This is a genomic window from Micromonospora sp. LHW51205 (genome assembly GCF_003315815.1).
In the GTDB taxonomy this organism is placed as follows: domain Bacteria; phylum Actinomycetota; class Actinomycetes; order Mycobacteriales; family Micromonosporaceae; genus Micromonospora; species Micromonospora chalcea.
Map to the genome: position 1 here is coordinate 1 of NZ_QMEZ01000007.1, position 55,568 is coordinate 55,568.

At 73.5% G+C, this 55,568-nt stretch carries 54 protein-coding genes; 24 read left to right on the forward strand and 30 right to left on the reverse strand.

Annotated elements, in window-relative coordinates:
* The 4 genes from DQE82_RS23455 to DQE82_RS23470 form a co-directional block, all read right to left on the reverse strand.
* On the reverse strand, nucleotides 1–712 hold a 712-nt coding region (locus DQE82_RS23455), incomplete at its 3' end, for a non-reducing end alpha-L-arabinofuranosidase family hydrolase (RefSeq protein WP_199496093.1).
* Nucleotides 713–969: 257 nt separating this feature from the next.
* A complete protein-coding gene (locus DQE82_RS23460) occupies nucleotides 970–2,034 on the reverse strand; it encodes an SRPBCC domain-containing protein (protein ID WP_113973956.1) in 1,065 nt (354 codons plus the stop codon).
* Between the two features lie 21 nt (nucleotides 2,035–2,055).
* Nucleotides 2,056–3,387, reverse strand: coding sequence for a low temperature requirement protein A (locus tag DQE82_RS23465; protein WP_113973958.1), 1,332 nt, complete (start codon nucleotides 3,385–3,387; stop codon nucleotides 2,056–2,058).
* Between the two features lie 87 nt (nucleotides 3,388–3,474).
* Nucleotides 3,475–4,065, reverse strand: coding sequence for a TetR/AcrR family transcriptional regulator (locus DQE82_RS23470; protein WP_113973960.1), 591 nt, complete (start codon nucleotides 4,063–4,065; stop codon nucleotides 3,475–3,477).
* Between the two features lie 120 nt (nucleotides 4,066–4,185).
* Between DQE82_RS23470 and DQE82_RS23475 the strand changes: the two genes are divergently transcribed.
* Nucleotides 4,186–5,826, forward strand: coding sequence for an MDR family MFS transporter (locus DQE82_RS23475; protein WP_113973962.1), 1,641 nt, complete (start codon nucleotides 4,186–4,188; stop codon nucleotides 5,824–5,826).
* 74 nt (nucleotides 5,827–5,900) lie between these two features.
* Nucleotides 5,901–6,749, forward strand: a complete 849-nt coding sequence (locus tag DQE82_RS23480; protein ID WP_064446065.1) for a phosphatase PAP2 family protein — start codon at nucleotides 5,901–5,903, stop codon at nucleotides 6,747–6,749.
* Nucleotides 6,750–6,756: 7 nt separating this feature from the next.
* Here the strand turns inward: DQE82_RS23480 and DQE82_RS23485 are convergent, their stop codons facing one another.
* A complete protein-coding gene (locus tag DQE82_RS23485) occupies nucleotides 6,757–8,814 on the reverse strand; it encodes a cellulose binding domain-containing protein (RefSeq protein WP_113973965.1) in 2,058 nt (685 codons plus the stop codon).
* 244 nt (nucleotides 8,815–9,058) lie between these two features.
* On the opposite strand from DQE82_RS23485, the gene DQE82_RS23490 reads away from it, so the two are divergent.
* The 5 genes from DQE82_RS23490 (at nucleotide 9,059) to DQE82_RS23510 (ending at nucleotide 13,890) form a co-directional block, all read left to right on the forward strand.
* Nucleotides 9,059–9,808: a lytic polysaccharide monooxygenase gene (locus DQE82_RS23490; protein ID WP_113973967.1), complete on the forward strand. Its 750-nt coding sequence runs from the start codon at nucleotides 9,059–9,061 to the stop codon at nucleotides 9,806–9,808.
* Nucleotides 9,793–10,413: a DUF305 domain-containing protein gene (locus DQE82_RS23495; protein WP_043324276.1), complete on the forward strand. Its 621-nt coding sequence runs from the start codon at nucleotides 9,793–9,795 to the stop codon at nucleotides 10,411–10,413. Before DQE82_RS23490 ends, DQE82_RS23495 begins: the two co-directional genes overlap by 16 nt.
* Before the next feature lie 312 nt (nucleotides 10,414–10,725).
* Nucleotides 10,726–12,315 (forward strand): DHA2 family efflux MFS transporter permease subunit, encoded by a 1,590-nt coding sequence (locus DQE82_RS23500; RefSeq protein WP_043324274.1) that lies wholly within the window; start codon nucleotides 10,726–10,728, stop codon nucleotides 12,313–12,315.
* 241 nt (nucleotides 12,316–12,556) lie between these two features.
* Complete coding sequence (locus tag DQE82_RS23505) at nucleotides 12,557–12,781, forward strand: DUF3040 domain-containing protein (RefSeq protein ID WP_064446063.1); 225 nt, start codon at nucleotides 12,557–12,559, stop codon at nucleotides 12,779–12,781.
* Nucleotides 12,782–12,816: 35 nt separating this feature from the next.
* Nucleotides 12,817–13,890 carry a PIN domain-containing protein gene (locus tag DQE82_RS23510; RefSeq protein ID WP_113973969.1) on the forward strand — a complete coding sequence of 358 codons (1,074 nt, stop codon included), beginning with the start codon at nucleotides 12,817–12,819 and terminating at the stop codon, nucleotides 13,888–13,890.
* 180 nt (nucleotides 13,891–14,070) lie between these two features.
* Here the strand turns inward: DQE82_RS23510 and DQE82_RS23515 are convergent, their stop codons facing one another.
* Nucleotides 14,071–15,312, reverse strand: coding sequence for a hypothetical protein (locus DQE82_RS23515; protein ID WP_233514755.1), 1,242 nt, complete (start codon nucleotides 15,310–15,312; stop codon nucleotides 14,071–14,073).
* A gap of 91 nt (nucleotides 15,313–15,403) precedes the next feature.
* On the opposite strand from DQE82_RS23515, the gene DQE82_RS23520 reads away from it, so the two are divergent.
* Both DQE82_RS23520 and DQE82_RS23525 read left to right on the forward strand, forming a co-directional pair.
* Nucleotides 15,404–15,880, forward strand: coding sequence for a molybdenum cofactor biosysynthesis protein (locus DQE82_RS23520; protein WP_113973971.1), 477 nt, complete (start codon nucleotides 15,404–15,406; stop codon nucleotides 15,878–15,880).
* A 153-nt stretch (nucleotides 15,881–16,033) separates the two neighbouring features.
* The gene (locus DQE82_RS23525) at nucleotides 16,034–16,600 is read left to right on the forward strand and encodes a sigma-70 family RNA polymerase sigma factor (RefSeq protein ID WP_043324268.1); all 567 of its coding nucleotides are present in this window, start codon (nucleotides 16,034–16,036) and stop codon (nucleotides 16,598–16,600) included.
* A gap of 28 nt (nucleotides 16,601–16,628) precedes the next feature.
* Here the strand turns inward: DQE82_RS23525 and DQE82_RS23530 are convergent, their stop codons facing one another.
* Together DQE82_RS23530 and DQE82_RS23535 are read right to left on the reverse strand one after the other, a co-directional pair.
* Nucleotides 16,629–17,366: a zf-HC2 domain-containing protein gene (locus DQE82_RS23530; protein WP_113973973.1), complete on the reverse strand. Its 738-nt coding sequence runs from the start codon at nucleotides 17,364–17,366 to the stop codon at nucleotides 16,629–16,631.
* A gap of 49 nt (nucleotides 17,367–17,415) precedes the next feature.
* Nucleotides 17,416–19,242, reverse strand: a complete 1,827-nt coding sequence (locus DQE82_RS23535; protein ID WP_199496095.1) for a glycoside hydrolase family 15 protein — start codon at nucleotides 19,240–19,242, stop codon at nucleotides 17,416–17,418.
* Between the two features lie 52 nt (nucleotides 19,243–19,294).
* On the opposite strand from DQE82_RS23535, the gene DQE82_RS23540 reads away from it, so the two are divergent.
* From DQE82_RS23540 to DQE82_RS23550, 3 genes are read left to right on the forward strand one after another with little or no spacing between them, the layout of a single operon-like run.
* Entirely contained in the window at nucleotides 19,295–20,497 is a 1,203-nt protein-coding gene (locus tag DQE82_RS23540; RefSeq protein ID WP_113973975.1) for a D-arabinono-1,4-lactone oxidase, read from the forward strand.
* Nucleotides 20,494–20,871, forward strand: coding sequence for a sensory rhodopsin transducer (locus DQE82_RS23545; RefSeq protein ID WP_030502308.1), 378 nt, complete (start codon nucleotides 20,494–20,496; stop codon nucleotides 20,869–20,871). The genes DQE82_RS23540 and DQE82_RS23545 overlap by 4 nt, the downstream gene beginning before the upstream one ends.
* A gap of 33 nt (nucleotides 20,872–20,904) precedes the next feature.
* Nucleotides 20,905–22,005: an aromatic acid exporter family protein gene (locus DQE82_RS23550; RefSeq protein ID WP_030502309.1), complete on the forward strand. Its 1,101-nt coding sequence runs from the start codon at nucleotides 20,905–20,907 to the stop codon at nucleotides 22,003–22,005.
* A gap of 9 nt (nucleotides 22,006–22,014) precedes the next feature.
* On the opposite strand, the gene DQE82_RS23555 is transcribed toward DQE82_RS23550, so the two are convergent.
* The gene (locus tag DQE82_RS23555; RefSeq protein WP_113974217.1) at nucleotides 22,015–23,415 is read right to left on the reverse strand and encodes an acyl-CoA synthetase; all 1,401 of its coding nucleotides are present in this window, start codon (nucleotides 23,413–23,415) and stop codon (nucleotides 22,015–22,017) included.
* Between the two features lie 111 nt (nucleotides 23,416–23,526).
* Here DQE82_RS23555 and DQE82_RS23560 point away from each other — a divergent pair, with 111 nt between their 5' ends.
* The gene (locus DQE82_RS23560) at nucleotides 23,527–24,654 is read left to right on the forward strand and encodes a CaiB/BaiF CoA-transferase family protein (RefSeq protein ID WP_113974219.1); all 1,128 of its coding nucleotides are present in this window, start codon (nucleotides 23,527–23,529) and stop codon (nucleotides 24,652–24,654) included.
* Between the two features lie 13 nt (nucleotides 24,655–24,667).
* Here DQE82_RS23560 and DQE82_RS23565 read toward each other — a convergent pair whose 3' ends face one another.
* Complete coding sequence (locus DQE82_RS23565) at nucleotides 24,668–25,084, reverse strand: ASCH domain-containing protein (protein ID WP_043324256.1); 417 nt, start codon at nucleotides 25,082–25,084, stop codon at nucleotides 24,668–24,670.
* Nucleotides 25,085–25,151: 67 nt separating this feature from the next.
* Complete coding sequence (locus DQE82_RS23570) at nucleotides 25,152–26,030, reverse strand: S9 family peptidase (protein WP_113973977.1); 879 nt, start codon at nucleotides 26,028–26,030, stop codon at nucleotides 25,152–25,154.
* A 108-nt stretch (nucleotides 26,031–26,138) separates the two neighbouring features.
* On the opposite strand from DQE82_RS23570, the gene DQE82_RS23575 reads away from it, so the two are divergent.
* Nucleotides 26,139–26,675, forward strand: coding sequence for a GNAT family N-acetyltransferase (locus tag DQE82_RS23575; protein ID WP_043324251.1), 537 nt, complete (start codon nucleotides 26,139–26,141; stop codon nucleotides 26,673–26,675).
* Between the two features lies 1 nt (nucleotide 26,676).
* Here DQE82_RS23575 and DQE82_RS23580 read toward each other — a convergent pair whose 3' ends face one another.
* A complete protein-coding gene (locus DQE82_RS23580) occupies nucleotides 26,677–27,087 on the reverse strand; it encodes an MmcQ/YjbR family DNA-binding protein (RefSeq protein WP_043324249.1) in 411 nt (136 codons plus the stop codon).
* A 162-nt stretch (nucleotides 27,088–27,249) separates the two neighbouring features.
* Between DQE82_RS23580 and DQE82_RS23585 the strand changes: the two genes are divergently transcribed.
* The 3 genes from DQE82_RS23585 to DQE82_RS23595 all read left to right on the forward strand — a co-directional run bounded on the left by DQE82_RS23585 (nucleotide 27,250) and on the right by DQE82_RS23595 (nucleotide 30,656).
* Nucleotides 27,250–28,365 (forward strand): sialidase family protein, encoded by a 1,116-nt coding sequence (locus DQE82_RS23585; protein WP_113973979.1) that lies wholly within the window; start codon nucleotides 27,250–27,252, stop codon nucleotides 28,363–28,365.
* On the forward strand, nucleotides 28,362–28,658 hold the full coding sequence (locus tag DQE82_RS23590; protein WP_030502317.1) for a MoaD/ThiS family protein: 297 nt from the start codon (nucleotides 28,362–28,364) through the stop codon (nucleotides 28,656–28,658). The genes DQE82_RS23585 and DQE82_RS23590 overlap by 4 nt, the downstream gene beginning before the upstream one ends.
* A gap of 84 nt (nucleotides 28,659–28,742) precedes the next feature.
* A complete protein-coding gene (locus DQE82_RS23595) occupies nucleotides 28,743–30,656 on the forward strand; it encodes a beta-propeller domain-containing protein (protein ID WP_113973981.1) in 1,914 nt (637 codons plus the stop codon).
* A gap of 50 nt (nucleotides 30,657–30,706) precedes the next feature.
* Here DQE82_RS23595 and DQE82_RS23600 read toward each other — a convergent pair whose 3' ends face one another.
* The 9 genes from DQE82_RS23600 to DQE82_RS23640 all read right to left on the reverse strand — a co-directional run bounded on the left by DQE82_RS23600 (nucleotide 30,707) and on the right by DQE82_RS23640 (nucleotide 39,388).
* Nucleotides 30,707–31,321: a hypothetical protein gene (locus tag DQE82_RS23600; RefSeq protein ID WP_113973983.1), complete on the reverse strand. Its 615-nt coding sequence runs from the start codon at nucleotides 31,319–31,321 to the stop codon at nucleotides 30,707–30,709.
* Nucleotides 31,318–32,673, reverse strand: a complete 1,356-nt coding sequence (locus tag DQE82_RS23605) for a hypothetical protein (RefSeq protein WP_113973985.1) — start codon at nucleotides 32,671–32,673, stop codon at nucleotides 31,318–31,320. Before DQE82_RS23605 ends, DQE82_RS23600 begins: the two co-directional genes overlap by 4 nt.
* Entirely contained in the window at nucleotides 32,673–33,467 is a 795-nt protein-coding gene (locus tag DQE82_RS23610; protein ID WP_113973987.1) for an ATP-binding cassette domain-containing protein, read from the reverse strand. Before DQE82_RS23610 ends, DQE82_RS23605 begins: the two co-directional genes overlap by 1 nt.
* A 74-nt stretch (nucleotides 33,468–33,541) precedes the next feature.
* Nucleotides 33,542–34,354, reverse strand: a complete 813-nt coding sequence (locus DQE82_RS23615; RefSeq protein WP_113973989.1) for a zf-HC2 domain-containing protein — start codon at nucleotides 34,352–34,354, stop codon at nucleotides 33,542–33,544.
* Entirely contained in the window at nucleotides 34,351–34,935 is a 585-nt protein-coding gene (locus DQE82_RS23620) for an RNA polymerase sigma factor (RefSeq protein WP_104113132.1), read from the reverse strand. The genes DQE82_RS23615 and DQE82_RS23620 overlap by 4 nt, the downstream gene beginning before the upstream one ends.
* A 64-nt stretch (nucleotides 34,936–34,999) precedes the next feature.
* Nucleotides 35,000–36,166 (reverse strand): SGNH/GDSL hydrolase family protein, encoded by a 1,167-nt coding sequence (locus tag DQE82_RS23625; RefSeq protein ID WP_113973991.1) that lies wholly within the window; start codon nucleotides 36,164–36,166, stop codon nucleotides 35,000–35,002.
* A 74-nt stretch (nucleotides 36,167–36,240) separates the two neighbouring features.
* The gene (locus DQE82_RS23630) at nucleotides 36,241–37,080 is read right to left on the reverse strand and encodes a sugar phosphate isomerase/epimerase (protein ID WP_104113130.1); all 840 of its coding nucleotides are present in this window, start codon (nucleotides 37,078–37,080) and stop codon (nucleotides 36,241–36,243) included.
* Nucleotides 37,077–38,240 (reverse strand): dihydrodipicolinate synthase family protein, encoded by a 1,164-nt coding sequence (locus DQE82_RS23635; protein WP_113973993.1) that lies wholly within the window; start codon nucleotides 38,238–38,240, stop codon nucleotides 37,077–37,079. The genes DQE82_RS23630 and DQE82_RS23635 overlap by 4 nt, the downstream gene beginning before the upstream one ends.
* Complete coding sequence (locus DQE82_RS23640; protein ID WP_113973995.1) at nucleotides 38,237–39,388, reverse strand: Gfo/Idh/MocA family protein; 1,152 nt, start codon at nucleotides 39,386–39,388, stop codon at nucleotides 38,237–38,239. Before DQE82_RS23640 ends, DQE82_RS23635 begins: the two co-directional genes overlap by 4 nt.
* Nucleotides 39,389–39,492: 104 nt before the next feature.
* On the opposite strand from DQE82_RS23640, the gene DQE82_RS23645 reads away from it, so the two are divergent.
* Nucleotides 39,493–40,515: a LacI family DNA-binding transcriptional regulator gene (locus DQE82_RS23645; RefSeq protein ID WP_064446046.1), complete on the forward strand. Its 1,023-nt coding sequence runs from the start codon at nucleotides 39,493–39,495 to the stop codon at nucleotides 40,513–40,515.
* Between the two features lie 40 nt (nucleotides 40,516–40,555).
* Nucleotides 40,556–41,065, forward strand: a complete 510-nt coding sequence (locus DQE82_RS23650) for a pyridoxamine 5'-phosphate oxidase family protein (protein ID WP_113973997.1) — start codon at nucleotides 40,556–40,558, stop codon at nucleotides 41,063–41,065.
* 23 nt (nucleotides 41,066–41,088) lie between these two features.
* On the opposite strand, the gene DQE82_RS23655 is transcribed toward DQE82_RS23650, so the two are convergent.
* Together DQE82_RS23655 and DQE82_RS23660 are read right to left on the reverse strand one after the other, a co-directional pair.
* Nucleotides 41,089–41,709: a bifunctional 2-polyprenyl-6-hydroxyphenol methylase/3-demethylubiquinol 3-O-methyltransferase UbiG gene (locus DQE82_RS23655; protein ID WP_113973999.1), complete on the reverse strand. Its 621-nt coding sequence runs from the start codon at nucleotides 41,707–41,709 to the stop codon at nucleotides 41,089–41,091.
* A 73-nt stretch (nucleotides 41,710–41,782) separates the two neighbouring features.
* The gene (locus DQE82_RS23660) at nucleotides 41,783–42,724 is read right to left on the reverse strand and encodes a sugar phosphate isomerase/epimerase (RefSeq protein ID WP_043324227.1); all 942 of its coding nucleotides are present in this window, start codon (nucleotides 42,722–42,724) and stop codon (nucleotides 41,783–41,785) included.
* Nucleotides 42,725–42,872: 148 nt separating this feature from the next.
* Here DQE82_RS23660 and DQE82_RS23665 point away from each other — a divergent pair, with 148 nt between their 5' ends.
* A complete protein-coding gene (locus DQE82_RS23665) occupies nucleotides 42,873–43,286 on the forward strand; it encodes an NUDIX domain-containing protein (protein ID WP_043324225.1) in 414 nt (137 codons plus the stop codon).
* Here DQE82_RS23665 and DQE82_RS23670 read toward each other — a convergent pair.
* Both DQE82_RS23670 and DQE82_RS23675 read right to left on the reverse strand, forming a co-directional pair.
* The gene (locus tag DQE82_RS23670) at nucleotides 43,283–44,179 is read right to left on the reverse strand and encodes an arginase family protein (RefSeq protein WP_113974001.1); all 897 of its coding nucleotides are present in this window, start codon (nucleotides 44,177–44,179) and stop codon (nucleotides 43,283–43,285) included. The genes DQE82_RS23665 and DQE82_RS23670 overlap by 4 nt on opposite strands.
* A gap of 22 nt (nucleotides 44,180–44,201) precedes the next feature.
* Nucleotides 44,202–44,933, reverse strand: a complete 732-nt coding sequence (locus tag DQE82_RS23675) for a class I SAM-dependent methyltransferase (protein WP_064446040.1) — start codon at nucleotides 44,931–44,933, stop codon at nucleotides 44,202–44,204.
* Between the two features lie 79 nt (nucleotides 44,934–45,012).
* On the opposite strand from DQE82_RS23675, the gene DQE82_RS23680 reads away from it, so the two are divergent.
* On the forward strand, nucleotides 45,013–45,480 hold the full coding sequence (locus DQE82_RS23680) for a hypothetical protein (protein WP_233514757.1): 468 nt from the start codon (nucleotides 45,013–45,015) through the stop codon (nucleotides 45,478–45,480).
* A gap of 35 nt (nucleotides 45,481–45,515) precedes the next feature.
* On the opposite strand, the gene DQE82_RS23685 is transcribed toward DQE82_RS23680, so the two are convergent.
* Entirely contained in the window at nucleotides 45,516–47,414 is a 1,899-nt protein-coding gene (locus DQE82_RS23685) for a DUF2075 domain-containing protein (RefSeq protein ID WP_113974003.1), read from the reverse strand.
* Between the two features lie 128 nt (nucleotides 47,415–47,542).
* Complete coding sequence (locus DQE82_RS23690) at nucleotides 47,543–47,878, reverse strand: nucleotide pyrophosphohydrolase (RefSeq protein ID WP_043324216.1); 336 nt, start codon at nucleotides 47,876–47,878, stop codon at nucleotides 47,543–47,545.
* Between the two features lie 242 nt (nucleotides 47,879–48,120).
* Between DQE82_RS23690 and DQE82_RS23695 the strand changes: the two genes are divergently transcribed.
* The 3 genes from DQE82_RS23695 to DQE82_RS23705 are packed head-to-tail and all read left to right on the forward strand — an operon-like array spanning nucleotide 48,121 to nucleotide 52,792.
* Nucleotides 48,121–48,711, forward strand: a complete 591-nt coding sequence (locus DQE82_RS23695) for an SAVMC3_10250 family protein (RefSeq protein WP_113974005.1) — start codon at nucleotides 48,121–48,123, stop codon at nucleotides 48,709–48,711.
* A gap of 9 nt (nucleotides 48,712–48,720) precedes the next feature.
* Nucleotides 48,721–52,176, forward strand: a complete 3,456-nt coding sequence (locus DQE82_RS23700) for a serine/threonine-protein kinase (RefSeq protein WP_113974007.1) — start codon at nucleotides 48,721–48,723, stop codon at nucleotides 52,174–52,176.
* A gap of 4 nt (nucleotides 52,177–52,180) precedes the next feature.
* Complete coding sequence (locus tag DQE82_RS23705; RefSeq protein WP_064446035.1) at nucleotides 52,181–52,792, forward strand: hypothetical protein; 612 nt, start codon at nucleotides 52,181–52,183, stop codon at nucleotides 52,790–52,792.
* Between the two features lies 1 nt (nucleotide 52,793).
* Here DQE82_RS23705 and DQE82_RS23710 read toward each other — a convergent pair whose 3' ends face one another.
* From DQE82_RS23710 to DQE82_RS23720, 3 genes are read right to left on the reverse strand one after another with little or no spacing between them, the layout of a single operon-like run.
* A complete protein-coding gene (locus DQE82_RS23710; RefSeq protein WP_113974009.1) occupies nucleotides 52,794–53,453 on the reverse strand; it encodes a response regulator transcription factor in 660 nt (219 codons plus the stop codon).
* Nucleotides 53,450–54,604 carry a sensor histidine kinase gene (locus tag DQE82_RS23715; RefSeq protein WP_113974011.1) on the reverse strand — a complete coding sequence of 385 codons (1,155 nt, stop codon included), beginning with the start codon at nucleotides 54,602–54,604 and terminating at the stop codon, nucleotides 53,450–53,452. The genes DQE82_RS23710 and DQE82_RS23715 overlap by 4 nt, the downstream gene beginning before the upstream one ends.
* Nucleotides 54,604–55,440: a CPBP family intramembrane glutamic endopeptidase gene (locus DQE82_RS23720; RefSeq protein WP_113974013.1), complete on the reverse strand. Its 837-nt coding sequence runs from the start codon at nucleotides 55,438–55,440 to the stop codon at nucleotides 54,604–54,606. Before DQE82_RS23720 ends, DQE82_RS23715 begins: the two co-directional genes overlap by 1 nt.
* Between the last annotated feature and the right edge of the window lie 128 nt (nucleotides 55,441–55,568).

Below are 55,568 nucleotides of genomic sequence, written 5' to 3' on the forward strand. Positions count from 1 at the left end.
TCTGCGACCAGTTCGAGAACAGACCGAAGTTCATCGACCCCCACGACGACCCGGTGTCGTGCGTCGTCGCGTAGACCAGGTGCTGCCCGTTGTACGGCACCACCGTGAAGTCCTTCAACGACACCCAGCCCGACCGCGGCTGCGCCAACGCGCCCGTCGACGACCACCGGTACGACGACGGGAGACTGCAGGTGTTGCCCGGCGGCGGCGTCGTGGGTGGCGCCGTGGTCGGCGGTGCCGTGGTGGGTGGCGCGGTGGTGGGTGAGCCGGTCGGGCCGCCGGTCGGCGTGGTGCCGCCGGTGCAGGTCACGCCGTTGAGCGCGAAGCTGGTCGGCACCGGGTTGCTGCTGGTCCAGGAGCCGTTGAAGCCGAACGACGTGTTGCCGTTCGTCGGGATCGACCCGTTGTAGTCGACGTTGCGCGCGGTGACCGCGGACCCGCTCTGGGTCAGGCTCGTGTTCCACGACTGGGTCACCGTCTGCCCGGCGCCGAACGACCACGTCAGCGTCCAGCTCGACACCGGGTCGCCGAGGTTCGTGATGGTGACGTTGGCGCCGAAGCCGCCCTGCCACTGCGACGAGATCGCGTAGTTCACGGAGCAGCCCGCGGCGGCGGCCCCGGCGGGCAGCTGCGCCACGGCGACCGACGCCGACGCGAGCAGCGCGGCGCCGGCCGACGCCAATATGGCATTGACTGATCTGGATCTGGACATGAATTGACCTCCTGCGGGGGCGGCGGCTCTGGCATTGGCGGTGGCGATTGTTTTGTGAGCGTTAACAGCCGCGTCAGGGATGTTACGGGAGCGCTCCCATGCGCTCAACAACCCATTTCCGCACCCACCGAATCAGCGCGGCCCCACCCGCCCGCCCCGGACGCGACGATCATGAAGTTGACCGCGTCCAATGCGGACAAGTCCGCGGCCTAACTTCATGATCAACGGGGTGGAGGGGAGGGGGAGAGGGGTGGGCGTCAGGCGGGGGTGCAGGGGGTGTTGTCGGCGGTGCACGCGACGGGGGCGTCGTGCTGGGGGTCCGGGTCGCGTACGTCGAAGCGGATGGTGGCGGACTCGCCGCCCGGCAACGCGCCCCCGGTGAAGGTGACCACGGTGCCGTCCTGGGCGGCCTCGGCTCCGCTGACACTGCCCACAGTGGCACCCTCGTGCAGCGTCACGGTGACCGTCCAGCCCGGACGCGGTGACGGGCCGGGATTGCGCAGCACCACCTCGCCCCGGTAGCCGAAGATCCGGTCGTTCACCGTCTCGTAGGTGGCGCTCAGCGGCGTCGCCGCCACGGTCGAGGGCGTCGCGCTCGGCGTACGGCTGGGGGTGGGTGACGGCGTCGGCGAGGGCGACTCGCTGCGGCGGCTGGCGCTGGGCGTGGGCCGCGCGGTCGTGGGGCGCGCGGAGGGCGTCGCGGTGGACGGCATGACGAGTGACGCCGTGGGGGCCGGCGCGGCCGGGGCGGGCGGCTCGTCGCCGGTGGTCCATACCGTTGCTCCGGCTGCCGCAGCCAGCAGCGTGACCGCGCCCGCCGCGAGCAGCGCCCGGCGCCGTCCGGGCCGGCGGGGTTCGTCGCCGAGCAGCCGGACCACAGGCAGTTCGGCGGTCAGCCCGCCCTCGGCCCGGCGCAGGTCCACGTTCTGGAACGCCAGCCAGTCCAGAATGGCCGGCAGCCGTCCGGTGACCGCCTGCTCGTGCTGCTCGGCGCGGGCGTCGGCGTCCCAGTCGCCCTCTTCGAGCACCTCGCGTACGGACAGCCGGGTGCCGTGTGCGGTGGGGGCCAGGTCGCAGGCCAGGCGGGTGGCCCGGTCGGCCTCCCGGCAGCGGACGACCAGCCGGTGCGGCGCGCGCAGCTCGACGGTCTCGACCTCGGTGTCGGTGTCGTAGCCCGGCAGCGCGGCGGTGGCGAGGATCCACCGGTCGGACCCGGGCGCGCTGTCGGTGAACCACTTGGCCAGCAGCGCGCGTTCCGTCAGCGCCCGCCAGGTCCGGGCGGGCGGGTGGAACAGGTCGACCTCGGTGACGATCTCGATCACGCGGAGACTCTAGGGCCTGTGTCAAGGTCGGTGCGGGGCGCTGTCGCCGCCGTCGTGCCAGCGGGCCCGCCAGGCGGCCTCGCTCTCCTCGGCGCTCGACTTCTCCTCGTGCATGAGCCGGCGCAACGCGATCCGGGAATCGGCGAAGATCACCAGCTCGGCCGCCACGAGCGCCACGCAGATCGCGGTGAGCAGACCCAGCGCGCCGAGCGCCGGCAGGTGCCGCCCGACCGGCAGCGCCACGGCGAGCAGGACCACGGCGCCGACCCGGGTCCAGGACAGCGTCCGCAGCGCGCGCCACTGGAACGCCATGTTCGCGGCGAAGTAGACGAGCACGCCGCCGAAGAGCAGCGGCACCGCCGGGCCGTGGCCGCGCTCCATCGGGCCGCCGGCCGGGTCGGTGACGATGCGGACCAGTTCCTCGGCGCCGATCGCGAACAGGATCACCCCGGCGATCATGGGCAGGTAGAGGTAGGCGTACGCGTCGCGGGCCAGCGCCACCCGCGCGTGACCCTGGGCGGCGTGCAGCGCGATCCGGGCGGCCGGGCCGATCATGTCGAAGTGCGCCCACCAGAGCGCGGCGGTGAACAGGATGCCGAAGATCGCCGCCGGGATCGCCGGCCAGGTCACCGGCTGGCCGAGCAGGTTGCCGCCCACGCCGACCGAGATGACCGACTCGCCGAGCGCGATGATCAGGATCAGGTCGTACCGCTCGGTCCAGTGCTCGGCCGAGGTGATCTTCCAGCCGTCGGTGCCGGCCAGCAGGCCACTGCTGTACTGGATGGCCACCACGGCGATCCACAGTCCGTCGCGCAGCCACGGGCCGACCTCCGGGGACACGCGCGGCGGCAGCAGCGCCGCCACCAGCAGCAGGGTGGCGGTGACCAGCGCCTCGGGCAGGAACAGCCGCAGCTTGCGCCGGGCCGGCGGGTCGTCGCGCGTGGCGTACCAGTACAGCGCGGTGTGCACGGCCCGGATCACCACATAGCTGATCGTGACCAGGATCGGCCCGGCGCTGCCCTGTTGCAGGTCGCCGAACGTCTGCGGCAACGCGAGCGCGAACGTGAACAGCGCGATCATGCCGACCACCATGAGGATCGGCACGAAGCCCTCGCCGAGGCGCAGCCGGGCGGCCACCGCGCTGTGCACCACCCAGCACCACCACAGCACGGCGAGTACCAGCAGCGCGTGCAGCAGTTCCCCGGGGGTCACGTTGGCGGCGGTGGCCCGCGTGATGATGAAGAAGGACACCACGAAGACGAGGTCGAAGAAGATCTCGAACCGGTCGACCCGGGTGGCGGGGGCGACGCCGGTCGCCGGCCCGAGCCCCTTGCGCCACCGGTCGCCACCCACCGGGCGAGTCTGTCAGCCCAGGTCAGGCAGGGTGCCGCTTTCGCCGGCCATTCCACCGGTCCGACCGGGCGGCGGGCGGGGGAGTGCTCAGCCGGCAGCCGGGGCGGCTAGGGCGAGCACGTCGCGCAGCACGTCGCGCAACGGGCGCCCGGGGCGCTCCAGCCACTCGTGGGCGGCGATCCGCAGGGACGCGAGGAACGTCGCGGCGATGATCCGGGCCCGCAACGCCGCGTCCGGTCCGGTCAGCCGGCGGGCCAGCTCCGCGGCCATCTCGCGCTCCAGCGCCGCGTACGCGGCGACCTGGTGGGCGGCCAGGCTCGGGTGACCGTGCAGTCGCCGGCGCCGGTCGAGCCAGGGCTCGGCCGGGTCGTCGTAACCGTCCTCGGCCTGGGCCAGGGCGGCCCGGGTCAGCGCGGCCCACGGTGGCAGCTGCGGCGGTTGTTGCGCGACCAGCGCGAGGAGCCGGCGCAGCCGCAGCGTGTCGCCGTGGAAGAGGGCCTCCTCCTTGCCGCTGAAGTAGTTGGAGAACGTGCGCCGGGAGACGTTCGCGGCGTCGGCGATCGCCTCGATGGTGACCCGGTCGGGGCCGTGCTCGACGGCGAGGGACAGCGCCGCCTCATGCAGCGCCAGGCGGGTCGCCGCCTTCTTCCGCTCCCGCAGCCCGGTGCACTCCTCCATGGGCCAAGCGTAGGTGACCGATTTCTCAATGGGCAAACTTGCCTACCGGGAAGGTTTAGTGTTGATTGCTTGAGGCAACGAAGCGGCCACCCCGTATCGACACAACTGGAGGACGCGCGCATGAGCGCACCCACCGTGACGGCTGAGGCCGCCCCGATGAGCAAGCGGAAGACGCTGGAGGCGCTCAGCGGTCTGCTGCTCGTGCTCTTCGTGGCCATGCTGAGCAGCACCGTGGTCTCGACGGCCCTGCCGAAGATCATCGGAGCGCTCAACGGCTCGCAGACGCAGTACACCTGGGTGGTCACCGCCACCCTGCTCACCGCCACCGCGACCACCCCGATCTGGGGCAAGCTGGCCGACCTGTTCAACAAGAAGTTGCTGATCCAGATCGCCATCGTGGTGTTCCTGGTCGGGTCGATCGCGGCCGGCTTCGCGCAGAGCGCCGGGCAGCTCATCGCCGCCCGCGCGTTCCAGGGCATCGGCGTCGGCGGTCTCCAGGCGCTGGTCCAGGTCGCCATCGCGGCCATGATCCCGCCGCGTGAGCGGGGCCGCTACAACGGCTACCTGGGCGGCGTCATGGCGCTGGCCACCGTCGGCGGCCCGCTGCTGGGCGGCCTGATCGTGGACACCTCCTGGCTCGGCTGGCGCTGGTGCTTCTTCGTCGGCGTACCGGTCGCGGCCGTCGCGCTGTTCCTGCTCCAGGTCACCCTGAACCTGCCCACCGTGCGCCGGGACAACGTCAAGATCGACTATCTGGGCGCCACGCTCATCGCCGCCGGCGTCAGCGTGCTGCTGATCTGGATCTCGTTCGTCGACGACTCGTTCGCCTGGCTGTCCTGGCAGACCGGCGCCATGGTGGGCGGCTCGGTGCTCCTGCTCGCGCTTGCGGTCTGGGTGGAGGCGCGGGCCGCCGAGCCGGTGGTGCCGCTGCACATCGTCCGGGAGCGCACCACCGCCCTGGCGATCCTGGGCAGCCTCGCGGTCGGCATGGCGATGTTCGGCGGCGCGGTCTTCCTCGGTCAGTACTTCCAGATCGGCCGCGGCTACAGCCCGACCGAGGCCGGCCTGCTCACCATCCCGATTATGGCCGGTGTGCTGATCTCCTCGATCGTGACCGGCCGGATGATCACCGCGACCGGGAAGGTCAAGCCGTACATCGTGTTCGGGGCGGTCGTGCTGGTCATCGGGTTCGTCATGCTCGGCACCATCGACCACGAGACCTCGCTGGTCTTCGTCGGCCTCGCGATGTTCATCGTCGGCGTCGGCGTCGGCATGACCATGCAGAACCTGGTGCTCGCGGTGCAGAACACGGTCGCGCTCAAGGACATCGGCGCGGCCAGCGCCAGCGTCGCGTTCTTCCGCTCGCTCGGCGGCACCATCGGCGTGTCGGTGCTCGGCGCGGTGCTCGCCCGCCGGGTCACCGACCGGATCACAGGCGACCTCGCCGCGGCCGGCATCCCCGCCTCAGGCGGAGGCGGCGGCAGCACGCTCAACCTCGACGCGCTGCCCGAGCCGGTCCGGCAGATCGTGCGGGCGGCGTACGGGGACGCAACGGGGCACATCTTCCTGATCTCGGCCGCCATCGCGGTGGTGGGTATCGTGGCGGCGCTGCTGCTGCGCCCGGTCACCCTGCGTTCCAGCCTCGACCTGCCGGACACCGGCCGGTCGGTGGCGGTGGGAGCGGACGCCGTCGACGGCGCGCCCGCCTTCGACGAGGTGAGCGTGGACTCGGCCGGGCGGGAGGAACGCGCCCGCCGCTGAGCCCGTACCCCCAGGGCCGTCGCCGACCCCGGCGGCGGCCCTGATCCGTGCCGGGAGGCACCGAAGGAGGAGTCGTGGACATCACGCGGGCCGCGCCGCCGCGCCTGGCCGCATGGCGGCGGGCCGCGCGTGAGCTGGCGCTCGTCGCCGTGCTCTTCCTCGCCTACAAGGCGGGCCGGCAGGTGGTGGCCGACCACGCCGAGGTGGCGCTCGCCAACGGCGAGTGGATCTGGCGGCTGGAGCGGCTGCTGCGCCTGCCCGCCGAGGCGGCGGTGCAGGGGCCGCTGCTGTCGCACGAGATCCTGATGCGGCTGGCGAACAGCTACTACGCCTTCGTCCACTTCCCGGCCACCGTGCTCTGCCTGGTCTGGCTCTGGCTGCGCCGCCCGGCCCACTACCTGCGGCTGCGGCGCGCCCTGGCGGCGCTGACCGCGGTGGCGCTGGTGCTGCACGTGTGCGTCCCGCTCGCGCCGCCCCGGCTGACCGAGCTCACCGGTCTGGTCGACACCGGCACCCGGTTCGGCCCGAGCGTCTACGGACCGCCCGACACCGACCAGCTCAGCAACCAGTACGCGGCCATGCCGTCGCTGCACGTGGGCTGGGCGCTGGCGATCGCGCTGGCGCTGATGGCGGTCACCACCGGACGCCTCCGCTGGCTCTGGCTGCTCCACCCCCTGGCGACCGCGCTCGTGGTGGTGGTCACCGGCAACCACTACTGGCTCGACGGGCTCGTCTCGGTCGCGCTGCTCGTGGCGATCCTGGCCGTGCTGCCCCGGCCCGCGCCGGACCGGCCCGCGCTCGTCGAGGCAGCCGGACCGGTGCGTCCGCACGTGGTGCCGGCGCCGCGCCGCGCCGGCCACCACCGGAACCCGCGGGTCCCGGCGGCGGCCGACGCGCGGCTGCGCCCTCCCGGGCGGGGCTGAGGGCCGGTCAGCGCAGCGTGCAGACCGTCCCGTTGAGGCGGAACGCGCCCGGCGGCACGTTCGGCCCGCTGTACGCGCCGACGAACCCGACGGTCGTGCTCCCGCCGTCGGCGGCGAGCCGCCGGTTGTCGGCGGTGGGCGTCACCCGGACGTTGCGGCCCTGCTGGTCCCAGGTGGCGCTCCACCCGCTGCTCACCTGCTGCCAGGCCGTCGGCCAGGTCCAGGTCAGCGTCCAGCCGTCGACGGCCTTCGCGCCGGTGTTGATCACCTCGACGTTCGCCACGTACCCGTTGCCCCAGTCGTTGTCGTCGTTGAACCGCACCGCGCAGGAGCTCTCGGCGGGGCTGCCGGTGGCGAAGGTCAGCGGCGGGGACGACCAGGAGACCCGCCCGGCCGTGTCCCGGGCGAGCACGTTGACCGTGTAGCGGGCGCCCGGTTCGAGGTTGCCCACCGTCAGCGACGTGCCGGCGGTCTCGCCGAGCTGCTCGCTCACCGCGCCGTACTGCCGGTGCACCTCGTACTTGGCGATCGGGGACGCGCCCGGCGTGGCCGCCGGCCAGGAGATGGTCGCCGCACGGTCGGTCACCGCGCTCGCCGTCGGCCGGCCCGGGGCGCCGGGCCGCCCGGCCGAGCTGCCGGCCGGTCGCAGCACGAGCGTGGTCAGCGAGTACGGCGGCAGCGTGCGCACGGTGGCGCTGCCCGAGCGGCCGGTGCTGATCCCGGTCGCGCCGTTGGCGAGCGTGTGCACTGTCGGCGCCTCGTCGGCCGGGGTGAAACCGGCGTAGTCGAGCGCCACCGGGTGGGCGTTGTCCGGGTCCTTGTTGAGCAGCAGGACCGCGACGCTGCCGTCCGGGCGCCGGACCGCGTGCGCGGCGACCAGCGGCTCGTCGGTCCCGGCGCGGACGAGCTGGTCACCGGGCCGGGCGAACAGGTTCATCATGGACAGCGCGTGGTACGGCGCGAACGGGGTGTTGAACGCCGGCTGACACACCTCGCCGTCGCTGGTGCAGTTGCCGCTGGACAGCAACCCGAAGTCGCCGTAGTCGGTCTGCCCGGCCACCTCGGAGACGGTGCCGATGCCGTTGTGCACGTTCCACCACTGCACCGTGAAGACGCCCTGCTCCAGCAGGCCGCTGTAGGCGTCGGCCAGGAACAGCGCGCCGGGCGCGGTGGTGCGGCCGGCGTCCACGTTCAGCTCGGTGAAGCTGATCCCGATCCGGTCCGCGCCGGGACCGGCGTACCTGGCGATCTGCTGGCGCAGCAGCCAGGCCGCGTCGGGCAAATGGTTGGTCCGGGCCAGCGAGTCGGCGGCGTTGCCGCCCGGGTACCAGTGCACGTCCACGAAGTCGATCTTCGGGCCGGCGAGGGAGAGCACGGTCTGGTTCCACGGGCCCGGGTCGGAGCCGGCGGTGATCCCGTCCGGCCAGTTGCCGGGCATGGTGAGCACCGCGCCGACCTTGATGCTCGGGTCGACCGCCTTCATCGCGTCGGCGTACTCGATCACCAGCCGCGCGTACTGGGCAACGCTCTTGTCCGGGTGGTCGTCGGCCTCCCAGGCCGAGCCGTAGTGGCCGTTGCCGTAGTTCTCGTTCCCGACGGTCCACCACTTGGCGCCGTAGCCCTTTGTGACGTTGGCGTACCGGACCCAGGCGGCGGCCTCGGCGGGCGTGCCGGTGCCGTAGTTCGCGATGATCATCGGCTGGGCGCCGACGCGGCGGGCGCCGGCCATGAACGTGTCGAAGTCGGTGTTCGGCGCGACGTAGCCGCCGGGCGCGGTGTGCGTCTCCCAGTGGTAGATGTCGGCGTACGAGCCGCCGGGGTAGCGCAGCATCTTCACACCCGCGGCCTTGAGCAGGTCGGACGTCTCGGCGCTGCCGAGCTGCGAGTCCCAGATGGCGTGGTTGACGCCGAGCGCGGTCTCCGGGACCGTGGCCAGCCCGGCGCGGGTGTTCACGGTGACGGTGACCGGGTCGGTGGGGTCGGCGGCGGCGACCGGTCCGCCGACGGTGCTGAGCGCGGTGGCGAGCAGGAGCAGGCTGGCCGCGAACGCGGTGGTTCTCCTCATGCGGGGGTGTCCTCCGGGGAGTGGGACGACGAGGCGATGCCCGGTCTGCGTCGTCCTCCCGGACGCCTGGCGGCGGCGGGATGCCCAGGAACGACGATCGGCTCCGCGCGGCGAGCCATCGACGAGGATCATACGCCCGGCGTCGGGGAGTGCAGGGCTTAATTTATAGACAGGAGTCTTTACTGTTAACAATGTTTAATTTATGTTCGGGGCACCTTCCGTTCCCCCCGAAGGAGTTGCCACCATGCGTCGAAGAATCACCCTCCCGCTGCTCACCGCAGGCGCCGTGACCGGCACGCTGGCGCTCGCCGCGCCCGCGCAGGCCCACGGCTACGTCTCCTCACCGCCCAGCCGCCAGGCGCTGTGCGCGCAGAACCGGGTGCCCGACTGCGGCCAGATCAAGTACGAGCCGCAGAGCGTCGAGGGCCCCAAGGGCCTGCGCAGCTGCCACGCCGGCATCGCCCAGTTCGCGGTCCTCAACGACGACAGCCGCAACTGGCCGGCCACCTCGGTCGGCAGCACCGTCACGTTCACCTGGGTCAACACCGCCCGCCACGCCACCGCCAACTGGGAGTACTGGATCGGTGGCACCCGGGTCGCCGTGGTCGACGGCGGTGGCCGTCAGCCCGGCGCGACCGTGTCGCACACGGTCAACCTGGGCGGCTTCTCCGGCCGGCAGAAACTGCTCGCCATCTGGAACATCTCCGACACCGCCAACGCCTTCTACTCCTGCGTCGACCTGCAGATCGGCGGCGGTGGCGGCAACCCGACCCCGTCGCCCACGCCGACGGCGGCGCCGACCACCCCCGCGCCCTCGCCCACGCCCACCCGGACCAGCACGCCGGCGCCGGGCGGCACGTGGACGGCCGGACGGGCGTACCAGGTCGGCGACACGGTGACCTACGACGGCCGCACCTACCGCTGCCGCCAGGCGCACACCGCCATCGCCGGCTGGGAGCCGCCGAACGTGCCGGCGCTGTGGCAGCAGATCTGAGCCCGCGTACCCGCGCGGCGGAGCCGGCCGGTCCCCGGCTCCGCCGCGCGTCCGCGGCCCTGCTCGGCGTGATGCTGACCCTGGCCGGTTGCGGCGGCCCGCCCGCGGCCGATCCGTCCCCGCCGGTCCCGTCCGCCACGGCCTCGGCCCCGGACACCACGGTCAGCGGGATCGACGCGCTGTTCCTGGCCATGATGGTGGCCCACACCGAGCAGACGCTGGAGATCGTGCGGCTCGGTCTCGACCGCGCCACCGATACGCGGATCCGCACGCTGATCGCCGCCGTGCGGGCCACCGAGACCGACGAACTGGCCACCATGCGCGAATGGCTGCGCGACGCCGGGCCGTCGGCCGCCGCCGCGGCCGCCCGGCACGACCACTCCGGGCACAGCGACGCCGCCGCCGGACTGGCCCGGCTGCGCGCCGCCGCGCCCGCCGACGCCGACCGCGTGCTGGTCGACGTGCTGAGCCGGCACCAGCGCACCGCGGCCGACCTGGCCCGCGCCCAGGTCGCCGCCGGCACCAGCGAGCGGGTACGCGAGCTGGCCCGCCGGATCGAGCGCTCCCGGACCGCGGAGATCGAACTGATGGGCCGGATGGGCTGAAACGGCGCGCCCGCACGCCCCGGAGCTGCCCGGACGCGCCATGACCTTCGTCACGTCGACGTCGCGCCCACCGGCCCGCCGAGGTTCACGAATCGGCGCGCAACCGCCCTTTTCCGTGAGCCGCCGGCCCGCCGTACGGCCGTGCGCAGGCCCGGGACGCCTCGTCCGTCGGCATAATCCGCCCCGGTCTGTCGCCGGTCGTGGTTAGGCTTCCCGCCGGACGTCGCCCCGCCGCGCGTTCCGCCCGCGCCCGGACGGTGCGTGGCGACCCCCACCGCCTTCGGCAGCCGAACCGGATCCAGGAGACCGTTAGTGACCCAGCAACCCGTCGCGACGTCGACAAAGCTCGACGCCGCGGTGCTCAAGGTGGCCGGCGTCGTCGTGCTCGGCGCGATCATGTCGATCCTCGACGTGACAGTCGTCAGCGTGGCGCTCCCGACGTTCCAGAGCGAGTTCGACGCCTCGTACGCGCGCGTCGCGTGGACCATGACGGGCTACACGCTCGCGCTGGCCACGGTGATCCCGCTCAGCGGCTGGGCCGCCGACCGGTTCGGCACGAAACGCCTCTACATGGTGGCGCTGGCGCTGTTCACCATCGGCTCCGGGCTCTGCGCCACCGCCGACTCGATCGGCGAGCTGATCGCCTGGCGTGTGGTCCAGGGCCTCGGCGGCGGCATGCTCATGCCGCTCGGCATGACGATCATGACCCGGGCCGCCGGCCCGCACCGCATCGGCCGCCTGATGGCAGTGCTCGGCATCCCGATGCTGCTCGGCCCGATCACCGGACCGATCCTCGGCGGCTGGCTGATCGACGTCGCCAGCTGGCACTGGATCTTCCTGATCAACCTGCCGATCGGCGTGGTCGCGCTGATCTACGCCCAGCTCGCGCTGCCGAAGGACAACGCCGAGCCGTCCCAGGCGTTCGACTTCCTCGGCATGCTGATGCTGTCGCCGGGTCTGGCCCTGTTCCTGTACGGCATCTCCACGCTGCCCGAGACCGGCACGATCGCCGACACCAAGGTCTGGCTGCCGATGCTGGCCGGCGGCGCGCTCGTGGTCGCCTTCGTGGCCTACTCGTTCCGGCCCCGCCATCCGCTGCTCGACCTGCGGCTGTTCCGCAACCGCAACCTCACCATCGCCTCGATCACCATGTTCGTGTTCATCATCGCGTTCATGGGCGCGGGCCTGCTGTTCCCGAGCTACTTCCTGCAGGTGCGGGGTGAGACGACGCTCGCCGCGGGCCTGCTGATCGCGCCGCAGGGCATCGGCGCCATGCTGACCATGCCGATCGCGGGCACGCTCGCCGACCGGGTGCCCGTCGGCCGGACGGTGCCCTTCGCGCTGGTGCTCATCGCGGCGGGGTTCTTCACCTTCACGCAGCTCGGCACCGACACCTCGTACTGGCTGCTCTGCGGCTCGCTGTTCGTGATGGGCCTCGGCATGGGCGGCACGATGATGCCGATCATGACCTCGGCGCTGAAGACGCTCAGCGCCGCCGAGGTGGCGCGCGGCTCCACGCTGGTCAACATCCTCCAGCAGATCGGCGGATCGATCGGCGCCGCGATCATGTCGGTCATCCTCACCAGCGAGCTGAACGGCTCGCGGCCCATCCCCGGCGTGACCGACCCGGGCACCGGCGCCCCGCTGACCGAATCCCAGCTCGCCATCGCCGCACAGCAGCGGCCCGAGCTGATCCAGCAGTTCCCGGTGCCGCCGTCGCTCATCGAGCGAGGGCTCGACTACGCCGCGGGCGCCTTCTCGACCACGTTCTGGGTCGCGTTCGGGCTGGTGCTGCTCACCTTCGTCCCGGCCGCCTTCCTGCCGCGCCGGCGTGAGCCGTCGCACCTGCTCGACGGCGAGACGGGCGAGGACAAGCAGCCGATGGCGCTGCCGATCCACTGACCGCCGCCGTGACCGGGGCCGGACGCCTGAGCGTCCGGCCCCGCGCCACATCGGTGCGGTGCCGCCCGCCGTGCCGGGTGGGCGCGTTGTCGGCCACCCGCCGGTGTGCTCGCGCTGTCGGCCCGCCCGGCCGTGTCGGCGTGGCTTTCGCCACCGGGGCCGTGCCGGCGGGGCCAACCCGCCACCGCGGCCGTGACGAGCGCCTACGATCGGCACAGGGAGCCGGGGAGAGGCGGGCAGCGTGAGCGCAGACGACGCGCAGCGGTCGGCGCGACGGCGTAACCGCATGCTGCTCGCGGGCCTGCTCGCCGTCGTCGGGCTCATCCTGCTGCTGCTCGGCCTCACCGTCGCCAGCGGCACCGTCGCCGGCGTCGAGGTGGTGCTGGCGCTGCTGCTCCTGGTCAGCAGCTACGCGATCCAGCGGCTGGCCCGCCGCGAGACCGTCTATCGCGACGAGCGGCGCTGACCGGCGGAGCGGTCCGGCCGGGCTAGGCTGCCAGTGTGGATCACGAAGACCGGATCGCGCTGTTCCTCGACTACGAGAACCTGGCCCTGGGCGTACGCGACCACCACGGTGGTGGTGCGTTCGACTTCCGGCCGATCGCCGACGCGCTCGCCGAGCGGGGGCGGGTGGTGGTGCGCCGGGCGTACGCGGACTGGTCGTACTTCGACGAGGACCGGCGGATGCTCACCCGGTCGCACGTCGAGCTGATCGAGATCCCGCAGCGCATGGGCGCCTCCCGCAAGAACGCCGCGGACATCAAGATGGCGGTGGACGCGGTCGAGCTGGCGTTCGAGCGCGGCTACATCTCCACGTTCGTGATCTGCACGGGCGACAGCGACTTCACTCCGCTGGTCCACAAGCTGCGCGAACTCAACAAGCGGGTGATCGGTGTGGGGGTGGAGAAGTCCACCTCGGCGTTGCTGCCGCCGGCCTGCGACGAGTTCCTCTACTACGACCGCCTCGAAGGCGTCGACGTGCCGCCGCCGTCCGCCCGCCGGTCGCGTCCGGCCCGGACGGCGCCGCCCGGGCCGGTGGCGGAGGTCGCGCCGGAAGCCGCTCCGGCCGAGGAAGGGCGGGCCCGGGACGTCGACACGCTCGCCGTCCAGCTCGTGCAGACGGTGGCCGGCATGCAGGGCAGCTCCAGCGGTGACGTGACCGCGTCCGCGCTCAAGCGCGCGCTGTTGCGCAAGGACCCGACGTTCAGCGAGTCCGACTACGGCTTCCGTACCTTCGGCGAGCTGCTGCGCCACCTCGCCGCGCGCAACGTGGTGGAGCTGGCGGCGGGGCCGGCGAAGGGCGACCCGGAGGTGTCGCTTCCGGAACAGGGTGACCGGGACGTCGCGTTCGGGCTGCTGCGATCAGTGGTGGTGGACCTGGCCGGCGAGGGCGGCGCGGTGGCGCTGTCCGGGCTGAAGGACCAGCTCCGGCGCGCCCGGCCCGACTTCAGCGAGAAGAAGCTCGGATATCGCAGCTTCCTGCAGTTCTGCAAGGCGGCCGCGACGGGCGGCGCGGTCGAGCTGCGCTGGAGCCCAGAAGACGGCGACTACCTCCTGACCCCCCATACCCCCTGACCCCCACCCCACCCGCCCCTCGCCCTTCGTTCCCGCGATCTTGCACTTGCGGCCCGCCTAAAGCGGGATGAATCCGGCATCTGCGGGGCGCGAAGTGCAAGATCGACGGCGAGGGTGAGGCGGGGTGACCGCGAGGGCGGGACGGCGGGGAAGTGGGAGAGCGGCGAGCGTGGGGCGGGGTCAGGGGAGGGTTGCGTCTTGCTGGGCTGTTGCGCCGGAACCGACGGCCAGGCCGAGGTGCAGGCCCACCAGGTCCAGGATGCTCGGCTCGGCGGATGCGGCGGACGGGCTCGGCTCGGTTGTCGGATCGGGCTCGCCGGTCGGAACCGGATCAGCCGTCGGGCTCACGCTCGGCGCCGGCGTCGCCGGACCGGCGGCGGGTGGGCCGGACGATTCGACGATCACGGGCGTACGGCCGCTCACGCGCGTCGACGGGGATCCGGCGGCAGGTGGCGCGGTGGTGGGGACCCGATCACCCGAACCGGCGGCCGGAGGTCGCGGCGCGGGCCGGGGTGGCCGGGACGCGGGGGGAGACGACGGGTTGACCGGGGTCGCCACGGGCGGCACTGACGAAACGGCCGGTGGGGGCGCGGTCGCCGGGTGGGTCGCGGTTCGGGCTGCCGGGTCGGTCTGCCCGGCGGTCGCGGTCCAGGTGCCGGCGGAGGTGACGCCCAGCAGTACGGCCATCGCTGCGACGCCCGCCGCGGCCAGCCGCTGGGGGAGCGCCCGTTCGGCGGGGGCGTCCCACGGCCCGAGCGGCCGGGGTGGGCGGGGCCGGGCGGCCCGGTGGGCGGACCACAGCGCCTCGACGTCCTCCACCACCGCGGTGCGCGTACCGGTGGCGTCGGCGTGGGCCAGGGTGAGGTAGAACCGGGCGTTCGCCGCGCCCGGCGCCGGCACGCGCAGACCCGCCGGTGCGCCGCCGTCCGTGCCGTGCAGCAGGGTGACCGGACGGCCGGGGTGGTGCCCGAGTCCGCGCAGATTCCGCAGGGGCCACTCCCGGCCGACGCCGGGCCCGGTGAAAGCGACCCGCCGGTCGGTCACCACGGCGGCGCCGCTGGCGATCACGCGCAGCCCGGCCGGTAGCGGGCCCTCGGCCGGGTCGAGACATCCGGCGAGCGTGCCGTCCGGCACCGGCAGTCCGGGTAGGTGCCGGGCCGTGGCCTCGACGAGGTCGACGGTGGGCAGGATGCGGTAGACGACCTCTCCGTCGTCCAGTGGCACCGGTAGCGCGGTGCCGGCCAGGACGCACCCGTGGAAGCCGGCCGCTTCGATCCGGAGCCGGTCGAGGTGCTCCGCGCGCCGCCGCCAGGCCCGCGCCGCCGTCTCGTACGCCTGGCGCCGGCGCTCGTTCTCGCGCCGCGCCCAGGCCAGCCGCCGCCGGGGATGAGCCCCGATCGCGTCGGGTCGCCTCGCCGTCACACCTGGTACAACGCCCTGCGTAAGCCGCGGATACGTGAGCGCGGCTATCGTCCGTTTTGGCGGTGGTATGCCCGCGATTACACTTCGGGGCATGCCGCGGATCGTCCAGTTGCTGGCCTCGCCCGTGCACCGGTACGTGGGCCGCCCCGCGGACGGGCCCGCCCCCGCGCCGCCGGGTGAACTGGTCGAGCGGGTGGAGGTGCGCGCCGGTCTCGGCATCGTCGGTGACCGCTACTTCGGCCGCCCGGCGCACCGGCAGGCGAGCGTCACGCTGATCGCGCGGGAGTCGCTGCCGCCCGGGGCGGACCTCACCCAGCTGCGACGCAACGTGCTGACCGACGGCATCCCGGTGGACGAGCTGGTCGGCCGGGTGCTCACCCTCGACTCCGGCGACGGTCCGGTCCGCCTGCGGGTGCACCGGGCCGCGCCGCCGTGCGCCTGGCTCGACGTGGTGGTCGCGCCCGGCACCTGGAAGGCGATGCGTCGCCGGGGCGGTGTGCGCTGCGCGCCGCTCACCGACGGCGTCCTGCGGATCGGGCCGGTCACCGTCTCCGTCGACGACGACTGACCCGGTTCGGGAACTTTTCCCGCCCGCCGGCCGACCAACCGGAGGTCGCCGACAGTCAGGCCCGGTGGCAGGAGGGACGCCAGGGATGAACCGAGCGGGCAGCGGATCCGTACCGTCGGGCATGACGATGTCGGGCCCGCGGGCCGGCCGAGGATGAGCCCGGACGCCGACGACGAGCAGGTGACCGGGTGGGCCCGGAGCGCCGCCCGTGGTGACCGGCTGGCCGCTGCCGCGTTCGTCCGTGCCCTCCAGGCGCCGGTGTGGCGGTTCCTCGCCCACCTGGCCGGGCCGGCCGAGGCCGACGACCTGGCCCAGGAGACGTTCCTGCGCGCGCTGCGCAGCCTGCCCGGCTTCGCGGGCCGGTCGTCGGCGCGTACCTGGGTCTTCACCATCGCCCGCCGGGTCGCGGTGGACCACGTGCGGGCGGCGACCGCGCGGCCCCGCACGGCCGCGCTGGCGGACTGGCAGGCCGCCGCCGAGGCGGCCGGGGCGGTGACCCGCGGCGGGGACGACGGGGTGGTGTTGCGCGGGCTCATCGCGGCGCTCGCCCCGGACCGCCGGGAGGCGTTCGTGGCCACCCAGGTGCTGGGCCTGTCCTACGCCGAGGCCGCCGAGGTGTGCGGCTGCCCGGTCGGCACGATCCGGTCCCGGGTCGCCCGCGCCCGGGAGGACCTGGCCGCCGCCTGGTCCGGCGACGTCCGTGACCGCCGCGCCCGCTGACACCCGCGGGCCCCGGCCGTCCGGCGGTTCAGGCCGCGCGCCGGTTGCGGGCCTGTGCGGGGTACGGGCCCGGCTGCACCAGCCGCAGCGGCGCCGGCGCGGCCGGTTCCTCGGTGCGCAGCGCCCACCGCGATCCGCTCGACCGGCCCCGCCCGGGCGGCGTGTCGCCGGGGCGCCAGCCCGGCCGGGACAGCACCAGCATCACGGCCCAGCCGACCAGCAGGAAGCCGTGGCTGACCAGCCGGGTCATCGCGACCTGACCGGTGATCAGGTCGTTCACCGACAGCAGCACCAGCGTGGCGACGAACGCGCTGAGCATCGGCAGCACGCCGGACGGCGTGGTCCGGCGTGCCGCCACGTAGAGGAACCCGGCGCCGACTGCTACGTTCCACGCCGCCGACTCGTGCCACAGGTGCTGGCCGGAGGTGTGGGCGTGCGCGACGACCGCCTCCCGGCCGATCTGGGCCAGCCCGAGCACGAGCTGCACCGCGCCGAGCAACCCGAGCGCCCCGCGCAGTCCGAGCGCGATCCGCTGGCGGCGGCTCGGCCGGGGCGGCGGCGCGGCGGCGAGCACCGCGTCGACCAGGTCGGGTACGCGCGGGGCGAGCTGCGTACGGGCCCGCCGGGTGACCGCCGCGGCCGAGTCGAACCAGCCCCGGCAGCCGGCGCAGCCGGTCAGGTGCGCCTCGGCCGCCTCGATCTCCGAGCGGGACGCCTCACCGTCCAGCTGTGCCGACAGGATTTCCCGCCACTGCTCACACGCCATACAGGGATAGTCGTCGGGAGGGGCGCGCTGGTTCCCGGCGGGGTGCCGGTCACGCCGCCGCGGCCGCTGACCGTTCCGCCCACGCGTGCAGCGCGTCCCGGTCGCCCGCCGAGTCCAGGTTCAGCGCAGCCTCGATCAGTGCCAGATGGGTGAACGCTTGCGGGAAGTTGCCCAGCGCCGTGCCGTCGGGCGCGCGTTCCTCCGGATGCAGGCCGAGCGGCCCGGCCCGGCCGGCCAGCCGGTCGAAGATGTCCCGCGCCTCGCCGTGCCGGCCGGCCAGTACCAGCGCCGAGACCAGCTCGAAGGAGCAGAGCAGGAACGCCCCCTCGGTGCCGGGCAGCCCGTCGTCGGCCCGGTAGCGCCGGATCAGGTCGGGCGCGACGGCGAGGTCGGCGCGGATCCGTTCGACGGTGGCGACCACCCGGGCGTCGTCGCCGGGCAGGAACCCGACGAGCGGCATCCGCAGCAGCGAGGCGTCCGGCTCGGTCCCGCCGTACGCCATGACGAAACTGCCGGCGCGCTCGTCGTACCCGCGGTCGAGCACCTCGGCGTGCAGCGCGTCACGTTCCCGGCGCCACCGGTCCACCGGCGCGGCGCCGTCGCCGAGCAGCCCGGCGAGGCGGATGCCCCGGTCCAGGCAGACCCAGGTCATCACCTTCGAGTAGACGTAGTGCCGGCACGGGCCGCGGATCTCCCACACCCCGTGGTCCGGTTCCCGCCAGCGCTCCGCCATGGTCTCGACGTGCCGCCGCAGCAGCGCCCACTGCGGGCCGGTCAGCTCGCCGGTGAGCAGCTGGTAGGCAAGCGCCGCGTCGAGGATGTGCCCGTACGTGTCGAACTGGATCTGGTTCGCCGCCTCGTTGCCGACCCGCACCGGCGCCGAGCCGGCGTAGCCGGACAGGTGCGGCAGCTCACGCTCCTCGGTGGCGTGGCCGTGGATGCCGACGAGCGGCGCGAGCGAATGCTGCCGCGCGCAGATGCCGAGCAGGAACCGCAGATAGCGGCGGCCCTCCTCGGCGTGGCCCAGGCGGAACAGCGCGAGCAGCAGCAGCGCCGCGTCCCGGTGCCAGGTGAAGCGGTAGTCCCAGTTGCGGACCCCGCCGATCTCCTCGGGCAGCGATGTGGTCGGGGCGGCCAGCAGCGCGCCGGTCTCGTCGTAGGACAGGCCGCGCAGCACCAGGGCGCTGTGCCGGACCGCGCCGGCCGCGAAGCCCGTGTAGTCGCCGCGCGCCGACCACGCCCGCCAGCTGTCGGCGGTCCGCTCGGTCAGCTCCTCGGCGTCGGCGAGGGCGGGCACCGGGTCGGCGTACCCGAGAAGCAGCGTGGCGTCCTGCCCGGCGCGCAGCTCCGCCTCGGCGACGAGCGTGCCGCCCTCGACGGTGACCGGCAGGTCGGTGCGCAGCCGCAGCGGCGTGCCGTCGGCGTGCCAGCCGGTACCGTCGCGCCGCCAGCGCACCGGGCGTGCCCCGTACCCGGGGCGGGGCGTCAGCTCGGCGCGGACCCGCAGCACACCGTCGGTGACCCGCAGCCGGCGCACCAGCACCCGCTCGGCGTGGATCGGCCGGTCGGCGGCGCCGGGCCGGACCGCGAGCAGGTCCTCGCCGGCCGCCGCGCCGGACGGGGCGGCCCAGTCGTTCTCCAGCACCAGCGTGTCCGGCCGGTAGCGGCGCCGCGGCGCCGGGCAGCCGGCGACGGTGAGCGTGAACCGGCCGCCGGTGTCCCGGTCGAGCAGCCGGGCCGCGACCGCGTCGCCCGCCGCGTCCGGTACGCAGAACCACTCGACCGCCCCGTCCGGTGCGACGAGCGCCGTGGTGTGCGTGTCGGACAGGAACGCGTACGCGTCGATCGGCGGGAACGACAGCGGCGGCTCGGACACGGCGGTGACTACCCGGCGCGGGCACGGGTAAGCGGGCCGGGGAGGGGCCGCTGTGACACGCGAGTTCGTGAACTGGTCCGGCAGTCTCCGCTTTACACCGGCGGACCGGGCCGAGCCGGCCGACGAGGCCGAGGTGTGCGACCTGGTGCGCCGTGCCCGGGCCACGCGCGCGACCGTCCGGCCGGTCGGCTCGGGGCACTCGTCCAGCCCGCTGGTGCGTACCGACGGGATCCTGCTGAGCCTGGACCGGATGGCCGGGGTGATCTCCGACGACGGGCGGGTCGCGACCGCGTGGGCCGGCACGAAGCTGCGGGCGCTGGGCGAAGGGCTCTACGACGCCGGGCTGGCCATGGACAACCTGGGCGACGTCGACTACCAGTCGATCGCTGGGGCGACCGCCACCGGCACCCACGGCACCGGCATCGGATTTGGGAACCTGAGCACCCAGGTCACCGGCGTGCGCCTGGTCACCGGCACCGGCGACGTGCTGGACGTCGACGCGCGGCGCAACCCGGAGCTGCTGCCGGCGGTGCGCCTCTCCCTCGGCGTGCTCGGCGTGGTCACCCAGGTCACGCTCGACGTGCAGCCGACCTACCAACTGCACCGCCGCTCCTGGTGCGCGCACCTGGACTGGACCCTGGACCACCTCGCCGTGCTGCAGCACACCAACCGCAACATGGACTTCTACTGGTACCCGCGCAGCGACCAGACGCAGATCCGGGTGATCAACCGCACCGACACGGACGCCGCGCCGGACCGGGCACAGCCCCGGCTGCCGGACGGCGAGCCGCGGCAGAGCCAGGTCGGGCCCACCCACCGCACCATTCCCCGGCACCGGGAGCTGCGCTTCGAGGAGATCGAGTACATGCTGCCGTCGGAGGCGTTCCCGGCCTGCTTCGCCGAGGTGCGCCGCCGGGTGCGCGACCGGCACCGCCGGGTGGCCGCCTGGCGGGTCCTGGTCCGCACCATCGCCGCCGACGACATCTGGCTCAGCAACGCCTACGGCCGCCCCACCACCACGATCGCCTGCCTGCAGAACACCTCGCTGCCGTACGACGAGTACTTCCGGGACATGGAGGCGGTGTTCCGGCACTACGGCGGACGCCCGCACTGGGGCAAGAAGCACTGGCTCGGCGCGCGGGAGCTGCGTCCCCTCTATCCCCGCTGGGACGACTTCCAGGCGGTGCGCCGCCGGCTCGACCCGGACGGGGTGTTCCTCACCCCGGACCTGGCCCGGCTGCTGGAGGAGTCGTGAGCGCGCCGGTCGGCGCCCGGGTCTGGGTGGTGCCGGGCGGGCACGTGCCGTTCCCCGCGCACGGCCCGGAACCGGCGTTCACCGCCTTCGACCAGCTCTGCGTGCTCAACGCCGCCGACGAGGACGCCGAGCTGGAGCTGGACTTCTACTACCAGGACGTCGAACCGGTCGGACCGTACCGGCTACTGGTCGGCGCCCGCCGGATCCGGCACGTACGGGTGAACGACCTGATCGACCCGGAGGCGGTGCGACTGGACCGCCCGTACGGCTGCGTGCTGCGTTCCCCGGTCCCGGTGGTGGTGCAGTTCCTGCGCCAGGACACCCGGCTGCCCGGCGTGGTGGCGCTGACCGGCACGATGGCGTACCCCGGGTGAGGTTCGGGCGGGCGACCGCGGGTACCCGGCCGCATGCGGGATGCCGTCGACCGGGTACGCGACGCCGGGCGGTCCAGCCGCCGGCGACTGGGCACGTACTTCATCGTGGCGGTCCAGGCCGGCCTCGCGGCCACGCTGGCCTGGACGGTGGCCCGCGAGGTGCTCGGCAACCCCGACCCGACGTTCGCGCCGGCCGCGGCGGTCAGCGTCATCGCCGCCTCGCTCGGCAACCGCACCCGGCGGACCGTGGAGCTGGTGGTCGGGGTGGTCCTCGGCATCGTCGTCGGTGACCTGCTGGTGCATCTGTTCGGCACCGGGCCGTGGCAGACCGGCGTGATCGTGTTCCTGGCGGTCTCCGCGGCGGTGCTCGTACGCGGTACCGGCGCGCTCGTCACCCAGGCCGGCGGTACGGCGGTGCTGGTCGCCACGCTGACCCCGGTGTCGCCCGACCTGGAGCTGCCCCGGACCCTCAACGCGCTCGTCGGCGGCGCCGTCGGCCTGCTCGTGGTGCTGGTGATCGCGCCGCTGAACCCGCTGCGCGCGGTCCGCCGCGTGGCAGACCCGGCGCTCGACACGTTCGCCAGTCAGATGACCGCGTCGGCGGAAGCGCTTGCACACGCCGACGTGCGCGCGGCCGACGAGGTGCTGGCCCGGATGCGCGCCGCCGAGACGGAACTGGACCGGATCGACGAGATGGTCGGCGCCGCCGACGAGGTGGTCCGGTTCTCCCCGGTGCGCTGGCGGCGACGACGCGCCCTGGCCGCGTATCGGCACGGCGCCGAGCACCTGGACCGGGCGTTCCGCAACAGCCGGGGCATGGTGCGCCGCATCGGCACCGCGTTACGGGACCGGGAGCCGGTGCCGCCGCACCTGCCCGCCGCGCTGGAGCACTTCAGCGAGGCGATCCGGCTGCTGCACCGGGCGTTCCTGGCCGCCGAGGAGCCGGCCGCCGCCCGGGAGCGGGTGCTGCGCGCGGTCCGCGACGCGGGCGAGGCGTGCCGGCAGGAGATCGGCTTCTCCGGCACCATCGTGGTCTCGCAGTTGCGGACCGTCGCCAACGACCTGCTGCGTGCCACAGGCGTGCCGGCGGACGAGGCCCGCCGTCAGGTCCGCCGCGCGGCAGCGGCCCGCTGAGAGGGCCGCTCACGCCTCGGTCAGCAGGGTCTTCTGCACCTTGCCCATCGCGTTGCGGGGCAGCGCGCCGACCAGCCGTACCTGCCGGGGGCGCTTGTGCGCGGACAGGTGCCGCGCCACGAAGTCGATCAGCTCGGCCTCGGCCACGCCGTCGCCGACCACGTACGCGGTCACCTGCTGCCCCAGGTCGGGGTGGGGCGTGCCGACCACCGCCGCCTCCCGCACACCCGGGTGGGCCAGCAGCGCGTCCTCCACCTCGCCGGCCCCGATCCGGTACCCGCCGCTTTTGATCAGGTCGGTGGCGGCCCGGCCGACGATGCGGTGGACGCCGTCCGGGTCGACCGTGGCGACGTCGCCGGTGCGGAACCAGCCGTCGGCGGTGCGACCGGCTGCGTCGGCGTCCGGCCGGTTCAGGTAACCGTCGAACAGCGTGCCGCCGCGTACCTGCAGCTCACCCATGGCCGCGCCGTCCGCCGGCAGCGGGTCGCCGTGCTCGTCCCGCACCCGCGTGTGCACGCCGGGCAGCGGCACACCCACCGTGCCGGGCCGCCGGGGACCGTCCGCGCGGGCGCTCACCGTCACGAGCGTCTCGGTCATGCCGTACCGCTCCAGCGGCCGGTGCCCGGTCAGCCCGGCCAGCGCCGCGAAGACCGGATCGGGCAGCGCCGCGCTGCCGGACACGAGCAGCCGGGCGCCGCGCAGCGCCCGCGCCGCCGCGGGTTGCGCCGCGATCCGCGACCAGATCGTGGGTACGCCGAAGTACAGCGAGCCGCCCGCCGCCGCGTACCGCTCGGGGTGGGGACGGCCGACGTGGCGCAGGCGGCTGCCGACGCGCAGCGGGCCGAGCACGCCCAGCACCAGCCCGTGCACGTGGAACAGCGGCAGCCCGTGCACCAGCACGTCGTCCGGCGTCCACGCCCAGGCGTCGGCGAGCCCGTCCAGGCAGGCGGCGACCGCGCGGCGGGACAGCACCGCGCCCTTGGGCGCGCCGGTGGTGCCGCTGGTGTAGAGGATCAGCGCGGTGGCCGCCGGGTCGGGCTCGGGATGGCTGGTGTCCGAGCGCCGAGCCAGATCCAGCGGCACGAGCGGCGGCGAATGGGCTTCCCGTGTGCCCGGCACCGCCAGCAGCACCTCCGCGCCGGAGTCGCGCAGGATGTGGTCGCGTTCCATCGGCCCGGCGTCGGGCGGCACCGGCACCACCGCCGCGCCGGCGAGCAGCCCGCCGACCACGCCGACCACCGTCTCCAGGGTCGCCGTCGCGGGCACCGCCACCCGGGCCGCGCCGCGCAGGTCGTCGGCGACCGCGGTGGCCGCCCGGCGCAGCTCCACCCAGGACAGCGAGCGGTCCTGCACCCGGATCGCGCCCGGGCGTCCGTCGGTGGCCTCGACGAGCCGGCTGAGCAGCGGCACGGGCACCCCTTTCCGGTACGTCCCCGAGGCGACCGTAGCCGGACGGGCCACCCCGGCCGGGTGGGCCGTCAGGAATGTGTCATCGTGGTCGGCGGCGAGAAAGGGGTCGGCATGTCGGGTCCGTTGCACGGGGTGCTGGTCGCCGACTTCTCCCGCATCCTCGCCGGGCCGTACGCGACGATGCTCCTGGCGGACCTCGGCGCGGACGTGGTCAAGGTGGAGTCACCGGGCGGCGACGACACCCGCGGCTGGCGGCCCCCGGTCCGCGACGACGTCTCCACCTACTACCTGGCGGTCAACCGCAACAAGCGCTCACTGGTGCTCGACCTGACCGACCCCGGCGACCTGACGCTGGCGCACCGGCTGGCCGACCGGGCCGACGTGCTGATCCAGAATTTCCGTCCGGGCGCGCTGCGCCGCTTCGGCCTCGACCACGACACGGTCACCGCCCGCAACGCCCGCCTGGTGTACGCCTCGATCAGCGGCTTCGGCGCCGCCGGGGGTGCCGACCTGCCCGGGTACGACCTGATGGTGCAGGCCGCCGCCGGGCTGATGAGCCTCACCGGGAACGCGGACGGCCCGCCCTACAAGGCCGGCGTCGCGGTGTTCGACGTGATCGCCGGGCTGCACGCGGCGGTCGGGATCCTGGCCGCGCTGCGGCACCGCGAGGAGACCGGGCGCGGGCAGCACGTCACGGTGGACCTGCTCTCCTCGGCGCTGTCCGGGCTGGTCAACCACACCAGCGCGCACGTCGCCGGGGCCGCGCAGCCGCACCGGATGGGCAACGCGCATCCGAGCATCGTGCCGTACGAGCCGCTGCCCACCGCCGACGGCGAACTGGTGGTGATCGCCGGCAACGACGCGCAGTTCCGTACCCTCTGCCGGGTGCTGGGCGTGCCGGAGCTGGCCGGCGACACGCGGTTCCGGCGCAACGCCGACCGCGTCGCGCACCGCGACGAGCTGCGGCCGCTGCTGGTGGCGGCGCTGTCCCGGCGGGGCAGCGCGGAGTGGTTCGGCGAACTGCGCGCGGCGGGCGTGCCGTGCAGCCCGATCAACTCGGTGGCCGAGGGGGTGGCGCTGGCGCAGGGGCTGGGCCTGGAGCCGGTGGTGACGACCGGCGGCGTGCCGGGGATCCGCAACCCGATCGGCCTGTCCGGCACCCCGCCGCGCTACGAGCTGCCGCCCCCGGAGCTGGACGAGCACGGCGACCAGCTGCGCGCCTGGCTCGCCGCCCCCTGAGCCGGGCGCGCGGTCAGAGCGTCTCGACCAGGCGGAAGCGTTCCAGCACGGCCATGGTGTCGTCGTCGACGGTGAACGTGGGGTCGCCGAGCCAGCCGCGGTAGTCCTCGCCGTGCCAGAACCGCTCGTGGCCGGCCCGCCAGGCGGCGACCGACTCGTAGCCCTCGCCCTCGTCCCGCGCGTGGTCGAGATCGACGTCGCCGAGGCGGGCGACGCGGACCTCGACCAGCTCGATCACCGCCACCGGCCGGCTGTCGGAGTCGATCACCGCCGAGCGGGTACCGACGGCCGGCAGTGGCTCGCCGTCGATCTCGTAGTCCTGGACCAGCGCGGTAGTGGTGCTCTTGCTCCCGTCGAGCACGGCGGCGACGAGCTGGTCGCGCAGCGGGCCGGGGAAGGCGAACTCGAAGGTGGGCAGCGCGGCATCCATGCCCGGCAGGCTAGCCGTCGGCGGCGGCGCGGCGCGCGGAGAATTGGAGGCGGAACGGGCAGCCCGCTCAGCCGGCCGGCGGCAGCAGGCGGTCCAGCCAGCCCAACAGCACCCGCTCGTACTGCGGGCTGACACTGTCCAGGTCCTCACCCTCGCCGAGCGTGGGCGCGTGGTCGCAGCCCGCCAGCCGGGCCACCGTCAGCTCGGCGTCGCGGGCCGTCCGCCGCCACACCTCGAGGCTGTCCTCGATCGGGATCCAGGCGTCCGTCTCGCCCCAGCAGAGCAGCACCGGGCAGGTCAGCCGCGCCAGCACCGGCGCCGGGTCGTAGTCCATGTCGGTCCACGTGCCGGGCGTGGCGGGCAGTTCCTCGGGCAGGGACGCCAGTGGGAACCAGGGGTGGCGCACGGCGACGTCCAGCTCCGCCTGCGCCACCGCGCGTGGCACGTCACCGCGCAGGTAGTCCTCGGCGAGCGCGCGCAGCCGGGTCAGCTCAACCACGTCGGCCGGCCCGTATCCGTGCCGGCGTAACTGCTCAGCGGTGCCGTGGCGCATCTGCCTCGCGGGGCTCACCCCGCTGCACCCGACCAGGACCAGGAAGTCGACCGGGTGCCGGGTGGCGGTCAGCACCGCCGCCCACGCGCCCTGGCTGAACCCCCACAACCCGACCGGGACCGCCCCGACGTGCCGGCGCAGCTCGGTCAGCGCGGCGGAGGCGTCGTCGGCCTGGTCGGCCAGCGGCACGTCGTGCCCGTCGACGCGGGGGCGGCGGTCGTAGCGCAGCACCGCGATCCCGGCCCTGGGCAGCAGCCGGGCCAGGTGCGCGTACAGGAAGTGGGAACGCTGCCCGGCGTGCGAGCCGTGCAGCACCACCAGGCCTCCCCGTACCGGCGCGGCCGGCAGGTCGAGGACCGCCGGCAGGCTCGCCGCGCCGACAGTCGTCTCCATGCCGGGCAGTGAACCACGAACCGTCCCGCCCGGTGGTCCCGGCCGCCGTCCGGGACACCCGCCTGCGTACGCTGACCAGGTACGTCGTCGCGACCGTGGAGAACCGCCATGACCAGCCCCGCATCCCGTACCGTCCGGGTCGCCCGCTCCGGCGACGTGGCCGCCCTCGTCGACCTGATCGAGTCGGCGTACCGGGGTGAGCGCAGCCGGCAGGGCTGGACCCACGAGGCGGACCTGCTGGCCGGGCAGCGCACCGACCCGGACATGGTCGCCTCGGCGGTCACCGCCCCGGACGGCGTGGTGCTGGTCGCCGAGCAGGACGGTGACCTGCTCGCCTGCTGCCAGCTGGAACGCCGCGACGACCACGTCTACTTCGGGATGTTCGCGGTGGCCCCCGGCCGGCAGGGCGGCGGCCTGGGCCGGGAGCTGCTGGCCGAGGCCGAGCGGTACGCGACGCAGCAGTGGCACGCCGGTGAGATGCGGATGACCGTGATCGTCCAGCGCGACGACCTGATCGCCTGGTACGAGCGGCGCGGCTACGTCCGCACCGGCGAGCTGAGCCCGTTCCCGTACGGCGACGAGCGCTTCGGCGTGCCGCTGCGGCCGGACCTGGCGTTCGAGACGCTGCGCAAGAAGCTCGGCTGATTCAGCCGGGCCGGTCGACGAGGGCGACCAGCTTCTTCGGGGCCAGCACGCAGTAGCTTTCGGTGAGCAGCTCGGCGACCTCGGTCCAGTCCGTGTCCGCGTCGAGTCGCAGGCCGACCACGTCGGCGGCCCAGTCCGGCTTGAAGAAGTGCGGCCCGGCCGCGAGTAGCCCGGCGATCTCGTCGCCGGGGGAGCGGAACGTCATCACGCACACCGGCTCGTCGGTCGCCGCCGCCCGCGCGTACGCGGCCTGGTGGCCGGGGTCGACGGTGAGCACGTGGGCGAACGTGCGGCCGCGCACCCGCCACCGCACACCCACCCAGGCCGGCTCCTCGTAGGCGTCGGGCAGGCCGAGGCAGACCGGGCGCAGGCGGTCGAGGTGCTCGGGCGGAACGTCTCCGGGACCGGTCATGCCCGCACGCTAGCCGCAGCCCCCGACATTCCCGCCGTACCGGCGTGGCGCCCGGCCGCCGCGCGTCCGGCGGAGAAATGTCAAGCCTGGGAGTACCACGACGATGAGTTTCGGCGAGGCCCGCGGTCAGTGCAGGGAAGACACCTGGATGGAGGACGAGACATGAGCGGCGTACGGGTACTTGTCGGCACGCGCAAGGGCGCGTTCATTCTGACGTCGGACGGCAACCGCGACGACTGGACCGTCGACGGACCGCACTTCGGCGGATGGGAGATCTACCACCTCACAGGTTCACCCGTCGAACCGGACCGGCTCTACGCGTCCCAGTCCGGCGGCTGGTTCGGGCAGCTGATCCAGCGTTCGGACGACGGCGGCCGGAACTGGACGACAGTCGGCAACGACTTCGCCTACAGCGGCGAGGTCGGGCAGCACCTCTGGTACGACGGCACCCCGCGCCCGTGGGAGTTCAAGCGGATCTGGCACCTGGAGCCGTCCCGCCACGACCCCGACACCGTGTACGCGGGCGGTGAGGACGCCGCGCTCTACCTGTCCACCGACGGCGGCCAGAAGTGGTCCGAGCTGACCGCGCTGCGGCAGCACCCGACCGGCCCGTCCTGGCAGCCCGGCGCGGGCGGGATGTGCCTGCACACGATCATCCTCGACGCGGCCGACCGGGACCGGATCTACGTCGCGATCTCGGCGGCGGGCGCGTTCCGCAGCGACGACGGCGGCGCGAGCTGGCTGCCGATCAACAAGGGACTTCGTTCCGGCGAGATCCCCGACACCGACTCCGAGGTGGGGCACTGCGTGCACCGTCTCGCCCAGCACCCGTCCCGGCCGGACACGCTGTTCATGCAGAAGCACTGGGACGTCATGCGCACCGACGACGCCGGCGGCAACTGGCGGGAGATCAGCGGCGACCTGCCGACGGACTTCGGCTTCCCGATCGCGGTGCACGCACACGAGCCGGAGACGGTCTACGTGGTGCCGATCACCAGCGACTCGCTGCACTACCCGCCGGAGGGCAAGCTGCGCGTCTACCGCAGCCGTACCGGCGGTGAGCACTGGGAGCCGCTGACCGAAGGGCTGCCGCAGTCGCACTGCTACGTCAACGTGCTGCGCGATGCGATGGCCGTCGACACGCTCGACCCCTGCGGGATCTACTTCGGCACCACCGGCGGTCAGGTCTATCACTCGGCCGACGGCGGTGACACGTGGGCGCCGATCGTGCGCGACCTGCCGGCCGTGCTCTCGGTCGAGGTCCAGGTGCTGCCGTGATCCGGGTGGTGTTGCCGGCGCACCTGAAGAACCTGGCGCACGTCACGGGCGAGGTACGCGTCGAGGTGGCCGGGCCGCCCACCCAGCGGGAGGTGCTCGACGCGCTGGAGGCCGCGTACCCGATGCTGCTCGGCACGATCCGCGACCGGCACAGCGGGAAGCGCCGGCCGTTCGTCCGCTTCTACGCCTGCGAGCTGGACCTGTCGAACGAGTCGCCGGACGAGCCGCTGCCCGAGGAGGTCGTCAAGGGCAAGGAGCCGTTCATCGTGCTCGGCGCGATGGCCGGCGGCTGAGCGCGTTCGGCCGGGAACCGTGCTCGCCGCGGCCACGTCTGACGGCCCATGACCTTTCGCAGATTCCGGACGATCGGATGGACGATGGCCGCCGCGCTGGCCCTCGGTGGCTGCACCGCGTCACCCTCGGCCGATCCGCCGCCCACCGGCCGGCCCGTTCCGGCCGGTGGGTTGCGGCTCGTCGCGTTCGACTCCTGCGACGAGGCGCTACGGCAGATCCGGGCGGCCGCTCGGGCGGCGGTGGGACCGTGGGGTCTCGGGCCGGGCCGCGACCTGCTCCGGTTCGGCGCGGAGGCCGGGGCCGACAGCGGCGCCCAGAAGGCGGCCGGGCCGGCGTCCACTCCGGACTTCTCCGGGACGAACGTACACGAGGCCGGCGTGGACGAGCCGGACCTGGTCAAGACCGACGGCCGGCGCATCGTCACGTACGGCCGGGGCGTGCTGACGGTCGTCGACCCGGCGACCCGCCGGCAGACCGGCCGGATGGCGCTCGATCCGGCCGCCGACCGGTTCTCCGGGCAGGAGGGCAGCCTGCTGCTGCACGGGGACCGCGCGCTCGTGCTGCTGCGCGCCGGAAGGGTCCCCGAGTCCACGGTGCCCGGTCGGCGTCCCGCACCCGGCGTGGTCGGGCAGGCCCGGATGGTCCTGGTCGACCTCGCCGCAGCGCCGCGCGTCGTCGGCGAGTACCGGATCGACGGCCGGATGGTCGACGCACGGCAGGTCGGCGCGACCGCCCGCATCGTGATCAGTTCCGGTCACCGGCTCGAGTTTCCGCAGCAGCCGGGGGAGCGTACCGACGCTCAGCGGATCGCGGCGAACCGCGGGGTAATCGACAAGGCCACGCTCGACGACTGGCTGCCCCGGTACGAGGTCCGCGACAGCGTCCGCACTGTCGGCAGCGGTCGGGTCGGCTGCGACCGGGTGAGCCGGCCAGCCGGCTTCTCCGCCGCCTCGACGCTCACCGTGCTCAGCTTCGACCTGGCCGCGTCCGCGCTCGGCGCCGGTGACCCGGTCACCGTGTTCGCGGACGGCGACACCGTGTACAGCAACGGTCAACGCCTCTACGTCGCCGCCGACCAGCGCTGGCGGACGTGGCGCGCCGCGTCACCGGAGGCGCGCGACGTCAGCACCGAGATCTATCAGTTCGACACCGCCGCGGGCACGCCGCGCTTCGTCGCCGCCGGGTCGGTGCCCGGCTGGCTGATCAACCAGTACGCGCTGTCCGAGTGGGACGGTCACCTGCGGGTCGCCACCACCACCGGCGACACGTGGAGGCGGGAGAGGTCCTCCCAGTCCGGCGTCTACGTGCTGCGCGCCGACGGTCCCACGCTCAAGCGGGTCGGCGAGGTCACCGGCCTCGGCAAGGGCGAGCGGATCTTCGCGGTGCGGTTCGTCGGCGGCACCGGATACGTGGTCACGTTCCGGCAGACCGACCCGCTGTACGGCGTGGACCTGCGCGACCCGGCCGCGCCACGGGTGACCGGCGAGCTGAAGATCAACGGGTATTCGGCGTACCTGCACCCGGCCGGCGACGGCCGCCTGATCGGCGTCGGCCAGGACGCCACTGACGAGGGGCAGGTGACGGGCACCCAGGTGTCGCTGTTCGACGTCGCCGACCCGGCCCGGCCCACCCGGATCGCCCAGCACCACGTCGCCCGTGGCTGGTCGGAGGCGGAGCACGACCCGCACGCGTTCCTCTACTGGCCGCCGGAGCGGCTGGTGGTGATCCCGGTGATGCAGTCGGGCGTGGACACCGATGGGCCCGACGGCACAAAGCGCCCGCCGTTCGGTGGTGTGCTGGCGTTGCGGCTCGGCGACAAGGGATTCACAGTGGCCGGCGCGGTGGACCATCCGGGGAGCCTGGCCGACGGCGGCGAGCGGACGCCGATCCGCCGCTCACTGATGATCGACGGTGTGCTCTGGACGCTCTCCGACGCCGGTCTCAAGGCGACCGCCCTGGCCGGCATGACCACCCTGGCCTGGGTGCCGCTGACCTGACATCGGCCGGACCTCGCCGCGCGCGTGGGCGCGCGACGAGGCCCGGCACGTCACTGTTCCAGCGCCGCCTCGGCCGCCGCGACCTGCGGGCCGACCCGCAGCGCGTACGCGACGACGCCGCCGAGGAGGAACGTCGTGGCGGTGACCGCGGCGATTCGGTTGCCCGGCTCCTGCGCCATCCACAGCGCCGCCTGCCGCCATTCCGGCCCGCCCGGCGCGGCCATGAAGGACGCCATGGCGGCCCAGGCGGTCGGCGCCTGCCAGGCGGCCCGGGCGCCGGCCAGTGCCGCGCCGAGGCCGACCAGCCCGATCAGCCCGGCCGTGTTGCGGGCCAGCACGGACAGCGGTCCGAAGTCGACGCCGAGGACGCGGGCGGCGGCCAGCAGCCCGACCACCGCCGCGGCGTACCCGAGCAGGTGCCCGGCCCGGCGCGGCGCCCACTGCCACGCGGCGGTCCGTTCCAGCGCCGGGTCGGTGCCGGCGAGCGTCGGCCCCAGCGGCGCCACCGCCAGGGCGGTGGTGAGCACGGCGAGGCCGGCGGGCACCTCGGGGCGGTCGGTGAAGCCGGCCCAGGCGACGGCCATCACGGCGACGGCGATAGCGGATCCGGCCAGGGCGGCGGGTAGCCGGCGGGACCGCACGTACAGCGGCAGCCAGCGGGTCACGGCGCGGCCCGTCCGGTGAGCGCCGGCATCAGGTCCGGCTCGCACCGCGCGGCGGCGTCCCGCAGCGCGGTGATGCGCCGCAGCTGCTCCGGCTCGGGCAGCGCGCGCAGTTGCCGCACCCCGTCCCGGATCTCCTCCTGCTGCTCGTCGGCGTACCGGTAGCCGGTCCAGGAGTCCCACAGCCGCACCGTCTCGGCGTCGAGCAGCCAGGCCGCGGCGATCGCCGGGGCGATGTCGTCGCCGCTGCGCCCGCAGCCGTACCACATGGTGCCGCCGCCGAGGGCGATGCGCTCTGCCACGTCGGCGGCCTGGCCGGTGTCCGGGTCGACCTCCAGGAGGAACTGCACGGTGCCGGGTGCCGGCTTGGGCCGGTGCCACTGCTCGCTGTCGTTGCTGCCGACGGTGTCCAGCCGCACTTCCACCGCGCGGGCCGGCGCGTCCGGCAGCTTTGCCAGCGCCTTGAGCCCTCGGCGGGCCTCGGGAGTGATCTCGGGCAGCAGGTGCGCGTTGACGGCGGTGACGCACACCTGCGGCGTGCCGTCGGCGCAGACGAAGCGGCGTGCGTCCGGATCGAGCTGCCAGATCCCGGTCGGGCCGGGCACGCCGATCAGCAGGAGACCCGCCACGCCCCCGGCGAGGCTCGCGAGCGCCCCGGCCCGGACCGGCCACGACCGGCCCGCCGCCAGCAGCAGCCCGGCGAGGACCAGCCCGACGCCCAGCGCGAGGCGGCTGAGCAGCAGCCGGTCGGACAGCGTCTCCCACGGCGTGTCCGGCGGCCAGGAGATCATCAGGGAGGCGTTCGACAGCCGGCTGGTGCTGCCCGGACCGCCGAGCATGGCAGTGCCCTCCTGCGCGACCAGGCCGGCGGCGGCCAGCAGCGGCGGCAGCAGCGGCGAGGACCACAGCCGGCCGACGGCCACCCCCACCCAGGCCGCGCCCACCAGCACCAGCACGTCGGTCAGGGGCCCGGCGAGTCCGCGTACGCCGAGGTAGGCGCCGTCGAAGGTGACCACCGCGCCGGCGCCGGCGAGCACGAGCAGGTGCGCGGCCGCGACGGCGACGCCGAGCGCGGTCATCGCGGGCAGCGCGCGCTGCCAGCGGGGCCGGCCGGTGCTGTTCATCAGCTCGTCGGCGCGGGTACGCCGGTCCCGGCGGCCCAGTACCGCGCCGCCGGCCAGCGACAGGGGCATCAGGAGGAACATGCCGGAGGAGTGGACGTAGCCCAACCGCAGCCACTGTCCCTGCCAGAAGCTGTACATGCTGGCGGCGCCGAGGATCCCGATGATCAGGAGCAGGACCGCCATGGTCGGCGCGTTGGAGCGGCGCAGTTCGACGCGTACCTGTCGGATCATCAGGCGCTCCGGTGCTGCTGGAGAAGGTACGAGTAGCCGCGCTCGGCGGCGCTGTCGCCGACGCCGCCGGTCTCGCCGTGGCGGACCAGGTCGGCGGGCAGGCCCTGGAACACGCGGGTGCCCTGGTCCATCAGGATGACGTCGGAGCAGGCCGCCACCACGTCCTCCACCAGGTGGGTGGAGACCAGCACGCAGGCGTCCGCGCCGAGTTCGCGGATCAGCTCACGGAACTCGACCCGCTGTTCCGGGTCCAGGCCGACTGTCGGTTCGTCGAGCAGCAGCAGGTCCGGTTCGTTCACGATCGCCTGGGCGATGCCGGCCCGGCGCAGCATGCCGCCGGACAGCGACTTGAGCTTGGCGTCGGCCCGGTCGGTGAGGCGTACCCGGTCGATGGCCCGCTGGGTCGCGCCCGGCACCGCCGAGGCCGGCATCTCCCGCAGCCAGGCCACGTACTCGACGTACTCCCGGACGGTGAACCGCGGGTAGTAGCCGAACTGCTGCGGCAGGTAGCCGAGCCGGCGGCGCACCGGCCGCAGCTCGCGGGACGCGGTGGCGTCCGCGCCGAGCAGCCGGAGCACCCCGCCGTGTGGTTTGACCACTGTGGCGAGCGCGCGCATCAGCGTGCTCTTGCCGGCGCCGTTGGGGCCGAGCAGCCCGTGCACGCCGCTGCCCAGCGTCAGGCCGAGGTTGTCGACGGCCAGGTGCCGTCCGGCCTTCACCGACAGTCCCACCGCCTCGATCCGCCAGGCGTGCCGGGTCGGCGCCACCTCGTCGGCGCTCACTGCGCGTACCAATGTCGTCTCCTTCTCGGGGCAGGGTCGTCCGCGGCGCCGGCGGGGCGCCGTGGCGTGGTTCCTGAGGGCCGGCGTCAGCCGGCGGGCCGCCGCAGGTGGTCGGCGCGCAGCACGGTCAGCGCGGTGAGCACGGCGGCGGCCGCCGCCCAGGCGGGCATGGTGGCGGGCCGGAGCAGGGCTTCGGTGACGGCGGCGGCGCGGGCCGCGTCGGCGTCGCCGGTGAACGACGCGGCCGCGACCGCGGTGAGCCAGCCGCCGCCGAGGACGGCGGCGGCCAGCGGCACGCCGACGCGGCTGCCGAGCAGCAGCGTCGCCGCGGTGAACGTCAGGCAGGGCAGCAGCCACAGCGCGGGGTTGCGGCCGACCGCCAGCCCGGCCACCGCGAGCACGGGCGCGACCAGGAGCAGAACCGCGAGGGTACGGCGCAGCAGCAGTTCCAGCCCGGCGCGGGCGGTGCCGGCGACCACCTCCCAGTTCGGGTTGGCGCGTCGGGACCAGGCCACCGCGAGCCCGGCCAGCGGCGCGACCGGCGCGAGCAGCAGCACCGTCGAGGGCTGCTCGGGGTAGTTGCGGTCCAGCAGCACCGCGGCGAGGATCGCCGTGCACGTCATCGCCGCCCAGGCCAGCAGCGACCAGTCGGTCCAGCGCAGCCACCACCGTCGCAGCGGTCGCCGGGGCACCGGTCGCGGCCCGGTGCGGGCCTGTGCCAGGATCGCCTCCCGGGCGTCGCCGAGCAGCGCCCGCAGCGGCGGCGTGGCCAGCTCGCCGAGCCGGTCGCGGCACTCGGCACAGCCCTCCAGGTGCACCTCGATCGTCCAGGCGGCGGCGTCGTCGGGGCTGCCCGCCGCGTACGCGACCAGTGCCGGCGGGGGAACGTGAGCGGTCATGCCAGTGCCTCCCGTAGCGCGTTGCGGGCACGCCGCGCCCGGCTCTTCACTGTGCCCTCCGGCACCCCCAGCAGGACCGATGTCTCCCGGACGGTCAGTCCGTCCAGGACCATCGCGGCGAGCACCGCCCGCAGTTCCGGGGCCAGCGCGTCCAGCGCGGCTCCTACCTCCGAGCCGAACGACCCGGCGAGCGCCTCGTCCTCGGCGGCCGGCGCGCTGCGTACCGGAAGCACGTCGGTGGGCACCTCCTGGACGCGGGCGCGGCGGCGCAGCGCGTCGACCAGGCGCCGGGCCGCGATGGTCCAGATCCAGCCGGCGGCCGAACCGCCCGGCGCGTCCGATCCACCGGAGCGCCGGATGCCGGAGAACGAGCCGGCGGCCCGCCACACCGTCAGGTACGTGTCCTGGAGGACCTCGGCGACGATGCCGTCGTCCGCGCAGCGCCGCCGCAGCCGGATCGCGAGCCACGGCGACGTACGCCGGTACAGCTCGTCGAACGCGTCGAGGTCGCCGCGTGCGACCCGCCGCAGCAGCCGCTCCTCGTCCTGTTTGCTTCCTCCCACGCCTAGATGGTCGTTCACGGCCCCTCCGACGGATCACGGCGCGGCGTGACCTGGGTCACACCGCGCCGTGGGCGGGTGTCCGTCACTGCGCGGCGGCGAACGGCCCCTTCGGTCCGAACGCCAGCGCGGCGAACCGCTCGCCGATGCGGCGGTCGGCGGCCGGGTCGGGGTGCAGCTCGTCGGGCAGCGGCAGCTCGGCGTAGTCGGCCTCGCCGTACAGCTCCAGCCCGTCGAGGTAGTGCAGGTTCGGGTCCGCGTCGGCCCGGGACGCCACGATCCGGGCCAGCTCGGCGCGGATGACGCGCAGCGTGAGCCGGCCGGATGCCACCTCGGCCGGGTCGCCGGTGGCCCGGAACCGCACCTTCCCGTCGACGAACTCGACAGCGCCCGGGCCGGGCGTGTCCTCCTGGATCGGGCACAGGATCGACGACACGACGAGCAGCGGCGTGTCCGGGTGCCCCTCCCGGATGGTGTCCAGGAAGCCGTGCACGGCCGGGCCGAACGCGCGCAGCCGCATCAGGTCGGCGTTCACCACGTTGATGCCGATCTTGACGCTGATCAGGTCGGCCGGGGTGTCGCGCATCGCGCGGGCGGTGAACGGATCGAGCAGCGCGCTGCCGCTGAACCCCAGGTTGACCAGCTCCACGCCGGCCAGCGTGGCGGCCACCGCCGGCCAGGTGCCGGTGGGGCTCTCCGCGTCCGAGCCGTGGCTGATCGAGCTGCCGTGGTGCAGCCACACCCGGCGGTCACCCGTGTCGACCGGCTCGACCGGCGCGTCCGTGCGCAGCGCCACCAGCTCGGTGATCTCCCGCTGCGGCAGCCAGATCACCACCTCCTTGTCGGTGGCGGGCAGGTCGGTGAAGCGCACCGTGCCGACCGGCCCCGGCTCGATGCCGGACGTGCCGGTGGCCAGGTCGATGGTGAGCACCTTGCCGCCACCGGCGGTGGCCTGACCGGCGAGGCGGCCGTCCACGACCAGGTCGTAGCGGCCGTCGGGACGCGGCCCGGTGCCCCGGTAGACCATCTTCATCGGCAGCACGTCCAGCTCGACGGTGGTGGCGCGGGTGCGGAACACCAGCCGTACGCCCGAGGGCATCGCCTCCGCCGTCGTCAGCTGCGGGTCGATGTTCTGCGCCCGGGCCCACGCGGGCAGCCGGTGCGGCAGCACCCCGTCGGCGGTCTGTTCCAGGTCGAGCGCGCCGCGCAGCAGGTCGGAGGTGATCGGAGTGGTGAGGTGCGGGGATGCCATGATCCCGATCCTGCCCCCGGATCCGGGGGACCGGCCACCTGATTTATCCGACAGGCCGGACTCGTGACACTGAGTCAGTCGGTGAGCACGAGATCCACGTACCGGGCGGTCATGGTGGCGAGCACCTGGTCCGGGTCGGTGGCCCACACCTCGGCGTTGAAGATCTCCACCTCGACGTCGCCCGAGTATCCGGCGGCCTCCACCGCGCGGCGCAGCGGCGGGAAGTCGATGTGCCCGTCGCCCATCATGCCGCGCCCCAGCAGCACGTCGGCCGGGAGCGGGGTGAGGAAGTCGCATATCTGGAAACTCGCGATCCGCGTCCCGGCGCGGGCGATCTGCCGCCACACGTCCGGATCCCACCAGACGTGGAACGTGTCCACCACGACGCCGACCTGCTCGGCCGGGAACGCCTCGGCCACATCGAGGGCCTGCCCGAGCGTGGACAGCACGGCCCGGTCGGCGCAGTACATCGGGTGCAGTGGCTCCAGCGCGAGGCGTACCCCGCGCGCAGCCGCGTACGGGGCCAGCTCGGCCAGCGCGTCGGCGACCCGCTGCCGCGCGCCCGCCAGGTCACGGGAGCCGGGCGGCAGCCCGCCGACGACGAGCACCAGACAGGCGGCGCGCAGCGCGGCGGCCTCGTCGATCGCGCGCCGGTTGTCCGCCAGTGCCGCGGCCCGTCCGGCGTCGTCGGCGGCGGTGAGGAACCCGCCCCGGCACAGCGACGACACCCGCAGCCCGGCGTCGGTGACGAGCCGCGCCGCGGCCGGTACGCCGATCTCGGCCACCGGCTCGCGCCACAGCCCGATCGCCGGGATGCCGGCGCGCACACAGCCGTCGACCGCCTGCGCCACCGACCAGCGTTGCGTGGTGCGCTGGTTGAGCGACAGCCGGGCCAGCCGGGGATCGGCGCTCATCCGGGCACGCCCGCCACGTCCAGGTACGCGCGCATCCGCCGTGCCGCCAGCTCGGGGTCGAGCAGCAGCCCGGCGGCGTCGGCCAGCCGGAACGCCTCGACCAGGTGCGGGACGCCGCGCCCGCCGTGCAGGCCGCCGACCATGGTGAAGCCGGGCTGTCGGCCGTTGAGCCAGGACAGGAACGCGATGCCGGTCTTGTAGTACGGCGTCGGCGGGGCGAACAGGTGCCGGGACAGCGGCACCGTCGGGTCGAGGATCGCCCGGAACCCGGCCCTGTCGTCCGCGTCGAGCCGGGCCAGCGCCGCCGACGCGGCCGGAGCGATCGCCGCGAACGCGCCGAGCAGCGCGTGGCTGAACCGCTTCCCGTCGCCCTCGATCAGCTCCGGGTAGTGGTAGTCGTCGCCGGTGTAGACCTTCACCGTCGGCGGCAGCAGTTCCCGCAGCCGCACCTCCCGCCCGGCGTCGAGCAGCGACACCTTCACGCCGTCGACCAGGTCGGCGTGGGCGTGCACCAGCGCGGCGAACGTGGCGGTGGCCTCGTCCAGGTCGGTCGAGCCCCAGTAGCCGGACAGCGCCGGGTCGAACATGTCGCCGAGCCAGTGCAGCACCACCGGCGCGCCGGCCTCCCGCAGCACCCGCTCGTAGACGCGCAGGTAGTCCTCCGGGCCGGTGGCGAGCGCGGCGAGGTGCCGGCTGGCCATCAGCACCGGCGTGGCGCCGTACCCCTGCACGACCGCGAGCTGCTCGGCGTACGCGGCGACGACCTCGTCGAGCGTGCGCGGGACGCCGGTGAGCTGGTCGGTGCCCACCCCGGCGACGATCCGCCCGCCGCAGGAGGCGGCCTCGGCGGCGCTGCGCCGGATCAGCTCGCGGGTGGCCGTCCAGTCCAGCCCCATCCCGCGCTGCGCGGTGTCCATCGCCTCGGCCACACCGAGCCCCCACGACCACAGGTCGCGCCGCACCGCGAGCGTCGCGTCCCAGTCCAGGCCCGCCGGACGGCCGGGGGAGTTGTCGGCGTACGGGTCGGCGACGACGTGCGCGGCCGCGTACGCGATCCGGCTGGCCGGCGGCCCGGACGGCCGGCGCCAGGCGGGCGGTTCCCGTAGCGTCAGCTTCTCGGAGCCGCCGTCCGGCGCCGGCAGCATGATGCGCGTGCTCACCGGGGGATCTCCTCGATCGTCACCCGCCGCCCCTCGCGGGCCGAGCGCAGCCCGGCCTCGGCGAGTTGCACGCCGCGCGCGCCGGCCAGGAAGTCCCACGGGAACGGCTCGTCGTCGACGACGTGCCGCAGGAACGCTTCCCACTGCACCTTGAACGCGTTGTCGTGCTCGCCGTTGTCCGGCACTGTCTGCCACTGCGCGCGGAACGGCTCGGTGACCGGCAGGTCCGGGTTCCACACCGGCATCGGGGTGGTGCCCCGGTGCTGGATGCGGCAGTCGCGCAGCCCGGCGACAGCGCTGCCGTGCGTGCCGTCGACCTGGAACTCGACCAGCTCGTCCCGGTGCACACGGACCGCCCAGGAGGAGTTGATCTGCGCGACGATGCCGCCGGCGAGTTCGAAGATGCCGTACGCGGCGTCGTCGGCGGTGGCGCGGTAGTGGCCGCCGTTCTCGTCGACGCGCTCGGGGATGTGCGTGGCGGTGACGGCGGTGACGGCGGTGACCGGGGCGATGATCTGCTCCAGCACGTAGTGCCAGTGCGGGAACATGTCCAGCGTGATGCCGCCGCCGTCCTCGGCGCGGTAGTTCCAGCTCGGACGTTGCGCGGCCTGCCAGTCGCCTTCGAACACCCAGTAGCCGAACTCGCCGCGCACCGACAGGATCCGGCCGAAGAAGCCGCCGTCGACCAGCCGCTTGAGCTTGCGCAGGCCGGGCAGGAACAGCTTGTCCTGTACGACGCCGTTGCGGACGCCCTTCGCGGCGGCGAGCCGGGCCAGCTCCAGCGAGGCGAGGAAGTCCTCGGCGAGCGGCTTCTCGGTGTAGACGTGCTTGCTGGCCTCGATCGCCGCCCGGATCGCCTTCTCCCGCGCGGCGGTCACCTGGGCGTCGAAGTAGATCTGGTGGGCGTCGTCGGCGAGCGCCGCGTCCAGGTCGGTCGTGTACGCCGACAGCCCGTGCCGCTCGGCGATCTCGGCCAGGCGGCCCGCGTCGCGGCCCACGAGCGTCAGCTCGGGCCAGATCCGGCTGCCGTCGCGCGCGGGCACGCCGCCCTGGTCGCGGATGGCCAGCAGGGACCGGACGAGGTGCTGCCGGTAGCCCATCCGCCCGGTGACGCCGTTGAGGATGATCCCGACGGGTGTGCGCTCCACTGTGCCCCTCCCAGCGGTGAATGCGCTTTCAGTAAGCGCTTTCAGGGTGTTACCGTAGCCACGCCGGAACACCGGGTCAAGACGTTCCGCAGGGAGACTCATCGATGCCGCACGTGACGCTGGAAGACGTGGCCAGAGCGGCCGACGTCTCACTGGCCACCGCCTCCCGGGCGCTCAACGGGCGGCGGGTCACCCCGCACCTGCACGACCGCGTCCTGGCCGCCGCCGCGCGGCTCGCGTACACCCCGAACGCCCACGCCCGCGCGCTGGCCGGCGCGTCGCACCGCAGCGTCGGCGTGATCTGCCACGACGTCACCGACCCCTACTTCGCCGCCGTCGCCGGCGGCGTCATGCGGGTCGCCGCCGACAACGACCTGCTGGTCATGCTCGCCAGCACGTTCCGCGACCCGGAACGCGAGATCGCGTACGTGTCGATGCTGCGCGCCGAACGCGCCCCGGCCATCCTGCTCATCGGCTCCGGCTTCGAGGACCCGCGCTGGGATCGCGCGCTGGCCGCCGAGCTGACGCCCTACCTCGACGGCGGCGGCCGGGTCGCCGTGGTCAGCCGGCACCGCAACCTGAAGGTCGACAGCGTCCTGCCGGAGAACCGGGCCGGGGCCGCCGCGCTGGCCCGCGCGCTGCTCGGCCTCGGGCACCGCCGCTTCGCCGTGCTCTCCGGCCCGTCCGAGCTCACCACCGTCGCCGACCGGTTCGGCGGGTTCCGCGACGAGCTGGCCGCCGCCGGCGTGACGCTGTCCCCGGCGGCGGTGGCCGAGGCGGAGTTCACCCGCGACGGCGGCTACCAGGCGATGACCGAGCTGCTCGGCCGTGGCCTCGACGCCACCTGCGTGTTCGCGCTCACCGACGTGATGGCCGTCGGCGCGTACGCGGCGCTGCGCGACCACGGGCTGTCCGTGCCCGGCGACATCTCGGTGGCGGGCTTCGACGACATCCCGATCGTCCGCGACCTCACCCCGCCGCTGACCACAGTGGCGCTGCCGCTGCGCCAGCTCGGCGAGAAGGCGATGGAGCTGGCGCTCACCGAGAACCCGGGCCGCCGCCGGCGGATCACCCGCCTGCCCGCGGAGGTGGTGCTGCGGGCCAGCACCGCGCCGGCCCGCGCCTGAACCCGGCCGGTAGGGTGCCCGTCATGATCGAGGATGCCCCGTGCCGCTGACGAACCCCTGGCTGACCGGGCCGGCGCCGACGAGGAAGCTGGACCGGGACCGCCTGGCCGAACGCATCCTCAACCTGCTGTCGTCGCAGAACATGTGCGTGCTCGCCACAGTCGGGCCGGACGGCCCGCTGGCCACGCCGGTGCGCTACTACCCGCTCGACTTCACGCTGATGTTCACCGCCGCGCCGCGCTCGCCGAAGATGCGCAACATCGCCGCCGACCCGCGCGTGTCGGTCGGCGTCTTCGCGCCGCTGGTCGGGCTGGCCAGCAGCCGCGGCGCGCAGGTGTTCGGCACTGCCCGGGTGCTCGGGCCGGAGCATCCGGACCGGGCCCACCACTGGGCCGCGTTCCGCTGGGAGAGCGAACACGCCGAGCGCGGCCGGTCACTGGCCGAGCCGCCCGAGGACCCGCTCGTCGTGATCGAGGCCGACCGGATCGTCTACACCGAACACTGGCTGCGTCGCGAGGGCTACGCCCCACGTCAGCACTGGCGTCGCTGACGCCGCCCGCCGCACCGATCCCGCTACCGGCCGGCGGGGGAGCGGGTGGCGCGCAGCAGATTGCCGGCCAGCCGCAGGTCCGCGCCCTCGACCCGGGCCAGCACGTCGATCCGCTCCACCGTGACGTGTGACCACAGCGGCTCCGGGAACGCCGCGCGCAGGGCGTCGGCGTCCAGACCCCAGCCCTGGCCCGCCTCCGGCGACACCGCCAGCACGAACACCGCCCCGCCGGGCGCGGTCAGGCGCGGCAGCAGCGCCAGGTAGTCGCGTACGGCGGCGCCCCGCCGGTCCAGCGAGTGCAGCAGCCCGGAGTCGAACACCGAGTCGTACGGCACCGGCGGCACCGGGATCGCCGTGGCGTCGCACACCTCGAAACGCGCCGGCAGTCCCGCCTCGGCGGCCCGGGCCCGCGCCTGACCGATCGCCACCGCCGAGATGTCGACACCCGTCACGTCGAGACCGCGGCGGGCAAGCGCGAGCGCCAACTCCCCGGTGCCGCAGCCCACGTCGAGCACGCGCCGCCCGCGTACCCCGGTGTCGAGGACCGCGGCGAGCGCCGGCTGCGGACCGCCGATCTCCCACGGCGGCCGTTCGGCGTCCCGGTAGAGGCGGTCGTAGTGGACGTCGTCCGGCTCGTCGGTCATCGCGTACCCCCTCGGTCGGCGCGGCCACCCCCGAGCGTGTCACGCCCGGCGGCCGTCCGTGCCCCGCCGGGGGTCAGAACCGCAGGCGGCGCAGGTAGCGGTAGCCGACCTCAGCGGTCCGTTGCGGCGTCACGTCCGGCGTGTCGTTCTCCACGATGTACTCCAGCACCTGGTGCCCACGGAAGATCCGCGCGAAGTCGATCATCCCGGTGCCCAGGTCGGCCATGTCGCCGGTGGCCGGGTCGCGGTCCTTGACGTGGTACTGCAGGACCCGCTGCGGCGCCGAGCGGATCACGTCGAGCGTGAAGCCCTCCGGGTCGGCGACGCCCTCGCCGGAGGTGATGCCGCCGGTGACCGCCCAGTAGATGTCGATCTCCAGGTGCACCAGGCGCGGGTCGAGTTCCTCGGTCAGCACGTCCCACGGCCGGCGGCCGTTGCCGAAGTCGATGGTGAACTCGTGCGCGTGGTTGTGGTAGCCGTACCGCAGACCCGCCTTGCGCGCGGCGGCGGCCTCGACGTTCATCTGCTCCGCCCAGCGCTTCCAGTCGTCCTCGCGGTCGGAGTTCAGGTACGGCACCACCATGAACCGCTGGCCCAGCGTACGGGCGTCGGCGATCTTCTGCTCCAGCCCGGCGGCGTCGGCGGCGATGCCGTCGTGGCTGGAGCTGGCCTTGATGCCGATGCCGTCCAGGAAGCGGCGCAACTCCCGGGCGGTACGGCCGAAGTAGCCGAGCGCCAGCTCGACCCGGGGGTAGCCGATGCGGGCCAGGTGCGCCAGCGTCGCGTCGTAGCCGGGGGAGCCGTTGAGCGCGTCGCGGACCGTCCAGAGCTGGAGGCTGATCAACTCCTTCGGCACCGGACGCCGGCCGTGGTGGTGCCCGCCGGCCTGGGCGGCCGTCGCGCCCAGCCCGGTGGCGAGCCCGATCCCGGCGAGCGCCGCCAGGGAGCCGCGCAGCAGGCCACGCCGGTCAAGTGACTGTTGCAGCGCGGCGTGTCCGTCATGTCCGTAGCACATGGTCGCACTCCTTCGTCGCCTGTGCGCTGACGCTACAAAAGCCATGTCGATATGTCTATGGCTTCTGGTGCTCTGAATCGAACTTTCGGTCGATGCTGCGGAAAGTGGGGGGCTGCGTGTCGCCGGTGCCGCGTGGCAGGCTCGGGGAGTGGCCGCATACGACGTCGCCCTCGTCCTGCTCGTCGACCGGACCGGCGCGATCCTCATGCAGCACCGCGACGGCAACGCGCCGGTGTCTCCGTACCAGTGGAGCCTGCCCGGCGGCAGCATCGAACCCGGCGAGACACCGGAGCAGGCCGCCCGGCGCGAGCTACTGGAGGAGACCGGGCTGACCGCCGGGGAGCTGCACCTGCTGTGGAGCGGCCCCCGCCCGCACGAGGACGGCTTTGCCCACACGGTCACCGTGTACGTCTTCCGTGGCACCACCGACGCGCGCCAGGAGGACGTGGTGCTCGGCGAGGGACAGGCGATGGTCTTCGTGCCCCGCGACGAGGTGCTCGACCGCGACCTGGCGGTGAGCGCGGCGAAGGTGCTGCCGCTGCACCTCGCGGAGACCGCCTAGCCCTCGGTCAGCGCCCCGGCGAACACACCGGCGAACCGGGGGAGCAGCTCGTCGTCCGGCAGATGGTGCGGGTTGATCTCGGTGACCGACAACCCGGCGAACTTCGGGCTCGCCACCAGCTCCGCCAGCGTCGCCGCCGCCTCGCCCAGGCTCAGCCCGGACGGCTCCGGCACGTCCGCCAGCGGCGCGTCCACGAAACGCAGCACGTCCACGTCGAAGTGCACCACGAACGCCTCGGCCGCGCCCTCGGCCACCGCCCGGGCCCGGCGCGCCGCCGCCCGCGCGTCGGCGTGCACCTCATCGGCGGGCACGTATGCCAGCCCCAGTTCCGCCACCAGGTCCCGCTCGTGGTCACCCCGGGGCAGCGAGTCCCCGTACACCACCACCCGCTGCGGGGACAGCAGCGGCACCACCGGCCCGACGCCCGCCACCTCGGGCAGCGTTCCCGGCAGGCCCAGCATGTGCGCCAGCCCCATCGCATCCAGGTTGCCGTTCGCGCGGGTCTCCGGCGTGTAGAGATCCGGGCCGCCGTCCACGTACACCAGCGCGGGCGACATCCCGGCCCGCGCGCACCCGGCGACCAGGCCGACAGTCACGGTGCAGTCGCCGCCGAGCACCAGCGGCACGCGGCCCCGGCCCAGCGCGCCCGCGACCCGGTCGGCCACCGCCGACGCGACGGCGGCCACCGCGCCCGCGTTCTGCCCCCTCGGGTACGCCGGATCGGGCCGCCACCGGAAGCCCGGCACGTCACCGCAGTCCTCGACGTCCGCCCCGTCGCGCAACAGGTCGAGCAGGCCGGCGGCACGCAGGGCGGCCGGGGCGCGCTCGACACCCGGGGTGTGCGCGCCGGCGCTCGACGGCGCGCCGACGACCGTCCACTGACGATGATCCATCGCCCCACCCTAACCGCGTGTTTCAGCGCAGCACGAGCAGATCGAGGGCGTCGACGACCGGGCCGTCGACCGTCCTTGCTGCCTCGCGTAGCCGCTGGATGCCGGCGGCGTACTCCGCATCGGTGATGAGCTGAAGCGGCGTGTGCGCCTCCCGGCGCAGGCCGGCCGCCGCCTCCCGCAGCGAGGGTGCGGTGACCTGCGGGACCGCCTCGACCGCCGCGGTGGCGAAGCCGGCGGCGGCGAAGGCGGCCCCGACGTCGGCGATGCTCGGGTACGTGTCCAGCACGCGGACCGCCTCCGGGAAGTAGTCGAACAGCGTGATCGCCTCGTGCCGTCCGGCGAACGCGGACCGGATGAGCACCGGGGCGCCGGGACGCAGCACCCGGCGCAGCTCGCGTGCCGTCGCGGCCAGGTCGGGCACGTGGTGGATGACCGTGGACAGCCAGGCGCCGTCGACACTGCCGCCGGCCAGAGGGAGGTGCCCGGCGTCGCCTGCGACGAGCGGCGCGAACACACAGCGGGCGCGCATCGCCGCCGACGGCTCGACGGCGACCACCTCGACGCCGGGAAACCAGTCGGTGAACGCGCGTGCCCAGCTACCCGTCCCGGCACCCAGGTCGAGCAGTCGCATCCCGGAGCGCGGGGTGAGATGCCGGGCGACGGCGGCCCGCCAGGCCGTGAGGCCGTCGTCGGTGAGGTGCCGGGTCGCGGCGAACGCCTCGGCGTCAGCGTCGTGGTACGCAATGCGGGCCATACTCGACAGCCAACTCCCCGGCGGGCCGCCGAGGCAAGACACTGTGGCGGATCGGGCTCGGCTTCGGAGAGGGACAGGGGTGCGATATTGGATCCACCTCGAGGGCGAGCTGCCGGCGGACGCCCTCCGCCGGTTCCTGCTGACGGAGTACGGCGTCGCGCCGGAGAGCGTGTACGTCGGTCGGGTCGAGGACCGGGCCGTGGACGATCCGCGCCCGGTGGCGATGCTGACGCCGCCCGACGCGGACGAGGGATTCGGCTGGATCGTCACCGGCGACACCGAACTGGCCGCCGCCACCGACCACGGCGAGCGTGAACTCGCGGTCACCCTCGCCCGCGAGTTCGGCGTACGGGCGCTCGTCGACGACGGCGGTATCCACCCCGACCGGTGGGTGCTGGTGAGCACCGACGGCAGCAGCGGCCGGGTGCTGACCGACTCCGACGCCGCCGCCGACGGGGACCTGCGAATCGTGCACGCGCTCGAACCGATCAGCGGGGAGCCGCAGCTCGCCGTCGTACCGCCGCCGGACTGGGCTCGCGACCGGTGACCCGGCCGTGCCCCGAACCGGCAATTCCCAGGGAATTATGAACCGCCGAGCTGCTCGTAGATCGTCTCGAGGCCGCGTTCCACGCGGATCAGCGAGCCGAGCCATGCACGGGTCTCGGCGTCCGTCGAGTACAGGATCGTGCCGCGCATGCCTCGCGTCATCAGCACCTTGTAGGTGTTACGGATCAGGCGGTCCGCCTCCGCGTCACTGAGCGACTTGCGGCTACGGAAAGCCGGATCCTTCGACTCCGCCCGCTGGGTGACGAGCCGTCCGCCCCGGGCGACCAGGTCGGGTCCGAGGATGACACCGGACCACTCGTACTCGAAGCCCTGTGCGGTGTACACGCAACCGACCTGGCCGAAACCGTGCGAGTCGGTGGCCCAGAACGCGCTGCCCGGCGCGTCGCCGACGCTGCGGTCGCTCTTGACGTTCCAGGGACGCGCCCAATCACCGATCCGTACGTCGGCCACCAGCGAGTCGTCCGGCCGTGGATCGCTCCACGGCCAGCAGTAGCCGGCCGACATGCGCGCCGTCTCCCCGGCTTCCTGCTTCACGGCCAGGAAAGCCTCCATCTCCTCCGGCGAATCCGCCAGCCGCAGGTCGAAGCGTCCGTCTCCGGCCCACACCGACGGCTTGCCGCCGTCGAGGCCGAGCAGGTCGACGACCCACTCCTCGTACGCCTCACTGCCGCCGCACCGGAACTGGTCGTGCAGTGACACCACCTCGATGTCCAGATCGAGCTGTTTCGCGTACGTGGAGATGACGTCGACGTTCCCCAGCTCGCCCGGCTTGACCACCTGGTGCTCGTCGAGCAGGAAGACCGGTACCCGGGCCGCGGCGATGAGTTCATCGATCTGCGGCCGGGCACGGTCCCGCTTCGCCTTCGGGGTGAACCGGTTGACCGACGTCTCCCTGATCCGGTGCGCCTCGTCGCAGATCAGCACGTCGAGGCCGTTCCGCTCGGCGGTCATGAAGCTGTTGAAGTAACCGAACAGGTTCTTCAACCGGGTGGAGCCCTTGCCCGCGTAACGCCGCAGCGTCTGGGTAAACGAGCGGGAGCCCGTGGCGTGCATGACCGAGCGCTGCTGCCGGGCGAGCTCACCGAGCACCGAGAGTGCGATGACGCTCTTGCCGCTGCCCGGTCCGCCGGCGACCACCACTACCGACTTGCGGTCGGCGCTGCGCGCACGCTCCACGGCGTGCAGCACCAGTTCGTACGCCAGGCGCTGCTCGTCGAGCAGGGTGAAGTGGGACCGGTCCTTCAGCTCGGCGGCGGCGTAGGACAACAGGCGCTTGCTGGGGCGTACCGAACTGGTGAGGAAGCGATCCGCGGCGGCCGCGCCGGAGCCGGGGGCCAGGTGGCTGCGCAGGTAGTCGAGGAACCGGCCGCGGCGCTGCTTGGTGAAGATCCGGCTCTGCTCCGTCGCCCGCCGGGCGAAGAGGTCGTCGACGTCGCGGTCGACGGCGTTGTGCAGGTAGGCGGCCCCGACGATCGGGTTGTGCGAATGGGCGAGCACCCCGAGGAAGTCCGCGAGGTATTCGCAGTAGTCCTCGACCTGCACGCCTGGATGCAGCCGAGGGGCGGCGGCGTGCTCGACCAGGACCAGGCTCTCGGAACCCTCGTACGACTCGACCCGGGACCACTGCTTCAGCTCCACCACGACGTAGGAGTCCTCGGCCGTCTTCGGATGCGTTCCGGCGAGGACGACGTCGATCCGCTTGCTGGTCAGCGGGAGCTGGTACTCCACCAGCATCTCGACCTGGCCCAGACCCGCGTCGGCGAGATCCTGGGCTAGCACCGGCAGGCTCCGCTCCCAGGACCGCCGTTCGGAGGCGCTCACGTTGTGCCCGATGTGCTCCGCGATCCGGTCGGCGAGGGCGCCACCGGCCGCGTAGCGCAGCAGTCCGTCGGCGGAGGTGCGAAAGGCTGACACGACTTGCCCCCGGGCAGCACGAAATGATCGTGCGCATGGGGGGCGTGTCCGGCGACGACCGGAAGCCCGTCGTTACGCGCTTGTACGGGTGGACTGTAGCGGAGAGATCATCCGCATGGCACGCCCTGCTACCGCTTGGCCGCGGAGCCTCTGACATCCTCGGCGGGATAGCGGACGGCGACCTCGGTCAACTTGGCGAGGGCGGCCTCCGTCAGGTCGATGTCGAGGACGTCTGCCAGCCTCGTCAGGTAGATCATGACGTCGCCGATCTCCGCTCGCACGCGTGCGCCCGCCTCGCGGTCGTCCATCACCGTGGCGGCCTGCTCCGGGGTCAGCCACTGGAACTCGGCGACCAGTTCCCCGACCTCGCCGGCCAGTGCCATCGCGAGGTTTTTCGGCGTGTGGAACTGCTGCCAGTCTCGTTCCTCCGCGAACGCCCGAACGCGGGCCGTCAAGTCCTCCATCCCCGCAGTCTGACACCGCTCTCGGTAGCCCGAGAACGGGCTTCGCCCCACTACCTGCGGCGGCGAGCGCCCGGATCTCCGCGGCTTCCCCCGTGGCGGTGCCGGCGTCGGCGAAGGGGAGGATGTCGTGGTTGGTGCGCGGGGCCTGCGCGGACATCGATCATCGTCGACCGAGGGTCAGCATCGCGAGCGTGCGCCACGTAGGGTGGGCTTCGGACGTCTCCCCGTAACCGGAGTGCATCTTGAGCCTGAAGTACTACCTCTACCTGTCGCATCTCAAGATCGGACTCCTGGCGGCACAGGTCGCCTCCTCCGCGCAGCACGAGACCGAGCTCGCCGTGGACCTGAAGGTCGTCCGCTACAGCCGCAAGGCGGTGCTGCCCGAGCGCCACGACCTCGACAAGCTGGAGAAGGTCATCCGGCACCTGCAGGACGCCGACCAGATCGGCGCCGCGGACGAGGAACGCCCCTACATCCAGGCCTGCCTGGAGATGCGCTGGCAGGTCTTCCCCACCGCCGGCATCGTGGTCTTCGCGGGGATGCTCGACGACCAGGTCATCGTCCTCGGCGGGTCGGCGTCGCACGTGGTCGGTGGAGGTGACACCGAACCGGTCGGATCGGTCCCGCCGTACCTGTTCCGCAAGCTCCAGGAATTGCGAGCCGACCCGGGCGAGTTCGACGACGAGCGCTTCCACGAGTCGCTGGCGCAGATCGGGGCCGCGCTCCCGGGGCCGGCGCAACGGGTCGAGTTCGTCGCGAAGCGACTTGCCGAGAAACCGGGCCCGGACGGCACGCTGCTGGGCAGCCCGATCTACGTGGCGCTCGTCGACTAGGGCCTCGGCGTGGACGCGGGGCAGGTCATCCGGTGGCGGCCGGGGGAGACCGTCCTCGACACGTTCCGCATCGAGGAGGTCGTCGAGACCGGCGGCACCGGGTTCGTGTACCGCGCCCATCACCTCGCCTGGGGCGTCGACCTCGCGGTGAAGACGCCGCGCCCCGACCTGGCCTCGGCGCCCGGGATCCTCGATCTGCTCGCGCAGGAGGCGCAGGCCTGGACCGATCTCGATCCCCATCCGAACGTGGTCGGCTGCAACTACGTGCAGCGCGTCGGCGCGTACCCGGTGATCTTCGCCGAATGGGTCGCGGGCGGTGACCTGACCGCGGCGGTCCGGGACGGGCGGTGCCGCGACCTCCCGCGGGCCCTGGACGTCGCGATCCAGATGCTGCGCGGCATCGGCCACGCGCACGCGGCAGGTCTGGTGCATCAGGACATCAAGCCCTCAAACGTCATGTATGACGGCGAGACGGCGAGGGTGACCGACTTCGGCACGGCCAAGGCGAAGGCGTCCGTCTCCGCGCTCCCGCAGGGTGGCGACGAGATTTCGTACGCGACGCTCGGCGGCTTCACACCGCAGTACTGCTCGCCGGAACAGGTCGATCCGGAGGGCCGGATCGGCCGGGCCAGCGACATGTGGTCCTGGGCGCTGACGGTGATCGAGCTGCTGCACGGGCGCCGGCTCTGGAAGTGGGGACACGACGGTGCGGATGCGCTGGCGTCGCTACGCGGCGATCTCCCGCGGCCGCTGCGCGACCTCCTGTCCGGTTGCCTGGTGCGCGACCCCCGGTCGAGGGTCGGCGACATCGCCGAGGCGGAGGCCGTCCTGCTCAGCGTCTACGCGGACTGCGCATCTGGTCCCTACCCGCGCCCCGACGAGGTGTCGCCGTCTCTCCAGGCCGACGGCTTGTCCAACAAGGCGCTGTCCCTGTGGGACCTCGGCGACCAACGCCGCGCGATCGAGATGTTCGAGCGGGCCAAGGCGATCGACCCGCACAACGTCCGCGCGGTCTACAACCACGGGCTCCTCAAATGGGCCGACGGCCTGGTCACCGACGAGATCCTCCTGTCGGAACTGCGCGCCACGGGCGACTCCTGGGAGGCGGACTACCTGGCCGCGATGGTGCACATGGAACGCGGTGACGGCGTCCTCGCGGCCCGGCACCTGGCTGAGGCGGACCGCAAGCATCCGGGATCGCCGGAGATCGCGGCCGCGCGGGAGCGCTGTGCCCGACTGGAGCCGAGGGGCACGCTCGAGGTGTTCGGGCAGCTGTCCGGCCAGGTCGTCGCGATGGCCTGCGATCACGACGCGACACACGTGGTGGTGGCCGAGAGGTCAGGGCGGGTGCGGGTCTGGGACGCCTTCGCGGGCCGGGTGGTCGCGGAACTCGCCGCCTCCGGCCCGGCTCCCGTCGACGTCGCGATCGACCACGCCGGAGCGCGGATCCTCGTCTGCTACCAGGACTCCCGCGTCGAACGGTGGCGGCTAGCCGGCGGCACGGCCCACCTCGAAGGCCGGCTGGACGGAGGAACAGCCGTGGCGCTCAGCCCCGAGGGTGGCTTCGCGGCTGTGGGTACGGCCGACGGCCGCGTCCTCGTCTTCCGCACCGACGCGTGGGAGCCGGTCGCCGGCATCCGCCCCCACGACGGCACTGTCACCCGGGTGATCCTCGGCCCGGACGCCGAGGTCTGCGTCTCCGCCTCACTGGGCCGTCCCGGCTCCGCCGTCGACCACCGGGTGGAGCAGTGGTGGCCCCTGCGGGACACGAGGATGCGGGGCCTGCACATACCCACCGACGAGATGGACGGCGACGGCCAGAAGGTCGCCCTGGCGCCGGACGGGTCGACCGTCCTGAGAACCGGCTACCAGTCCCTGACAGTGGTGGACATGCGGGTCTGGGACGAACCGCGACGGTGGGAGATCCCCTGGCTGACCGGATACCGCATGCTCGGCGTCTCCGGCCGGGCCGGCTGGGCTCTGCTCGACCCCGGGACCGGAGACCTTCAGGTCCTCGAACTCGCCATCCGCCGATGCGTCCGCACCTTCCCGAAGGACTGGGCGCGGGGCTCACGCCGCGACGCGACGGCGTTCAGCGGGGACTGCGGCTACGCCGTCATCGCCGAATCGCACGGCTACAGTGGCCAGACCTCGCTCTCCCGACTTCCCATGCCACTCAGCGGACACCTCGCTCCGCGGTCGTACGCGCCGCCCCGCCCGGTCGGTGTCCTCGCGCGCGACGAGCGGGCGTTCGACCAGGTCATGGAGCGCGTCGAGGCGATGATCGCGGCCGGAGAGGATCGGCGCGCAGCGGACGCGATCCGCGAGGCGCGTGCCGTTCCCGGCCACGAACGTCATCCGCGGCTACGCCGGGCCTCCAGGGCCCTGGGCCGGAACCTGCGGCGCACCGGACTGACCGGCATCTGGCTGGAGCAGGAGCTGTCCGATGTCATGCTCACCCGTGGCACCTTCGACATCGGCGCCTCCGGCCGGTTGTTCGCCTTCCCCGCCAATGTCGACGAGGTCGAGATCTTCGACCTGGAGACGCTGGAGAAGGCAGGCGGGGTCACCGAGCGGCGGAACCCGGCCGTCAGCCTGTCCTTCGCCAGGGGCGGCCGGGACGTGATCATCGGCTACTCGGACGGATCGGTGGCCTGCCACGACACCAGGACGTTCGAGCCCCGGTTCAAGGTGGCCGGCGCCCTGCGTCGCGACGACGGGAACACCACGCTCGACATCTCGGGCGACCTGTTGGCGGTCGGCTTCGGCCACGGGTTGGCGACGGTGTGGTCGCTGGAGGCGGCTGCCTGCGTCGCGACGGTCCGCACCGGACCCGGCACGATCGTCGGCGTCACGGCCGACGAGGCGTCCCGCTCGATCGCCGTGCAGCTGCGAACGCACGATACGGCCGCCGTGGAGGTCCGGTCGATGGACACCGGAAAGCCCGTGAAGACCTTTGCGGACGTCGACCCGCACACGGAGATCCGGTTCGCCTCCGGGATGCTGCTGCTGGCCGGGATGACCCGCCTGACCGCGTGGCGACCGGGTGACAGGCGCCCGTCGTACCAGCTCGACCGGGTCAAGCACAGCTCGTCGGCGGCGTTGGCCTTCACGGACTCCCGCCGGCTCGCCGTCATCGCCGGGCTGACCGGCTTCGTCGTATGGGACGCCGCGAGCGGAGAGCCGGTGTTCGACGGGAGGGCTCTCGACGACCCGGCTGGACGCCTCTCCGGGGTCGAGGAGGTGGTGGTCTCGCCCGACGGGAGGTTCGCGGTGGCCGGAGACCCGGGAGAGCAAACCGTCGACGTCTGGGACCTGCGCGCCGGACGCCGGATCCGCTCACTGCACGGTCACCACGCCCAGGTCACAGCGATACGCGCCGACGACGCGTTCGGCACCGTCGTCACCGGCGACCACCAGGGCAATGTCCGCATCTGGGGCCTCGATTGGGACTACGGAGAGTGATCCGATGAGGGGACGGCGCCAGCGCGATGAACTGCGAGCCGCGTTCCTGGCCAACCGGGAGCGCGTCAGAACCTGGCTCGACGCCTGGGAGATTCCCGAAGTCGTGTGGACCGACGAGTTCAACGAGATCCCTCTGCCCTGGGTCGTGCGGGAGCAGGACAGGGAGAGCTGGCTCAAGCGCCACGCACCCTTCCTGGACGCGTACGACTGGTTGTTCGTCGGACGGCCGCTGACCCCGGGGGTCCGCGAGGTGCGGGCACTGTGGCACTTCGGGCCGGCACACCGGTTCGCGGAACTCGACCTGACGATCACCAGCGTCTGCGACCCCGAGTACCTGGCGGAGAAGCTGACCCTGGCGGTTCACCACGCCGGCTTGAAGGGCTGGCGTGACACGGACGCGCAGCCGCTCTATCAATGGCTCGTCGAGGGTGTGCACACGATGCCCCTCGGCAACGGCGTGCGGGGCAGCAACCGTTCGGGGTTCGTCCTGTTGCGTTTCACCCGCTTTCCGACCTCCGACGGCGACGTGATCGTGCGTTTGACCGCCGCGGAGACCGATCGCGCCCTGGACGGCTCACCTCTCGACGACGATGGTGTGTCGGTTCCTGGCGGGTAGATCAGGTGACCAGGCCGGTGCGGTACGCGTACACCACCGCCTGCACCCGGTCCCGCAGATCCAGCTTCGTGAGAATCCGCGACACGTACGTCTTCACCGTCTCCTGACTGATCACCAACCGGGCCGCGATCTCGCTGTTCGACAGCCCGTCGGCGATCAGCCGCAGCACCTCCAGCTCACGCGGCGTCAGCCCAACGTCCGCCGGCGCGCCCTCGGCCGGGCGGATTCGCGCCGCGTACCGGCCGACGAGCTGCCGCGTCACCTCGGGCGCCAGCAGCGCGGCGCCGGAGGCGACGGTGCGGATGCCGTGCAGCAGTTGCGCCGGTGGGGCGTCCTTGAGCAGGAATCCGCTCGCGCCGGCGCGCAGCGCCTCGTAGACGTACTCGTCGAGGTTGAACGTCGTCACCACCAGCACCTTGACCGGCTGGGCGATGCCCGCGCCGGCCAGCAGGCGGGTCGCCTTGATGCCGTCGAGCACCGGCATGCGCACGTCCATCACCACCACGTCGGGCCGCAGGCGGCCGGCGAGGTCGACCGCGGCTCGGCCGTCGCCGCACTCGCCCACCGCCGTCATGTCCGGCTGCGCGTCGATGATGGTGGTGAATCCGGTACGGATCAGCGCCTGGTCGTCGCAGACCAGCACCCGGATCGGCGCGGTCACGACGCGCTCCCGGTGGGGATGCGCGCCCGGACGACGAAGCCGTCGCCCGCCCGGCGTCCCGCGTCGAACTCGCCGCCGAGCAACGAGACGCGCTCGCGCAGCCCGGCCAGGCCGCGTCCGCTTCCGCCCGGACCCGCGGCGCGCGGGCCCGGGCCGTCCGTGCTGATCTCCACCGTGATCTCCCGGTCTCCATGGTGTACGTGCACAGCGGTGGGGCGGCCGTGCGCGTGTTTGAGGGCATTGGTGAGCGCCTCCTGCACCACCCGGTACGCGGCCATCTCCGCGCCGCCGGTCACCTCCGCCGGGGTGCCCTGCTGCGTGAACTCCACCGGCTGCCCGGCCTGCCGGGTCTGCTCCACCAGGGCGTGCAGCTCGCCGACCGACGGGGCGCGTGGCTCCGTACCGTGGTCGGGGTTGAGCACGTCGAGCAGCAGCCGCAGGTCGCCGATGGCACGGCGACCGGTGTCGGTGATGGCGGTCAGTGTGGTGTCGAGGCGGTCGGGCGCGGCGGTCAGGTAGCGGGCCGCCTCGGCCTGCACCACCATCGCCGTCACGTGGTGGGTGACCACGTCGTGGAGTTCACCGGCGATGCGGGCGCGTTCGGCGGCGCGGGCGGTGTCGGCGACGTGCCGGCGGCGTTCGGCCTCGGCGAGGCGGTCCTGCCGCAGCCACGACCCGGTGCCCCAGGCGAGCGCCAGCAGCAGGTAGAACGTGGTGAACCCGACCACGCCCTCGGTCGACCCCTGTCGATCCAGCACGACTGCCAGACCGATGTACGCGAGGGAGCCGGCGAGCACCGTCGTACGGCGGCCTCGGTCCAGGTGGGCGCCCGCGCTCACCAGCGCGACGGCGAGCGCGGCGCCCGCGAAGGTGTGGTAGGCGCGCACCTGATCGAGCGCGAAGCCGAGTGACACCAGGGCGAGGGACAGCGCCGGGCGGCTGCGGCGCAGCGCCAGCGGAAGGCACTCCAGGGCGATCACCACCACTGTCAGCGCGTCGAACGGCCGGGCGGGCAGATCGCCGAGCTGCGTACCGATGCCGCGCAGCGGTGGGGTCACTGCTGCGAGCGCGATCACCAGCGCCAGCGGGAGATCCCGGACCGTGACGGGCCAGCGCCGCCACGAGTCCTGGAGCATCCGTCGGGTGATCATCAGGAGACCGTAACGCTCTCCGCCGGGGCCTCGGCCGCGCGGCGGCGCCGCGTCACGATGTGACCACGGCGGTGCGCCAGCCAGAGGAAGACCACTGTCAGCGCCGCCCCGGCAGCCACCGTGTAGAGGCTGCCCTCCGGCCCGAAGTCGCCGCCGCTGAGCAGCGTCGAACCCGACGTGGTGGCGTCCAGCAGACCCGCCGATTCGCCGTTGCCGGAGACGACGACGCCGAAGATGCCGCCGGCGGCGAAGTTCCAGCCGAAGTGCAGGCCGATGGGTACCCACAGGTTTCGATTCGCGGCGTAGCAGGCCGCCAGCATGAACCCGGCCTCGATCGCGATGGCGGTGGCACCCCACAGGCTGGCGTCCGGGTTCAGCAGGTGCATCAGGCCGAACAGTACGCCCGTCAGCAGCAGCGAGAGCCACGTACCGAGCCGTTCCTCGACCAGGCGGAACAGCAGCCCGCGGAACATCAGCTCCTCGGTCACCGCCGCGGCGGCCATGAACCCGACCATGCCCACCGCGCCGGACACCGAGCCGATGCCGTGTACGTGGTAGCCGCCCATGAGGGCGATGTTGCCGATGACCGCCGCGAACATGGCGAACCCGATCAGCACCCCGCGGTTGAGCCGGGCGGCCGCGCCGCTCCGGGCCAGCTCGGTGACCTCGCGCCGTTCGGTACGACGCACCACCCACCCGTACACGATGATCGCGGCCGCGGCGGTCGCGACGCCGAGGATCAGGCTGAGCCCGGCGTTGTCCTGTGCCGCGACGACCGCCTGGCTGCCGACGAGACTGACCGCGACGACGGCCAGGAACTGCTTCACCACACGCATGACGATTCCTTCGGAAGGTCCGCGGCCGGAGCGCCACGGTTCACCTGGAACGCTATGGATTCGCAGGCCGGGAAACGTCACCGTGCGGTGGACACTTGCGGGTAGCTCGCACGGGGGACAGGCGCGGC

Bases quoted from the DNA above. Each gene is read 5' to 3' on its own strand.
- DQE82_RS23470 (WP_113973960.1), bottom strand. From the start codon at position 4,065: ATGGAGGAGTGCACCGGGCTGCGGGAGCGGAAGAAGGCGGCGACCCGC.
- DQE82_RS23475 (WP_113973962.1), top strand. From the start codon at position 4,186: ATGAGCGCACCCACCGTGACGGCTGAGGCCGCCCCGATGAGCAAGCGG.
- DQE82_RS23485 (WP_113973965.1), bottom strand. From the start codon at position 8,814: ATGAGGAGAACCACCGCGTTCGCGGCCAGCCTGCTCCTGCTCGCCACC.
- DQE82_RS23490 (WP_113973967.1), top strand. From the start codon at position 9,059: ATGCGTCGAAGAATCACCCTCCCGCTGCTCACCGCAGGCGCCGTGACC.
- DQE82_RS23520 (WP_113973971.1), top strand. From the start codon at position 15,404: ATGCCGCGGATCGTCCAGTTGCTGGCCTCGCCCGTGCACCGGTACGTG.
- DQE82_RS23525 (WP_043324268.1), top strand. From the start codon at position 16,034: ATGAGCCCGGACGCCGACGACGAGCAGGTGACCGGGTGGGCCCGGAGC.
- DQE82_RS23530 (WP_113973973.1), bottom strand. From the start codon at position 17,366: ATGGCGTGTGAGCAGTGGCGGGAAATCCTGTCGGCACAGCTGGACGGT.
- DQE82_RS23550 (WP_030502309.1), top strand. From the start codon at position 20,905: ATGCGGGATGCCGTCGACCGGGTACGCGACGCCGGGCGGTCCAGCCGC.
- DQE82_RS23560 (WP_113974219.1), top strand. From the start codon at position 23,527: ATGTCGGGTCCGTTGCACGGGGTGCTGGTCGCCGACTTCTCCCGCATC.
- DQE82_RS23565 (WP_043324256.1), bottom strand. From the start codon at position 25,084: ATGGATGCCGCGCTGCCCACCTTCGAGTTCGCCTTCCCCGGCCCGCTG.
- DQE82_RS23570 (WP_113973977.1), bottom strand. From the start codon at position 26,030: ATGGAGACGACTGTCGGCGCGGCGAGCCTGCCGGCGGTCCTCGACCTG.
- DQE82_RS23575 (WP_043324251.1), top strand. From the start codon at position 26,139: ATGACCAGCCCCGCATCCCGTACCGTCCGGGTCGCCCGCTCCGGCGAC.
- DQE82_RS23580 (WP_043324249.1), bottom strand. From the start codon at position 27,087: ATGACCGGTCCCGGAGACGTTCCGCCCGAGCACCTCGACCGCCTGCGC.
- DQE82_RS23585 (WP_113973979.1), top strand. From the start codon at position 27,250: ATGAGCGGCGTACGGGTACTTGTCGGCACGCGCAAGGGCGCGTTCATT.
- DQE82_RS23595 (WP_113973981.1), top strand. From the start codon at position 28,743: ATGGCCGCCGCGCTGGCCCTCGGTGGCTGCACCGCGTCACCCTCGGCC.
- DQE82_RS23605 (WP_113973985.1), bottom strand. From the start codon at position 32,673: ATGATCCGACAGGTACGCGTCGAACTGCGCCGCTCCAACGCGCCGACC.
- DQE82_RS23615 (WP_113973989.1), bottom strand. From the start codon at position 34,354: ATGACCGCTCACGTTCCCCCGCCGGCACTGGTCGCGTACGCGGCGGGC.
- DQE82_RS23625 (WP_113973991.1), bottom strand. From the start codon at position 36,166: ATGGCATCCCCGCACCTCACCACTCCGATCACCTCCGACCTGCTGCGC.
- DQE82_RS23630 (WP_104113130.1), bottom strand. From the start codon at position 37,080: ATGAGCGCCGATCCCCGGCTGGCCCGGCTGTCGCTCAACCAGCGCACC.
- DQE82_RS23645 (WP_064446046.1), top strand. From the start codon at position 39,493: ATGCCGCACGTGACGCTGGAAGACGTGGCCAGAGCGGCCGACGTCTCA.
- DQE82_RS23655 (WP_113973999.1), bottom strand. From the start codon at position 41,709: ATGACCGACGAGCCGGACGACGTCCACTACGACCGCCTCTACCGGGAC.
- DQE82_RS23660 (WP_043324227.1), bottom strand. From the start codon at position 42,724: ATGTGCTACGGACATGACGGACACGCCGCGCTGCAACAGTCACTTGAC.
- DQE82_RS23670 (WP_113974001.1), bottom strand. From the start codon at position 44,179: ATGGATCATCGTCAGTGGACGGTCGTCGGCGCGCCGTCGAGCGCCGGC.
- DQE82_RS23675 (WP_064446040.1), bottom strand. From the start codon at position 44,933: ATGGCCCGCATTGCGTACCACGACGCTGACGCCGAGGCGTTCGCCGCG.
- DQE82_RS23690 (WP_043324216.1), bottom strand. From the start codon at position 47,878: ATGGAGGACTTGACGGCCCGCGTTCGGGCGTTCGCGGAGGAACGAGAC.
- DQE82_RS23705 (WP_064446035.1), top strand. From the start codon at position 52,181: ATGAGGGGACGGCGCCAGCGCGATGAACTGCGAGCCGCGTTCCTGGCC.
- DQE82_RS23715 (WP_113974011.1), bottom strand. From the start codon at position 54,604: ATGATCACCCGACGGATGCTCCAGGACTCGTGGCGGCGCTGGCCCGTC.
- DQE82_RS23720 (WP_113974013.1), bottom strand. From the start codon at position 55,440: ATGCGTGTGGTGAAGCAGTTCCTGGCCGTCGTCGCGGTCAGTCTCGTC.